The following is a 57,143-nucleotide window of genomic DNA, read 5'->3' on the forward strand; positions in this document are numbered from 1 at the left end:
ACGTCCCGGGTTTTCAGACCGAGGGGTTTGGAAGTCTCGAAGCGGCTCGAGGATGGGTGCATGGTTTTGTTCGCTGGTACAACGAAGAGAACCGGCACAGCCGGATCCAGTATGTCACGCCACAGCAGCGCCACGACGGTGATGATGAGGCCATCCTGGGCGACCGTCAGGCGCGGTATGACGAGGCGAAGGCGGAGAATCCCAGGCGCTGGAGCGGGCCAACCCGGGACTGGCGTCCGGCCGGGCCGGTCTGGCTGAACCCGGAACGGCGAACGGCCTGCGAACCCGATCAAGTCGCAGCATGATGCTCGGGGATACGACAACTAGCTTGACGAACGCCGCGGTCCACGGTGCGCAAGTGGAAGTACCGGGAGACGGCCGCAGATCAGAGCCACCGCCCGCATCGACTGCTCACGGCGCTGCCGCCGGCGCAGGAGGCCATCGTGGTGGAGCTGCGCCGGTCGTTGCTGCTGTCCACCGATTCTGCTGGTAGTGGTCCGAGAGTTCATCCAGCCGGACCTGAATCGCTCCATGCTGCAACGGCTGCTGGTGCGCCACGGTGTCTCGGACCGCCGGGCCCTCATCCCGCAGCCCGACGGCGAGGCCGAAGACCTTCAGGGACTATCAGCCCGGCTACTTCCACCTAGATATCAAGCGCCTGCCGGCCATCGCCGACGAGGACCGCCGGACCTACCTATTCGTCGCCATCGACCGCGCCAGCCGGCAGGTCTACCTGGAACGCCATCGGGAGAAGTCCCGGAAGGTCGCCACGCGCTTTTTGAAAAACCTGCAGGAGAAGTGCCCGTTTCATCTGCGCATCCTGCTTACGGACAACGACCAGGCCTTGACGGACCGGTTTCCCAAGAAGAGCCGGCAGCCCTCGGTCATCTGCCTCCGGTCCGGAAGCTCAAGGACTGGCAGCCTGAGAACCGCGAGTTGTTCCGGAAACAAGTTGACGATCAGTCGGGTCTTTACACTTCAGGATGTCAAGAAAACGGTAGAAGCAATGGAGACTGAGGTAGTGGCATAGGCTATGGGTAAGATATTCTCAGTAATCAGTTGGATAGCGGTTATCATCGTGGTGCTATCCTGGCTCACCGGCGGGATGCTCGAGGCGATGGTGCTGTTCTTTCTGCTTTCCGGCGCCGTATCATTCTTCCTCGCGTAAGCCCGAATAATTCACAGGAAATAGCTCGCTCTGCCTCTTTCATTGGTCTCCGGAGCCGATAGTCGGCAGACTGCGGCGACGTCGCTGCTGATACGCTGCCGCGGCCCGGGTGGCGCAATAGGAGCTGCGGTCGTCTCGGCCTCACGCAGCTCACGACTCACCGTCGAGACATGGCGACCAAGGCTTCGCGCAATGGAGCGTACGCTGTGGCCTTCACTGGCCTGGAGCATGATAGCGGCGCGTTCCTGTTCACTGAGGTGCTGGTAGCTTGGTTCCATCGCAACATCCTACCCGCTACGCGGGGTCGGTGTTGCACTTGAAGATTGAGTCTACAACCCCGTACGAATCAGCCAGACCCATGACCCCCAATGGAGAGGCGTCCGGTCTCCACTCCCCAGCACCCCTCCGTGGTCCAGCGATCGGGGTCCACCCCACACCCCGGAGCGCCGGCACCAGAACTATCCCGGTCTGCCGTTCAACCACCTCGGCTTTCTGTTCCAGTAGGTGGGACGTCGCTGCCATCCCTTGTCATCTATTTGGTGTGTTCATTATTAATGGACACTGCGTATCCATGAACACCAACCATGATCTCCCCCTCAGGAACTCCAACCCGAAGGGTATCCATTGCCGCTCACGCAGCCGCGAGCGTTCCCCGATCAGAGGCATCAACCGATACTCGGAAGACCCGAAACCGAAGGGCAGGACGTAGAGGAGTCAGTAGGGAGTAGTACTCAGATCCGGCGACAAATCACTTGTCACTGAGCAGGAGCGTGTGTGACAAACTGGTGCCCAATAATGGCCGTATCTGGCTCTGACGGGGCCATGAGATCGCGCTATGACGGGGTCTTCAGGGGAGGGGCTTTTAGCGGGACAACAATGTCAAGGTGGTGCTCAACTGAGCTACGCGCCTGTCGTCGAGCTGCGTATTCTACAAGGTTCGCTGACCGTGTCACACGAACACCGTAACCCGTTATTATGAAAGCCTTTTCCCAGGGTTGTCCGAGTGCACTCCGCGGAAGGGAGTACGGCTCCGCCTACTACCGCCCGGCCCCCTCGGTGAGCTTCTGATAGATCCCCAGCCCGAGAACCAGCAGCACGGAGCCGATCAGGAGGAAGGTCGGATACACGAGCAAGGAGATATCCTCCTTCGCCGCCGTGAAGACGAAGACCAGCGCCTCCATGAGCATGGCGATGTTGATAATCACCAGGAACTTGATCAGCGTGTTGCGCTGGCCGCCCTCGGAGACCTGGTTCCCCGAGCTGAAGACCTCCTCCTCTACCAGGAACTTCGATACGTCAAACACGGCCATGCCGATGACCAGCAGGGCCACCGCGTCGAGCAGGGCGGGAACGAGCTCGCTGGTGTCGCCCAGTACCAGCCAGACCTCGTACACCGCGCTCCCCATGAGGGCCATCGCGATAAGGCCGAGAATCAGGCTGACCAGCGTATAGACAACGCGCATGCTCAGCACGGCGATCACCTTTCCCCGGCTCACCATACCCTCCGGTTTCGAAACCTCTTCCTGATCCAAGTCCTTCTCCCTCCCTCCCGCCTGCGAGTCATACGGTGGTGAACAACTCAGAGCATAGTGGATGGTGTCGGCCAAGCTGCCAAGGTGTAGGGCCGTGCGGTTCCCCATCCGGCGACATGATGGGCCAAAAAGACCATTTTCCATCGCTTCCCCGCCCTTTCCGTACAAAGTTTGGGACTCCGGAGCCAGGGAGGGCTGCGTCCCGTAGAGGCAACCCGCAATGCCCCCTACGCTTCGAGATGCCGGGGCCGGGAATGCCGGGATGAATGCCGGGATGGTTGATTCGGGCCCGGATAAAACCCCGGTGGAACGGGGTTCTGCGATCCGGAAACTGTCAGGAGAGACACCATGAAGACGCCCACCCGCCTTGCCGCTGTTACCTTCGCCACTCTGGCCGCACTGGCCCTCGCCGGCCCCGTCATGGCCGCCGATGGGGACAAGCCCCGCATGATGCACGATCGCGCCGGCATGATGGGCGGCGACCCGGCCATGATGGAGATGATGCAACACCGTTACCGGATGGCCGACCCGGACATGGCCCCGATGATGGGCATGGGAACGGGCATGGGCCCCCAGACCATGCACGACCTCGGGCTCAGTCGCGCCCAGGTTCGCAATATCATCCAGATCCGCCAGGAATCGGCGGGCGAGGGGGCGCGCCTCATGGCGGAGATCCAAGAGCGTCACTGGGAGCTGACCCGCGCCATGGCAGCCGATGACCCCGACGCCGAGCGCATTGGCCAGCTCCATCTCCAGATCCGGGAGCGTCAGCAGGAACTCGCCCGCACCCAGCAGCAGACCCACGACCGCGTCATGGAGACCCTCTCCGACGAGCAGCGTGAGCGGCTGCAGGAGCGGGATCGATGGAACCGCTGGGATTGGCCCGTAGAGGACGAATAGGGTCGGGCGGTCTACCCTTCCGGGAGTACCCCAAAGGAGTCAGGCCATGAACCGGATCCTCACCGCCACGCTCGTCCTGCTGCTCACCGCCTGTGGTGGGGGCAGCGGGATCCAGGAGCAGGAGGTCACCTACCGCGACAACGGCACCGAGCTCAACGGCTTCCTCGCCTACGATGCCGGCGCCGAAGGCCCCCGGCCCGGCGTGCTGGTCGTCCACGAGTGGTGGGGCCACAATGAGCACGCCCGCAACCAGGCCCGCAAGCTCGCCGAGCTGGGCTACACCGCCCTGGCGCTGGATATGTACGGCGGTGGCCGGGTAGCCGAGCACCCCGACAAGGCCGCTGAGTTCGCCGGGATGGTCCGGAAGAACCGGGATCTCATGCTCCGCCGCTTCCGCGCCGCGGAGGCCTTCCTCCGCGACCATCCACGAACGGACGGCACGCGCATGGCTGCCATCGGCTACTGTTTCGGTGGCTCCGTGGTCCTGGAGATGGCCCGGGCCGGCGCCGATCTGGAGGCGGTTGCGAGCTTCCACGGGCCCCTGGCCACCGACCACCCCGCCGAGGAGGGCGCAGTCGAGGCCCGGATCCTGGTCCTGCACGGCAACGAGGACCCCATGGTCCCGCCGGAACAGGTCGAGGCCTTCCGCGAGGAGATGGAGGCGGCCGGGGTGGACTACCGCTTCGTCGGCTACGACGGCGCCACCCACAGCTTTACCAATCCAGCCGCCGACCAGGCCGCCGAGCGCTTCGACATGCCGGTGGGCTACAACGCCGAGGCAGCGGAAGCGGCCTGGGAAGAGCTGGAGCGGTTCCTCGCGGAGACCTTCAACGGTTGAGGAGCACGCTCCTCAGATCCGGAACTGGTGCACCAGCCGCTGGAGGTCGCTGGCCAGCCGGGCCAGTTCGTCCCCGGAGGTCGCCATCTGGTCGGCGTTGTTGCTGGCCTGATCGGCGATCTCGCGGATATTGTTGATGTTCCGGCTCAGCTCCTCGGCCACGGAGCTCTGCTCCTCGGCGGCCGTGGCGATCTGGCCGTTCTTGTCCGACAGCGTGCCGATGCGGTCGTCGATGGTGCCCAGCGCCTCCGCGGTGGAGCGGGTGTATTCCAGCGTGGTCTCCGCCTGCTCCCGGCTCTGGTCCATGGCCCGGACCGCGCTGGATGACTGACCCTGGAGCCGCTCGATCATGGTGCGGATCTCGCCGGTGGAGTCCTGGGTCCGGCTGGCCAGGGTCCGCACCTCCTCGGCGACCACGGCAAAGCCACGCCCCTGCTCCCCGGCCCGAGCGGCCTCGATGGCGGCGTTCAGCGCCAGGAGATTGGTCTGGTCGGCGATCTCCGAGATGACGGTGAGCACCTGGCCGATCTGTTCACTCTCGTTGTCCAGGGCACTCACCGCCTGGCCGGTCTCCTGGATCTCCGTGGCCAGCCGCTGCATGGCGCTACTGGCCTGGTCCACCCGCTCCCGGCCACCGGTCGCCTCGCTGGCGGCGTCCCGGGCATGGTCGGCGGCGTCGTTGGTGTTGCGCGCCACCTCCTGGACGGTGGCGGCCATCTCGTCCACCGCGCTGGCGACCTGATCGGTCTCCTGGCGCTGACGATTGACCCCGTCCTGGGACTCGCGGGTAATCACCGACATCTCCTCGGCGGCGGAGGAGAGCTGCTCCGTGGTGGAGACTACCTCTCGCACCAGCCCCTGGATCTTCTCCGCAAAGCGGTTGAAGGCGGCGGAGACATCCGCCAGTTCCGTCCCGCTGGTCTCATCCAGACGGCGGGTGAGATCGCCATCGCCGTCCGCGATGGCCTCCATGGTCTGCGTAACGTCCTTGAGCCCGCGCCGCAGGCTGCGCAGGACCAGGCCGAAGACCACGAACCCCGCAACCAGCGCTCCGATTCCGACCATCACCGCGGTCCACCGGGTGCTCTCCGCCTCGGCATGGACCTGCTTGCTGAGAGCGGCGACGGCCTCTTCCTGGTTGTGGATCAGGGTTCGCAGGTCGCGCCGGATTTGCTGCCAGCGGGGATGCTCCTCTTCGGTCAGGACCTCGATGGCGCGCTCGGAGCGCCCCTCCTCCACCAGTCCCAGCACCTCGACCCGCGCCTGGTAGACGGTGGCCCAGTTCTCCTCGATGGCGTCGAGGAGTTCCCGGGACTTGCTATCCCCCGGAGCGGTCAGCTCACGGATGCGTTCCAGATTGGCCGTGAACTCCTCGCCGACCATCCGGTTGACCTCCCAGGGCTTCTCCAGCTCCGGGCGAAAGACCTTGTTGCGCACGGCGATGCCGGCGAAAAGGCCATCGCTGAACAGGGTGTTGAGGCTGTGCATGCGCGCATTGGCGCGCTCGTCCAGCTCCTCGAAGCCGGCGGTAATGTCATTCATGCCCTGGATGGTGACCCCCAGGGCGGTCACGAGCAGGAGGGCGGCCACGGTGAATGCGGCCAGGATGCGGAAGGTATAGCTTTTGTAGTTCAAAGCAATATCCTTATTTTATTGGAATATTTCTCAAGAAACGAACGAGAGACGACCTCTCTCCCCCTTGGTGACGGATACCGTCAGGGGGAGGACGAGGCGGCTCCGCATTCTATTCCATGTCCGGGCCGGGATGCTGCCTGAACGGAGGGACCGAGAAGATGAGCGGTAGTTCGGGCGGAGGGAGCGGGGAACGGGCCGGCTCAGCGCAGCTGGCTGTCCTTGCTGGCGCGGCGGTTGAAGGGGGCGCTGGCCTGCCCATCGGCGTCGTGGGCTTCCTGGCAGGCGACACAGAGACGCACGCCGGGGATGGCCTGGCGGCGCGCCTCGGGGATGGGGGCACCGCACTCCTCGCAGTGCTCGGCACCCTCGCCCCCCGCCGGGAGGCGGCTGCGCGCCTGGGCCACGGCATCCTCCACCGTGTCGTCGATCTGCTGCTGCACCGCGCCCTCTTTTGCCCAGCCACCGGCCATGGTCACCTCCCGCTACACTGATGGGCCCTGCCTCGAGGATAGCAATTCGTATCGCCTAGCCGGCGACCAGGACGAGCGCCCAGGCCAGCGCCAGCAGCGCCAGTACGGCCCAGGAGAGGTGGCGCCGCAGGCGGCGATAGGCCACCATGGCCGGGTCCGCCGCCAGCAGGTGCCGGTCCACCACGTGGACCAGGGCGACCAGGCCGAGCAGGAGCCCCAGGGCCACCGGCGGCGGGGTCAGGAGGGCCACCCAGGCCAGCAGCGCCGGGATTACGCCCCACTGGAGCAGCTGTGGGGCATCGGCCCGCTCCGGGTGGGCGAGCACGCGCCCCCAGTGGACCGCCCCCAGGAAGGCGAGGATCACCGCCGCATAGCCCACCAGGGCGGTGGTGGCGAAGGCGTTCCCGGGCCAGATGGCCAGGGCGGCGGTGGCGGCGACGAAGGGGACGAGGCCGCCATAGCCCAGGGAGGCCAGCCAGTGGCTCCGCCTCCCCTCCGCTGACGTCAGGACGCGGCGCAGCTCCGGCTCCCCGCCCACGAATTCGCCCTGGTAGAAGGCCATGGGCAGGCCGTGCCAGCCGGTGTGCTGCTGCAGGTGGCGGAAGCGCTCGCGCTGCTCCGCCTCCCCCATGGGCATGTCCACGAAGGTGTGGTCGACACCCAGTCGTTCCAGCCAGGCGGCCAGCTCCCGGGTATCGGTCAGGCCCGAGCGGAAGACCACCACCTGGTGAGCGTTGAAGGTATCGCGAAGGTCGCCGTCCCCATCGGCATTTGTCGATTCCGTCATCTACAGTGCCTCCCGGATGGCATTCAGCAATTCTTCGTCCCTCGGCTCCACCGCGGAGGCGAAGCTCCCGACCAGTTCCCCCCTTCGATTCAGGAGATACTTGTGGAAATTCCACTGCGGGTATTCTCCGGCCTGCGCCGCCAGCCGTTGATAGAGGGGGTGGGCACGCCCTTCAACGACGTGGGTTTTGGCATACATGGGGAAGCGGACCCCGTAGGTCATGCGGCAGAACTCGCGGATCTCCCGCTCGCTACCGGGCTCCTGATTGGCAAAATCATTGGAAGGGAAGCCAAGCACCACCAGGCCCTGCTCGCGATAATCGGCATGGAGTCCCTCCAGCCCCTCGTACTGGGGCGTATAGGCGCACTTGCTGGCGGTATTGACCAGCAGGACCACCTTGCCGGAATACGCCTCGCACAGATGGACCGGCTCCCCGCCACCCAGGGGCTCCAGCCGGAAATCGAGGTTTTCGGGGCAGCCGGCGGTCGCCGCCGGGGTGGCCAGGACCAGCCCGACCAGGGCCAGGATCCGGATCGCGTGGTACATGGTGAGGCTCCTGCGCAGTGCGCCGTATCGTCTCTACCTCCTCAGATTAGTAAGGATGGCTGCCACCCGCCCCTCCTGCCAATGATTCCGGAGGCCCATATCGCGAACGGCCTGAAGACGGCCTATGATGGCCGGATGGTGGGCCCCGTGGGCCCCGTTCAGCGCGAGGAGAGAATGTTGGAACGCGTCAACGAGGACTCCGCCGTGAACAGCGACGAAGAATCCTAGCGCCATGCTGCGTCGGCGGACTCGGGTCTTCCTCGGCGTCTCGGCCTTCCTGGCCGTGGTGGACATCAGCTTCGTGGCCCTCAACCAGCAGGCGAGCCTGCGCGCCCTGGAGGATGCCCTGGAGCGGCGCGGTCAGGCCGCCATGCGTACATTCCGGGTGGGAATGGCGCTCTCCGAGGACAACATGCTCCAGATGGCCACGTTCGTGAGCCATGACCCCCACGTCCGGACCCTGTTCCGCCAGGGTGCCGAGGCCGTTGAGGCGGAAGGGGGTGGCGCCGGTGGCCCGCGCGCGCAGCACTACCGCCGTGCCCTCTACGACCAGGTCTACCGGAGCTGGTCGGAACTCACCGATCTCTTCGGTTTCCGCCAGCTCCACTTCCACCTGCCCCCCGGCTCCACCAGCTTCCTGCGGGTCCATCGCCCGGACAAGTTCGGTGATTCCATGCACGACCTCCGCCATACAGTAGTGACCGTGAATGCGGAGCAGGAGCCGGTTACCGGCTTCGAGACCGGTCGTGTCTACTCCGGACTGCGCGGCGTCACGCCGGTCTACGCCCCCATCGACGACGGCGACCAGACCTTCGTCGGCGCCCTGGAGGCGGGGATCTCCTTCCAGCGACTCCTGGATCGGCTACAGCCCCGGATCAGTGGAGAGGCAGCCGTCCTCCTGGGAGAAGGACATGTCCGGTCGAGCATGTGGCCGGAGGCCATCCGGCGCCATTTCGGTGCCGACCAGCCGCAGCACGGCTACTACCTGGAGGCCGCCACGCGTGACGGATTCCTGGAACTCACGGGTCGACTGCAGCCGGAGCTGGCTGCCGCGGGGAAACGGACCCGCCTCCTCCGAAATACTGCCCAGGGAGCGGTCGCCGTCACCCACGCCCCGTTGTACGACTTCCTGGGCCAACAGGGCGGGGAGCTACCGCCGGTGGGACGCCTGGTCATCGCCCAGGACGCCAGCGAGGCCGTAACCGAATTCAACCTGACCCAGCGGCGCAATATCGCCTTTGCCATCGCCACCTTCATCCTCTTCGAGATCCTGCTCTACATCGGGATCCGACGGCTCTCGAGGCGTCTGGAGGACGAGGTCGATGAACGCACGCGGGAGGTCCACGACCTCAATCAGCGCCTGCGCGACCAGGCCACCCGCGATACCCTCACGGGCCTGGCCAATCGCCGGCACTTCATGGAACGGCTGGCCGAGGAGATTGCCCGGGCCCGCCGGGCCGGCCATGCCCTGTCGCTGGCCATCGCCGACGTCGACCACTTCAAGCAGATCAACGACGAATACGGACATGTCGCGGGTGATGCCGCCCTGCGGACCCTGGCGGCGGTCTTGGAGCGGCATCAACGGGTAAGCGACCTCCCCGCCCGCTACGGCGGCGAGGAATTCACCATCCTCATGCCGGAGACCGACCTCACAGGAGCGGAAACGGCCATGGAGGACCTCCGCCAGCGGGTGGAAGGGACCGCCGTGGACCGGCCGGAGGAGGGCCCGATCCACCAGACCATCAGCGTCGGGGTTGCCGCCCTGCAATCGGGGGATACGGCCGACACCCTGATCCAGCGCGCCGACGCGGCCCTCTACCGGGCCAAGAGAACCGGTCGCAACCGGGTCATCAGCGAGGGCTAGTGGCCCCCGCCCAGCTCCACGTCCTTGTCGTGGAGCGCCAGCCGATCGTGGAGCTCGCCGCTGGAGCCCTCCGGCCGGAGCACCTCCACCTCCATGCCGCGGCGACGGAACTTGCCCACCACCTTGTCGATGGCGTCCACGGCGGAGCTGTCCCAGAGCGCGACGTGGCGCAGGTCCAGCACCACGTTGTGGATGGGCTCGCGATAGTCGAACTGGTCGATGAACTTGTCCACGGCGACGAAGAAGAGCTGGCCCCGGACGGTGTAGGTCCGGGTCCGCTCCGCCGCGTCCAGTTCGCTGCCCACCTCGATGGCCCGGGCCATCTTCCGGGCGAAGAAGACCGCGCTCAGGATCACCCCGGCGATGACCCCCATGGAGAGGTCGTGGGTGTAGACCACGGTGGCGACGGTAACCACCAGCACGGTGGCGTCGGTGCGCGGGAGCCGGTGGAGGGTCTTGAGGGAGGACCAGTCGAAGGTGGCCACGGAGACCATGATCATCACCGCTACCAGCGCCGCCATGGGGATGATGGCCACCAGGTCCCCCAGGACCAGGATGAAGAAGAGCAGGAAGAGCCCCGCCGCCAGGGTGGAGAGGCGCCCCAGGCCGCCGGACTGGATGTTGATCACCGACTGCCCGATCATGGCGCAGCTGGCCATACCGCCGAAGAAGCCCGTGACGATGTTGGCGATACCCTGCCCCTGGGCCTCGGTGTTCTTGCCGCTGGGGGTGTCGGTGAGGTCATCGACGATGGAGGCAGTCAGCAGCGACTCCAGCAGCCCCACCACGGCCAGGGCCAGGGAGTAGGGGAAGATGATCTGCAGCGTCTCCAGGTTCCACGGGATCTCCGGGAAGAGGAAGACCGGCAGGCCCGACGGCATCTCCCCCATGTCCCCCACCTGCAGGGTCTCCAGCCCCTGCCACCAGACCACCGCGGTCAGGGCCACGATGATGACCAGCGGCGCCGGCAGCAACCGCGGGTAGCCCGGGATGTGCGGCAGGGTATAGAGCAGCACCAGCCCCACCGCCACCAGGGCCCACATGGTGGTATTCCCGTCGGTGAGATAGGGGACCTGGGAGAGGAAGATGAGGATGGCCAGGGAGTTGACGAAGCCCACCATCACCGTGCGCGGGATGAACATCATGTACCGCGCCAGCTTGGCCCAGGCGAAGAGGATCTGGATGACCCCGGTGAGCAGCGTCGCCGCCAGCAGATACTGGAGGCCGTGGTCGCCCACCAGGTCCACCACCAGCAGCGCCATGGCGCCGGTGGCGGCCGAGATCATCCCGGGACGGCCGCCGGCGATGGCGATGACCACCGCCATGGTGAAGGAGGCGTAGAGCCCCACGCTGGGGTCCACCCCGGCGATGATGGAGAAGGCGATGGCCTCGGGGATGAGGGCCAGGGCGACCACGGCGCCGGCGATGAGGTCGCCGCGGACATTGAAGAACCATATGCCGCGCTGGCGCTCCCAGGCGGCCTGCAGAGACTGCTTCACGAATACGTATCCCGTTCCGGTGAACTTCCGCACCGGCCCGGAGCGGCGTCCGGGGGCCGTGGCGAGCGAGGGGGAGGCCGGTTGCAACCGGCCGGCTCTCGGTACAGACTGGCTTACCGAGTTAAAGGGAATATTTTAGCAGCTTGCGGCCCCATCCTGAAGGTTGCCGGTGACCCGGCCTTCGGGGCCGCCCGGCCCAAACCGACCACGGGGATCACGCATGCTCCAGCGCGTCATCATCGCCATCGACTTCTCCACCGCCTCGGCCCAGGCCCTGGCGGTGGCCCGGCAGCACTGCACCGGCGCCACCATCCGCCTGCTCCACGTCATGCGCCCCGCCGATGTGGCGGCCAGCAGCGCCGCCGGCGCTGCCCACACCGGCTCCTCGCCGCTCTCCTCCAGGGACATGCGCGACAGCGCCGAGCAGAAGGCGATGGAGCGGCTGGAGTCCTGGGCCCAGGAGGGCGAGGAGTGCGGCCTGGGCGTGGGCAACGCCGCCGAGGAGATCATGCGCCAGGCCGAGGAGTTCGAGGCCGACATGATCGTCATGGGCACCCGCGGCCGGAGTCAGCTCTCCAACATGCTCCACGGCTCGGCTACCGAGTGGCTCATCCGCCACGCCCACCAGCCGGTGCTGGTGGTCCACGAGGTGCCCATGAACGACTCCACCCGGGCCCACCTGCCCCCCACCGAGATCAACGACTAGGGCTCAGCGCCCGAGTTCGTCCAGCGCCGACAGCACGCTCTCGGCGCTGGACTTGTCCACGCCGCCCCCGGCATCCACGCCCAGCCACTGGATCACGCCATCCTCGGCGATGAGGGCGTAGCGCTTGCTGCGCGTGCCCAGCCCCATGCCGCTGGCGTCAAACGTCATGCCCATGGCACCGGCGAAATCGGCGTTGCCGTCGGCCAGCATGGTGAGCACCTGGGCGTTCTGGTCGCGCTGCCAGGCGTCCATGACGAAGGCATCATTCACCGCGGTGCAGGCGATGGTCTCCACCCCCCGGCCGCGCAGGTCGTCCTCCCGGGTGACGAATCCGGGCAGATGGGTATTGGAGCAGCCCGGGGTGAAGGCCCCGGGGACGGCAAAGAGGACCACGCGGCCACTGCCCAGGGCCCGGGTGGACTCCACCGGCTCGGGGCCGCTCTCGCCCATGCGGTAGAGCGTCGCGGAGGGGATGCTGGCACCGGTCTCGATCATGGTCGCGCTCCTGATTGCGGTCGATTTCACCGACTCCCTCAGGATGGGCCAGCCACACCACGATTCAACCCCACCGACTCCATGGCCCGCACCACCGCCTGGGCGTTGCGGCGGCCGCGCCACTCGTTGGCCTCCAGGGCGAAGGCCACCCGCAGGGCGTCCCCCGGCGCCGGGAGCCAGCCCTGGCCGCCGTCGGCCAGGGCACCGAAGAAGATCCCCGGTAGCTCGTCGGCCCCCTCACCGGCCAGCCACAGCCGCAGGTGGCGGCCGTCCCGCGTGGGCTCCGCCCGGGCCACCTCGAACCGACCCTCGAACACCGGGGCGGGAAAGCCGTTGCCGAAGGGGGCCAGGGCCGCCAGCTCCGCCACCGTCTCCAGGCTGCAATCCGCCGCCGGCAGTGCCCCATCGGTGGCCACCACGGGGCCGACCTCCGCCGGCAACTCCGGCCCCGCATGGGCCTCGAAGGCCTCCCGTAGCGGCCCGATCCCCTCCTCGGCCAGGGTAAGACCGGCGGCGGCGGCGTGGCCGCCAAAGGCGTGGAAGAGCCCCGGCTCGGCCTCGGCCACGGCCTGGAGGGCATCCCGCAGGTGCAACCCCGGGACGCTGCGGGCGGAACCGGCCACCATCCCGGCGTCGCGGGCGTGGGGCGAGAGGCAGATGGCTGGGCGACCGGTGGCCTCCACCAGCCGGCTGGCGACGATGCCGTGGACGCCGGCGTGGCCGTCGGGCAGGTGGACCACCAGGGTCCGGCGGCCGGCGGCGTACTGACGCCGCGCCTCGGCCAGGGCGGTGGCCAGCAGCTCCCGCTCGATGCCCTTGCGCGCCTCGTTCTCCGCCTCCACCAGCCCCGCCAGCTCCTCCAGCTCCGCCGCGGCCCGGGCCCGCAGGAGCCGTACCCCCGCCCCGGCGTGGTCCAGGCGGCCGCGGGCATTGAGGCGCGGGCCGAAGAGGAAGGCCAGATCCCCGGCATCCACCGCCCCGTCACGGCCGGCCGCCGCCTGGATGGCGGCCCAGCAGGGCCGATGGTGGCCGTTGATGAGCCGCAGGCCGGCGGTGACCACGGCGCGGTTGTTCAGGGAGCCGCCGAGGTCGACGCAATCGGCCACCGTGCCCAGGGCCACCCAGTCCAAGAGCCCGGCCAGGCGCGCCTGCCCCCCGGGATGGCCACGCTCGGCCAGCCGCGAGCGCACCCGCGCCATGAGCAGCCAGGCGACCATGACCCCGGCGATGGCGGAGTCGGGGTAGGCGCTGTCCACCCGCGCCGGGGAGACGCAGGCCAGGGCACTGGCCGGCGACCCCTCGGCTGGCAGGGCGTGGTGGTCGGTGACGATGGTCTCGATGCCGGCGGCGGCCAGGCGGGCGATCCGCGGCTCGTCCGAGGAGCCGTTGTCGGCGGTGATGATCAGGTCCGGCCGCCGGTCGGCGGCGAGGATCCGGTCGGCCAGGGGGTCGGAGAGGCCGTAGCCCTCCTCCAGGCGATGACCGATCCAGGACTGGACCCGTTCCGCCGGGTGGCCGAAGAGGTCCACCAGCGCCGCCTGCAGGACGGCGTGGGCGGTGACGCCGTCGACGTCGTGGTCGGTCTCCAGGGCGATGGTCTCCCCGGCCTCCAGGGCGGCGATGATCCGGTCGGCGGCCGCGTCGACATCCGGCAGGGTCGCCGGGTCGTCCAGCTGTTCCAGCCCCGGCGCCGACCAGCCCTCGATCCCGCCGGCGGCGGCCACGGTCTCCGGGGCCACCCCGCGTCCGGCCAGGATCCGCGCCTGTAGCGGGGTCGCCCCCACCGCCTCCAGGGCGGCCTGCTGTTCGGGATCGACGGCACGGGACCGGATGGCCGGGGGTGGCAGGGGGGTATCGGGGGCATTCATGCCGAGAAGAGCTCCAGTTGTTCCGCGTCCGGGGCCGGCTCCAGGCCGCTGGCGGTGACGCCGAGCAAGCGGACGCCGCGCGCCTCGGCCTCGGTGCGGGTGCGCAGGATACACGCCCAGTGGCCCAGGGTCGCCGCCTCCGCCGTGGGCCGCTCCAGGGTCTGGCGGCGGGTGACGGTGGTGAAGTCGGGGTAGCGCGCCTTGAGGGTCACCGTCCGCGCCACCAGCCCCCGACGGTCCAGCTGCCCGGCCACGTGGTCGGCCATGCCGGCCAGGATCCGGTCCTGCTCCGCCGGATCGGTAAGATCCCGCGGGAAGGTATCCTCCACGCCCAGGCTCTTGCGCGCCCGCTTCTCCTCCCCCACCGGCCGGTCGTCGTGGCCGTGGGCGAAGGCGTGCAGTGTGGCGCCGAACTGGCCCAGGGCGGCGGCCAGCGCCTCCAGCGGCTGTTCGCGCAGTTCCGCCACCGTCGTGATCCCCAGCTCCGCCAGGGTGCGCTCGGTGGCCGGACCGACGCCGTGGAGCCGGCGCACCGGCAGCGGTGCCAGGAAGTCGAGGACGCGATGGGGCGGCACCACGGTGAGGCCGTCGGGCTTGTCCTGGTCGGAGGCAATCTTGGCCACCAGGGGCGTGGCGGAGACGCCGATGCTCACCGTCAGCCCGGTCTCCACCCGGACCCGCTCGCGGATGGCACGGGCGACGGTGGTGGCGGAGCCGTCCGGCCCCAGGTGGTCGGTGACATCCAGCCACGCCTCGTCCAGGGAGGCGGGCTCCACCCGGTCGGTGAAATCGGCGAAGATCGCCATGATCCGCTCCGACTCCTGCCGGTAGCGCTCGATCTCCGGGCGCAGGAAGACGGCATGGGGGCAGAGCCGGCGCGCCGTGGCCGCCGGCTGGGCCGAGTGGATCCCGTAGGCGCGGGCGGCATAATTGGCGGTGGAGACCACGCCGCGCCCCTCCGGGTCGCCGCCGATGACCAGCGGGACCTCGCGCAGCGCCGGCTCGTCCCGCATGTGCACGGCGGCGAAGAAGCTGTCCATGTCACAATGGAGGATGCGGCGCACGGCGGCCTCAGAAACGGAAGTAGACGAAGAGGCGGCCGTGGTTCTTGGCGTCCTTGTCCACCCGGTGGTAGCGCGCCTTGACCTCCGGGCGGTCCAGGAACTTCAGGACGCGCTTCTTGAGCTGGCCGGAGCCCTTGCCGGGGATGATCTCCACGGTCTTGATACGCTTGGCCTCGGCATCGTCCATGGCCCGCTGGAGGGCGGATTCGATGGCCTCGCCGCGGTTGAAGATGGGGTGCAGATCGACCTTGAGCTTCGCCACGTTCGCCTCCCGTTCGGCCTCGAGTATACCCACCGCCGGGCCCGGGCGACCACCGGTGAACTTTTCCACACATCCTGTGGATAACCCTGTGGAGGTAACGTTGGAACGTGGGCTCAGCCCGCACCAGAGCGGGGCCGACGCCAATCTGGTGGATCCTTGCTCATGAATTGTAAGTTACTGATAAAAATGCAGATTCTATAAGGCACTGATGCTCCGTGGAGAAGAGACACGGCGGATAGTCAAGGCCTTGACGGCGGCCGCGAAGCTGTTGATAAGAAGACCCTGAAACCGATATCGGGAGTAGCCTTGCCCCTGGAAACGAGCCCCTTTCGCCCGGCCTGGTGGCTCCCCGGCCCCCACGCCCAGACCCTGTGGCCCCACCTCTGCCGGCCCCGACCGCGGGTGGCCACCCGCCCCGAGCGGGTGGAGCTGGATGATGGCGACTTCATCGACCTGGCCCACGGGGATGGTCCGGCAGCGGCCCCCCGGGTCCTGCTCCTGCACGGGCTGGAGGGCTCCCTGCGCTCCCAGTACGCCCGCGGCATGATGGCCGCCCTGAGCCGGAGCGGCCTGCGCCCGGTCTTCATGCACTGGCGGGGCTGCAGCGGCGAGCCCAACCGCCTGCCGCGGAGCTACCACTCCGGCGCCACCGACGACATCGCCCGGGTGGTGGCCCACCTGCGCGCCCGGGAGCCCGAGACCCCCCTGGCGGCCATCGGCTGGTCCCTGGGCGGCAATGCCCTGCTCAAGTGGCTGGGGGAAACCGGCTCTGCCAACCCCCTGGCGGCCGCGGCCGCCATCTCCGTGCCCTTCCGCCTGGAGCGGGCGGCCGCCCGCATGGATCGCGGCTTCTCCCGGCTCTACCAGTGGCGCCTGGTGGGGGAGCTGCGGCGCAGCCTGGAGGCCAAGCGCCGGCTCCGGGGGCTCGAGCTCCCGGAGCCGCTCCGGGGCGGCTTCCGCGCCTTCGACGACGCCGTCACGGCCCCCCTGCACGGCTACCGGGATGCCAACGACTACTACGCCCGGGCCAGCAGCCGGCCCTGGCTGGGCCGGATCACCGTCCCGACCCGGATCCTCCACGCCCTGGATGACCCCTTCATGGACCCCGGCGCCATCCCCACGGCCCGGGAGCTACCGCCCGCCGTCACCCTGGAACTCGCCCGCCGCGGCGGCCACGTCGGTTTCGTGGAGGGCGCCCTCCCCGGCCGTCCCCAGTACTATGCCGAGCACCGCATCCCGGCCTGGTTGAAAGGACAGCTTTCGCTACAAGACCCCGACAGCGCGGCGTTGAAAGCGGGCTACCCTTGTAGCAGCATCTAACGGGAACCACCCACGCCCACGGTCCACCCGAACAGCAACGGAACCGCCATGACCGCACAGCCCCAGCCCGTGGAGGTCGCCGGTAGCGACCGCGACACCCTGGCCGAGCGCTATCGCCGGGTTCGCGCCGACTCCGAGGCCATCTGCGCCCCCCTGGAAATCGAGGACCACTGCATCCAGACCATGCCCGACGTGAGCCCGCCCAAGTGGCATCTGGCCCACGTGAGCTGGTTCTTCGAGACCTTCCTCCTGCGGCCCTTTGCCGCGGACTACCGGCTCTTCCATCCGGGGTTCGACCACCTCTTCAACTCCTACTACGAGACGGTGGGAAGCCCCTATCCCCGGCCGGAACGCGGGCTTCTGGCACGGCCCACCGTGGCCGAGGTGATGCGCTACCGGGCCTGGGTGGACGCCGCCATGGAGGGCCTCCTCGCCGAGGCCGACGAGGGGCGGCTGCCCGAGATCGCCCGCCGGGTGGAGCTGGGCCTGCAGCACGAGCAGCAGCACCAGGAGCTGCTCTATACCGACATCAAGCACATCTTCGCCCACAACCCCCTGCGGCCGGCCTACGCCGCCGCGCCAGCGCGACCGGACCGCCCCGCCCCGGCCCTGACGTGGCACGAGGGCGCCGAGGAGATCCACGAGATCGGCCATGGCGGCGACGGCTTCGCCTACGACAACGAGACGCCGCGCCACCGCACCCTCCTTCACGGCCACCGGCTGGCCAGCCGGCCGGTGACCAACGGCGAATTCCTGGCCTTCATCGCCGACGACGGCTACCGCCGACCGGAGCTGTGGCTGGCCGACGGCTGGGCCACCGTGAATCAGCTGGGCTGGGAGGCCCCCCTCTACTGGGAGCGCATCGACGGCCAGTGGCAGACCATGACCCTGGCCGGCCCGGAGCCGGTGGACGAGCACGCCCCGGTGACCCACATCAGCTTCTACGAGGCCGACGCCTACGCCCGCTGGGCCGGCAAGCGGCTCCCCAGCGAGGCGGAGTGGGAGGTGGCGGCCGCGGCGCGGCCGGTGAGCGGCCACTTCCGCGACTCCGGCCAGCTCCAGCCGGTGGCCGCTCCCGCCGGCGAGGGCCTGGTGCAGCTCTACGGCGACGTCTGGGAGTGGACCGCCTCCCCCTACGCCCCCTACCCCGGCTTCCGGCCCCTGGAGGGCTCCATGGGCGAGTACAACGGCAAGTTCATGTGCAACCAGATGGTCCTGCGCGGCGGCTCCTGCGTCTCCCCCGCCGACCATCTGCGTGCCACCTACCGGAACTTCTTCTACCCCCACGAGCGCTGGCAGTTCACCGGCCTGCGCCTGGCGGAGGACCTATGAACGAGACCGCTCACGACCTCGGGCCGGCCGACGATGCCGGCCGCGCCGAACTCCTGGAGGCTGCCCTGGCGGGCCTGCGCGCCCGCCCTCGCGGCCTCTCGCCCAAGTTCTTCTACGACGAGCGCGGCTCGCGGCTGTTCGACGCCATCTGCGAGCAGCCGGAGTACTACCCCACCCGCACCGAGATGGCCATCCTGGAGACCATCCGCGCGGAGGTCGCCGAGCTGGCCGGCCGCGACACCCTGCTGGTGGAGATGGGCGCCGGCGCCGCGCGCAAGGTCCGGCTCCTGCTGGACGCCCTGGAGCCGGCGGGCTACCTGGGCGCCGATATCTCCTGGGACTTCCTGCGCGAGTGCACCGAACGGCTGGCCGCCGACTACCCGTGGCTGGACGTCCGGGCCGCCTGCGTGGACTACTCCCGGGACTTCGACCTGCCCCTGGACCCCGGCGGCCCGAGGCCGCTGGCCTTCTTCCCCGGCTCGAGCATCGGCAACTTCCACCCGGAGGAGGCGCGGGCGGTCCTCGCCCGCCTGGCCGCCGCCCTGGGCACCGGGGCGGGCCTGCTCATCGGCGTCGACCTCAAGAAGGACCCCGCCATCCTGAACGCCGCCTACAACGACGCCGCCGGGGTCACCGCCGCCTTCAACCACAACCTGCTGCTGCGGTTGCGGGAGGAGTTGGGCGCCGAGCTGGACCCCGACGGCTTCGCCCACCGCGCCTTCTACAACCCGGACGCCGGCCGGGTGGAGATGCACCTGGCCAGCCAGGGCCCCCAGCGCATCGAGCTGGGTGGGGAGCTCTTCGAGTTCGAGGACGGCGAGACCATCCACACGGAGTGCTCCTACAAGTACACCGTGGAGGAGTTCCAGGACCTGGGGCGCTCCGCCGGCTTCGCCCCCCGCCGGGTCTGGACCGACCCGGAGGAGCTGTTCAGCGTCCACTATCTCACCACGTAGCGGGGGCCCTGAACGAAACCTGCGGGCGGTGCGTTTCCCTGCTGCCAGGTGGTCGGCAGCAGGGAAACGCACCGCCCGCCCTTGAAAATGCAAGAGGCCCCGCCAGACCAGAGCTGGCGGGGCCTCTTTCGGTGCGATGGTGCCCCTGAAGCCGGTCCAGCGGACCGGCTCCGGACTGCGCGCCTACTTGATCTCGGTCAGCCGCAGATAGGACTTGAGCTCCTCGAAGCCCTGCGGGAACTTCTGCTGGGCCTCCTCGTTACTCAGCGTGGGCGGGATGATGACCTTGTCGCCCTTTTGCCAGTCGGCCCCCGTGACAACGCCGTTGGCGTCGCCCAGCTGCAGGGAGTCGATGACCCGCAGGATCTCGTCGAAGTTGCGGCCCACCTGCATGGGGTAGGTCATCATCAGCCGGATCTTCTTGTTCGGGTCGATGATGTAGACCGAGCGCACCGCCGCCGTGCTGCTCTCGCCGGGGTGAATCATCTCGTAGAGCTCCGAGATCTTCTTGTCGGCGTCGGCAACGATGGGGAACTGCAGGTCGGTGTTCTGGGTCTCGTTGACGTCCGAGATCCACTTATTGTGCTCCTCCACGGTGTCCGTGGAGAGGCCCAGCGGCTTGGTATTGCGCGCCTCGAACTCCTTGGCCAGCTGGGCCGTACGGCCCATCTCGGTGGTGCACACCGGCGTGAAGTCCGCCGGATGGCTGAAGAAGAAGCACCAGGAATCGCCGATCCAGTCGTGGAACTTGATCCTGCCCTGCGTGGAGTCGATCTCGAAGTCCGGTGCGGTGTCACCCAGATGAAGTGCCATTGAATGCTCCCTCTTGCTTGGTCCGTAAGTGTTCAGGTCTGCGGCGGGCGGCCATTCCCCCGCCGTTCCTCAATCAGTTTGGAACGAGTCTAAATTTTTTCAAGGGGGAGCAACGAGACTTTGCCTAGATCAGGAACAACCCGGCCAGACCGGCGATGGCCATGGCCGCGAAAGGCACCGCCACGCGCCGACCCAGCGCCGCGCCGCCCACCGCCGCCGCCATGGCTCCCTTTACCACGGTATTCACCAGGGCCGCCAGGAGCATGGCCCGTACCGCCACCTCGCCGGACAGGTCCTCCCGCGCCATCCCGGCCAGGGAGAGGGTGATGGCATCCACGTCCGCGATGCCGGAGGCGGCCGCCAGGGCGTAGAGCCCGGCGTCCCCCAGCCACCGCCGGGCCGCCTCGGCGAGCAGGGTGACAGCGGCGAGGAGTCCGGCGAACTGCAGGGCCGGGCCGAGTTCCATGGGATTGGTCAGTCGCGGCGCCTCGCCCGGCACACTATCGCCCCGGCGCCGCCACCAGAGCCAGACTGCCCCGGCCACCCCGGCAGCGGTCACCAGCCCCAGGGGCAGCGCCGCCTGCCAGAGCAGGCCGGGATGGACGATCCCGATCTCCACCGCCATCCGGGGGAACATGGTGGTGCAGGCGATGACGATGGCCCCCGCCGCCACCGTGTAGAGCCCTTCGCCACGCGGGGCGATCCGGGAAAGCTGGAGCGTCACCGCCGTCGAGGAGACCACTCCCCCCAGCAGGCCGGTGACCAGGAGTCCCCGTCCCGGCCCCACCACCCGCATGGCGACGTAGCCGGCGAAGCCGAGGCCGGCGATGAGGACCACCAGCCACCAGAGGTTGTAGGGATTGAGGGAACCCCACGGACCGTAGCCCTGATCCGGGAGCAGGGGGAGCAGGACCACGGAGATCACCAGCAGCTTCAGCGCCGCGTGGAGCTCGCGGTCCTCCAGCCGGCGGAGCCAGCCGTGGAGGGTCGGCTTCAGGGAGAGCAGGACCGTGGTGACCACCGCCCCGGCTGCGGCCTCGACAGGCCGCCCCAGGGCCGCCAGCGCCCCCAGGAGGAAGACCACCAGGGCCGCCACCAGGGTGGTGGCGCCGGCGTCGGCATAGCGCTGCCAGCGCTGCTGAAGGGCGAAGCCGAGGAACAGGGCCACGGCCAGGAAGGCGAGGCCAAGGAGGACGGGCGCGTCCAGGGAGTCGACCAGGAGGCCGGTAAGGCCGCCCAGGAGTCCGGTGAGGGCGAAGGTCCGGATCCCGGCGGTCCGGGCCCCCTCCTCCGACTCCCGGGCCTGCCAGCCGCGCTCGATGCCGACCAGCAGCCCGAGGAAGACGGCGAGCCCCAGCCCGGGGAGTGCGCCGAGCCCCTCCGGGCCCACGCCGTTACTCCTTGCCCACCGCCTTCATGGACAGCCGGATGCGGCCCTGGTTGTCCACCTCCAGGACCTTCACCTGGACGTTCTCCCCCTCGCTGAGCTTGTCGTTGACGTCCTGGACGCGCTCATCGGAGATCTGGGAGATGTGGACCAGGCCGTCCCGGCCCGGGAGGATGGTCACGAAGGCGCCGAAGTCCATGATCTTGGCGACCCGGCCCTCGTAGACCTTGCCCACCTCCACCTCGGCGGTGAGCTCCTCGATCCGGCGGCGCGCCTCCTCGGCGGCATCGCGCTCGGTGGAGGCGATCCGGACCGTGCCGTCGTCATCCACCTCCACGTTGGCCCCGGTCTCCTCGGTGATGCCGCGGATGACCGACCCGCCCTTGCCGATGACATCCCGGATCCGGGCCGGATTGATGTGCATGGTGATGTAGCGCGGGGCGTGGGAGGACATGTCCTGGCGCGGGGCCGCGAGGACGGCATTCATCTCGCCGAGGATATGGAGGCGCCCGGAACGGGCCTGCTCCAGGGCCGATTCCATGATGGCCTCGGTGATGCCGTCGATCTTGATGTCCATCTGCAGGGCGGTGACGCCCTCGTTGGTGCCGGCGACCTTGAAGTCCATGTCGCCCAGGTGGTCCTCGTCCCCCAGGATGTCGGAGATGACGGCGTGGTCCTCTCCCTCCTTGATGAGGCCCATGGCGATCCCGGCTACCGGTGCCTTGACCGGGACGCCGGCATCCATGAGCGAAAGCGAGGTGCCGCAGACGCTGGCCATGGAGCTGGAGCCGTTGGACTCGGTGATCTCCGAGACTACCCGGATGGAATAGGGGAAGTCGTCCTGCTTCGGCAGCACAGCGCTCACCCCGCGCCGTGCCAGGCGGCCGTGGCCGATCTCCCGGCGCTTGGGGCTGCCGACGAAGCCGGTCTCCCCGACGCAGTAGGGGGGGAAGTTGTAGTGGAGCATGAAGTTGTCTTCATACTTCCCCTCCAGGGCATCGATGGTCTGCGCATCCCGGCTGGTGCCAAGCGTGGTGACCACCATGGCCTGGGTCTCGCCCCGCGTGAACAGGGCCGAGCCGTGGGTCCGCGGCAGCAGGCCCGTGCGAATGGTGATGGGCCGTACACCGGTGAGGTCGCGCCCGTCGATGCGGGGCTCACCGGCTAGGATCCGGCCCCGGACCAGCCGCTTCTCCAGCGCCCCCAGGGCCTCCTTCACCGCCCCGGCCTCATGGCCCTCGTCGCCGTCGCCGGCGAGTTCGTCCACCACGGCGGCGCGAACCTCGCGCAGCCGGGCCGAGCGCTCCTGCTTGTCCGCCAGGCCGTAGGCCTCGGCAAGCCGCGCTTCGGCGGCGCTGGCCACGGCCCGGTCGAGATCGGTATCCCGTTCCGCCGGCTGCCAGTCCCAGGCCGGGCGCCCCGCCTCGGCGGCCAGTTCGCGGATGGCCTCGATCACCGGCTGCATGGCGCGGTGGCCGAACATCACCGCCCCGAGCATGGTCTCCTCGGAGAGCTCGGAGGCCTCAGATTCCACCATCAGCACGGCGCTGTCCGTCCCCGCCACCACCAGGTCGAGGTCCGACTCCTCCAGGGCGGAGAAGGCCGGATTGAGCTGGTACTCGCCGTTGCTATAGCCCACCCGAGCGGCGCCGATGGGCCCCTGGAAGGGGAGCCCGGAGAGCGCCAGCGCGGCGGAGGCGCCGATGAGCGAGGGGATGTCCGGGTCCACCTCCGGGTCTAGGGAGATCACCGTGGCGATGACCTGGACCTCGTGGGTGAAGCCGTCCGGGAAGAGCGGCCGGATGGGGCGGTCGATGAGCCGGGAGGTCAGCGTCTCCTTCTCGCTGGGCCGGCCCTCTCGACGAAAAAAGCCGCCGGGGATGCGCCCGGCGGCATAGGTCCGCTCCTGGTAATTGACCGTCAGCGGGAAGAAGTCCCGGCCGGGGTCGGCCTCGGGTCGTCCCACCGCGGTGACCAGGACGACGGTGTCTCCCATGGAGACCATGACGGCACCGTCGGCCTGGCGGGCGACCTCGCCGGTCTCGAGGACCAGGTCGTGGTCGCCATAGCGGATCTCCCTGCGCACGGACTGGGGGGCTTCGCTCATGGCGGGCGCTTAGCGGCGCAGGCCCAGGCGCTGAATCAGGTTGCGATAGCGCTCGACGTCCTGCCGACGCAGGTAGTCCAGCAGGCGCCGGCGCTTGCTGACCATCTTGAGCAGACCGCGGCGGGAATGGTGATCCTTGTGATGGGTCTTGAAGTGCGAGGAGAGCTCCTCGATGCGCGAGGTCAGAAGCGCAACCTGGACCTCGGTGGACCCGGTATCCGCTTCGCCCTGTCCGAATTCACGGACGATCTCGCTCTTCTTTTCGGCACTCAGAGACATGATGTGACGCCACTCCCGATGGAATTCGCTGTTCGTAAAGCCTGTGGATCATACCGGGCCCGGCCGGACCCGACAAGGTTCAGGCCGCGTTCAAAAGCCGCTTGGGCGCCACGCGCCCATCGTCGAGGACACAGCCGATGCCCAGGAAGGCCTGTTCCCCCTCGAAGAGGCGGACCCAGCCGTCCACGGGCGCATTGGGGACCATGACCGCCTGGCCCTGCCGGATGTACCGGGCCGAGGTGGCCGACAGGCGCACCTCCGGCCAGTCCTCGAGGCCGGTCTCCGCCGGCAGCAACCGTGCGTCCAGCGCCTCCAGCCCCTGCTCGGCGGTCTCCCGCAGGGACTCCAGGGTCACCGCCTGGTCCAGCCGGAAGGGGCCCGCCCGGGTGCGCTGAAGCGCCTCCAGGTGGCCCACGGTCCCAAGCTCGGCGGCGATCTCCTCGGCCAGGGTCCGCACGTAGGTTCCCTTGCTGCACTGCACATCCAGGACCACGGCCCCCTCCTCCAGCCCCAGGAGGGTCAGGCCGTGGATGGTGATGGAGCGGGGCTTGCGCTCCACCTCCTCCCCCTCGCGGGCGAGCTTGTAGAGCGGCTGTCCGCCCTGCTTGACCGCGGAGTACATGGGCGGGATCTGCTCGATGGTCCCGGTGAATCGCTCCAGCACGGCCTCGACCGTCGCCGTGTCCAGGTTCGGGACCGGCGCGGTCTCCACCACCTGGCCCTCGGCATCCCCGGTGTCGGTCCGGCTCCCGAGCCGGATCGTTCCGCGGTAGCCCTTGTCGGCGTCCAGGAGGAAGGCCGAGACCTTCGTCGCTTCGCCCAGGCAGATGGGCAGGACGCCCGTCGCCATGGGGTCCAGGTTTCCGGTGTGGCCGGCCTTGCGGGCATCAAAGAGCCGCCGGACCTCCTGCAGGGCCTGGTTGGAGCCATACCCCTTCGGCTTGTCCAGGACCACGATGCCGGTGATATCCCGGCCCTTCTTGCGGGAACGCCCCACGTACTACCTCCGGTTCAGGACTGTTCGTCGGGCTCATCGTCATCGCCGCGATCACGGGAGACCGCATCGTCGATGACGCGTGAGAGGTGGGCAGCACGGTCGAAGCTGGTGTCGGCGCGGAAGCGCAGTTCCGGGATGCGGCGGGCATGTAGGCGCCGGCCGAGCTCGCGGCGCAGGAAGCCGGCGGCCCCGGAGAGGGCCTCCACGGCCTCCTCGATGGCCTCGGCCTCACCGCCGAGACGGGCGATGTAGACCCGGGCATTGCGCATGTCCGGGGACACGTCCACCTCGGAGATGGTCACGCCCTCGGCACGGGGATCCTTGACCTGGGTGCGCACGAGATCGGCCAGCTCCCGCTGGAGCTGGTCGCCCATGCGCCGGTTACGACCGTATTCACGCGCCATGGGTCAGAGGCTGCGCTCGACCTCGACGCGGTGGTAGACCTCGATCTGGTCCCCTTCGCGCACGTCGTTGTAGTTCTTGACGCCGATCCCGCACTCCATACCCTGCCGGACCTCGTTGACGTCCTCCTTGTAGCGGCGCAGCGATTCCAGCTGGCCCTCGTAGATGACGACGTTCTCGCGCAGGACGCGGATGGGGTTCTGACGGCGAACCACGCCCTCCGTAACCATGCAGCCGGCGATGGCGCCGAACTTGGGCGACCGGAAGACATCGCGCACCTCGGCGGTGCCGACGATCTCCTCCTTGACCTCGGGGGAGAGCATGCCGGACATGGCCCGCTTGACCTCGTCCACCAGGTCGTAGATGACGCTGTAGTAGTGGAGGTCGACGCCCTCTTCCTGGACCAGCTTCTTGGCCGAGGCATCCGCACGGACATTGAAGCCGATGACGATGGCCTCGGAGGCCAGCGCCAGGTTCACGTCGGATTCGGTCACCGCGCCCACGCCGGAGGAGACGATCTTGGCCTGGGCCTCCTCGCCGGAGAGCTTCTGCACCGCATCGACGATGGCCTCCACCGAGCCCTGGACGTCCGCCTTCACCACCAGGTTGAGGGTCGGGACCTCGCCCTCCTTCATGTTGGTGAAGAGGTTCTCCAGCTTGGCGGCCTGCTGGCGCGCCAGCTTGTGCTCGCGCTCGCGGGCCTGACGGCCCTCGGCCACCTCGCGCGCCTTGCGCTCGTCCTCCACCGCGATGACCTCGTCACCGGAGGTGGGCGTACCGGAGAGGCCCAGGACCTCCACCGGCATGGAGGGACCGGCCTTGTCGATATTCTCGCCGGCCTCGTTGAGCATGGCGCGAACGCGGCCGTACTCATTGCCGGCGAGGATGACGTCGCCCCGGTTCAGCGTCCCGGACTGGACCAGGATGTCGGCCACCGGACCGCGGCCCTTGTCCAGACGGGACTCGATGACGAGCCCGCGGGCCGGGCCATCGGCCACCGCGGAGAGTTCCATGACCTCGGCCTGCAGGAGCAGGGAGTCCAGGAGGTCCTCCACACCCTGACCGTCGAGAGCGGAGACGTGGACGAACATGGTCTCGCCGCCCCAGTCCTCGGGGATGACATCCATCTGGGCCAGGTCGTTCTTCACCCGGTCCGGATCGGCGCCCTCCTTGTCGATCTTGTTGACGGCCACGATGATCGGGACACCGCCGGCCCGGGCGTGCTCGATGGCCTCCTTGGTCTGAGGCATGACGCCGTCGTCCGCGGCAACCACCACGACGACGATATCCGTCGCGTCCGCACCGCGTGCACGCATGGCCGTAAAGGCCTCGTGGCCCGGGGTGTCCAGGAAGGTAACCATGCCGCGATCGGTCTCGACGTGGTAGGCGCCGATGTGCTGGGTAATACCCCCCGCCTCACCGGAGGCCACCTTGGTGCGGCGGATGTAATCGAGCAGCGAGGTCTTGCCGTGGTCGACGTGGCCCATGACGGTGACCACCGGCGCCCGGTGGACCTGCTCGCCCTCGGCCTGGCTGGCCTCCGCGAGCAGGGACTCCTCGAGCTCGTTCTCCTTGACCAGCTTGGGCTTGTGGCCCATCTCCTCGACCACCAGGTAGGCGGTATCCTGGTCCAGAGACTGGTTGATGGTCACCATGTTGCCCATCTTCATCATGAACTTGATGACCTCGGCCGCCTTGACCGACATGCGCTGGGCCAGGTCGCCCACGGTAATGGTCTCGGGGATCTCCACTTCACGGATGACCGGCTTGCTGGGCTTCTCGAAGCCGTGCTCGGTCGACTCCTCGCGGCCACCGCGGCGGCCACCCTTGCGGCGACCACCCTTCTGATTCTGCTGGGTGCGGCCCTTCGCGGCCTTGCCACCCTTGCCGCCCTTTCCGGGCTTGCCACTGCCGGTGTTCTCCAGCGGCTTCTCCTTCTCGGCCTCGCGCCGCTCGCGCTCTTCCTCGGCACGCCGCTCCGCCTCCTTGCGCGCCTCTTCCTCCTTGCGGCGGGCCTCTTCCTCCGCCTGACGCTGGATCTCCTCCGGGGTCAGCTGCGGCTCGGCCGGCTCTTCCGGAGCCTCCTCGGCGGTTTCGGCCGGGGCCTCCTCCGGCTCGGGGGTCTCGGCCGCGGCGCGCTCGGCCTCCTCGGCCTCGCGCCGCTTGCGCTCCTCTTCCTCCGCCTTCGCGCGCTCGGCCTCCTCGGCCTCGCGCTTCTGCTGCTCCTCTTCCTCGATGGCGGAGCGCTTGACGTAGGTGCGCTTCTTGCGGACCTCGACGGTCACGCCCTTGCCGCCACCCTGGCGCAGCTCGCTGGTCTTCTTGCGCTTGAGGGTGACCTTCCGTGGCGTACCGTCGGACTCCTCCCCCTCCCGCTTGGAGCGAAGATGGGTCAGGAGCTTGCCCTTGTCCTCCTCGCTGACCGTGTCTTCCGCGCTACGGGCCTCGATGCCGGCGGCCTCGAACTGCTCCAGGAGCTGGTCCACCGGGACGCCGACCTGCTGGGCGAAATCTTTGACGGTCATTTCCGACATGCACACTCTCCGTTCACGATTCTTGCGGCTGCTCCGCGAACCAGGGCTCGCGGGCGGCGAGGATCAACTGACCCGCGCGCTCTTCATCCAGGCCTTCGACCTCGAGCAGGTCCGGCACGGCCTGGTCCGCCAGATCCTCCATGGTGCAGATGCCCTGAGCCGCCAGCTTCTGCGCCAGCTCCTCATCCATCCCCTCCATGTTCAGGAGCTCCTCGGAGGGCTCCTGGCCACCGGCCGGCTCGTCGCCGGCGATGGCGCGGGTCAGGAGGGCGTCGCGGGCGCGCTCGCGCAGCTCGTTGACGATATCCTCGTCGAACTCCTCGATCTCCACCATCTCCGAGACCGGTACGTAGGCGACCTCCTCCAGACTGGAGAAGCCCTCCCGCACCAGGATCTCGGCAACTTCCTCGTCCACGTCCATGCTGTCGGTGAACAGCGCCAGGAGCTCGGCAGCCTCGCGCTCGCTCTTCTCCTGGGCATCCTCCTCCGACATGACGTTGATCTCCCAGCCGGTGAGCTCGGAGGCGAGCCGGACGTTCTGGCCGCCGCGGCCGATGGCCTGCGAGAGCTGCTCCTCGGCCACGGCGACGTCCATGCTGTGCGCATCCTCGTCCACCACGATGGAGACCACGTCCGCCGGGGACATGGCGTTGATGACGAACTGGGCCGGGTTCTCGTCCCACAGGACGATATCCACCCGCTCGCCGTTGAGTTCATTGGAGACGGCCTGGACCCGGGAGCCGCGCATGCCGACACAGGCACCCACCGGGTCGATGCGCTGGTCCCGGGTATGGACGGCGATCTTGGCGCGGCTGCCCGGATCCCGGGCGGCGCTCAGCAGATCGATGATGCCGTCGCCGATCTCCGGGACCTCCAGACGGAAGAGTTCGATGATGAACTGCGGGTCGGTCCGGCTCACGAAGAGCTGCGGGCCGCGGGGTTCGTGGCGCACATCCTTGAGGTAGCCGCGCAGGCGGTCACCGGTACGGATGGACTCCCGCGGGATGGTCTCCTCACGCGGGACGATGGCCTCCACCGCCCCCTCGATCTCGAGAATGACGTTGCCCCGCTCCACCCGCTTGACCCGGCCGTGGATGAGTTCGCCCTTGCGGTGGGCGTACTCGTCGACGATCTTGGCCCTTTCGGCCTCGCGCACCTTCTGTACGATGACCTGCTTGGCGGTCTGGGCCGCGATGCGCCCGAACTCCTCGGGCTCCACCTCGTCCTCGATAAAGCCGCCGAGTTCGATACCGGGCTCGTATTCCTGGGCGGCGCTGTAGGTGATCTCGCGCTCCGGCGCCTCGACGGCATCGTCCTCGACCACCTGCCAGCGGCGGTAGGCGGCATAGTCCCCGCTGCGGCGGTCCACCGCCACGCGGATATCGACGTCGCCACCGTGGCGTTTCCGGGTCGCGGTCGCCAGGGCCATCTCGATGGCCTCGAAGATGGTTTCCTTGTCGACGCCCTTCTCGTTGGAGACCGCGTCCACCACCAGCAAGATGTCTTTGCTCATACCCTGCCTCTGCTTGACCCCGGATTCCTCCGGGGATGTCCCCGTCTCATTCGGCCGGCACCAGCCGCGCCGTCTCCACCGTATCCAGATCGAAGTGGCGGTTTTCGCCCTCGACCTCCACCTCGATCGTCTCGCCCTCGATCCCGAGGAGGCGGCCGCGGAACTTGCGCCGCCCCTCCTCGTCCGGGACCACCAGCCGGAAGCGGATCTCCTCGCCGACAAAGCGCCGGAACTGGTCGGCCGTAAACAACGGCCGGTCCAGCCCGGGCGAAGAGACCTCCAGATGATACTCGCCGCGGATGGGGTCCTCGACATCGAGGGCGGCGCTGACCTGATGGCTGACCTGCTCACAGTCGTCGATACCGACCCCCTCAGGGGCATCGATATAGATACGAAGAACCCGGCGCTTGGAACCCGTGAACTCCACGCCCACGCACTCATAACCGAGGCCGGCCACGGCCGGCTCCACTACTGCCCGGATTGCTTCCGACGCCTGTCGCACTATTGTCGCCCAAACAAAAATGGGCCCTTTCGGCCCACGTCGAACCGCACCGCCCGTCGGTGGTGCCTACAAAAAAGGCCCCATGCGGGGCCTCGAGTTACGAATATGGTAGCGGGGGTCAGGCTACGCACACAAGTTGCGACCGCCGATCCAGCCCTCGAAATCTGGCTGGATGCCCCTACCATGAACAACCCGTAGTCCAGCGCTGCGAACCCGAGGGAAGCAGGACTGACCCCATCCAGGGGAACCTGTTACCGGCGCGGCGCTGGCCGCCTACGTCATCGGCCCGTTCGCTCGATGTCCGTAGCCCGCTGATCATGCCCGCCAGCGCCCGCTGGGTCAACTCTTTTCAGCCATGAACCACAACGCGAGGGGCTATACGCAGTCCCGCCCGCGCACTTCACGCGTGAGGCACGTCCAGGATACGGACGACGGTCCGCATCTTGGCCCCATCACTTGCGGGCAAGCATTGGCCAAATCTTGCGCACCCTCCCCGCCGTGCCGCCTCGCACCGATACCGTTTCCCTTATTGCGGTTGGTAGATTCCTTCGCGACCCGACAACACCCCGTCATAAGGACGCCCATGCACCGCCCGGACAGCACTCCCCTGAGCCGCACCCTAAGCCACCTCCTCGCCACCGCCGGCCTGCTCGCCGCCCTGGGCGGGCTGACCGGTTGCGACGACGAAAACGCCGGCGACACCACGGCGGCGGAGTCCACGTCCGAGGATTCGGAGAGTTCTGACTCGGAAGAAACCAGAACCCCGACCATCTCCGACATCTCAGCGGAGGACTCCCCCATCCTCCCGGGCGGGCAGGTTACCGTCTCGGTGGAGGCCGAGGGCGACGCCCTCGAACACGACTGGGACCTCCCCGAGGACTGGTCAGACTCCGGCAGCGACAGCGGCACCGAATCGGTCACCCTCACCGCCCCGGTCGACCAGGCCGCCGAGGCGACGATCTCGGTCACGGTGGAAAACAGCGCCGGCAGCACCTCCTCGGAGGTAACCGTAGCCACCCAGGGCCCGGCCATCGAATCCTTCGACGTCGACCCGCTCCCGGGGAAAGAGGGCGATACCGCCACCTTCACCACTGACGCCTACAACCGCGACGGGGCGGAGCTGACCTACGACTACCGGATCGGCGGCACCCTGGGCGCCTCCAAGGAGGGTGCTGAATGGAAATGGACCGCGCCCGAAATGGCCATGGGCGGACGCTATCTCCTGGAGGGCATCGTCACCGACAGCGACGACCTCACCGCCACCGCTGGCGTCGAAACTACCATGAAGGGTGCCTCCGCCTGGCCCGCCTTCGGCGGCGACCGCCAGCGCTCCGGGCGAGGGTGGCCCACTCCGGATGCCGAGGGGGCCAAGGGCAATAAGAATTGGGTCTTCGAGGCCGGCAACTGGGTCGATTCCTCCCCTGCCATCGGCGCCGACGGCACCGTCTACGTAGGCTCAGATGATAGTAAGGTTTACGCCCTCGACCCCGGCGACAGCTCCGAGCAGTGGGCCTACGATACCGGCGACTGGATCAAGTCCTCCCCGATCATCGGCGTCGACGACACCGTCTACGTGGGCTCCAACAACGGCAACGTCTACGCCCTCGACCCCAACACTGGCGACAAAGAGTGGGCCTACAAGACCGGCGACTCAGTCTGGTCCTCCCCGGCCATCGGCGCCGACGGCACCGTTTACGTGGGCTCCTACGACACCAAGGTCTACGCCATCGAATGACGAAGCGGTCCAGGGCGGGCCGAGGGGCCACCTTGCCGGAGTGGGCGGTGGGGCGGGTGCCCTGCAACCCGCCGGACTCGGCGAAAAGCTAGGCGCCCGACCACCAACCACAACCGAGACAGCGGACCGGACGCCATGAACCCGAAGAGCGCATTCCAAGCTATGCCGGCTCCCCTCACTTTTCTTCTTACCACTGCCGGCCTGCTCTCCGCCCTGGGCGGGCTGACCGGCTGCGAGGACTCGGATTCAAGCTCCGAGGGGAACAGTGCCCCGACCATCTCCGACATCTCCGCCGAGGGTGCACCCATTCTCCCGGGCGGCCAGGTAACCGTCTCGGTGGACTCCGAACGTACTGACGGGCAGAGCCTCGACTACGACTGGTTCCCTCCGGCGGGCTGGTCCGGCCCCGACAGCAGCACCAGCTCCATCACCCTCACCGCACCAAAGAAGCAGGCTGCCCAGGGGGAGGTCGTGACGTATGCCTGTGACGAGGATGAACGCTGCGCGAAGGCGGCCATCGAGATCGCGACTCGGGGGCCAGCCATCGAGTCCTTCCAGGTCGACCCGCTGCCGAAGGAGGCTGGCGACACCGCCACATTCACCGTGGACGCCTACAACCGCGACGGCCGGGACCTGACCTACGATTATCGGATCGGGGGCACCCTCGGCGCCTCCAACCAGGGTGAGGAATGGGAATGGACCGCGCCCGAAATGGCCATGGGCGGTCGCTACCTCCTGGAGGGCATCGTTACCGACAGCGACGATCTCACCGCGACGGCGAGCACCGAGACGAAGTTCAAGAGCGCCGCCGTCTGGTCCACCTTTGGCGGCAACCGCCAGCGAACCGGACAGAGCCAGAGTGCGGATGCCGAAGGGGCTCAGGACACCATCAAGTGGGAATACTCCACTGGCGATCTGGTGTGGTCCTCGCCGGCCGTCGGTCCCGATGGAACGGTCTATGTGGGCTCGGACGATGACCACGTCTACGCCCTGAACCCCGACGACGGCTCCGAGAAGTGGTCTTTTGGCACCGGCGGCGCGGTTCGGTCCTCCCCGGCCATCGGCGCCGACGGGACTATCTATATCGGCTCTTATGACAACAAGGTCTATGCCCTAGACCCCGACACTGGCGACAAAGAGTGGTCCTTCGAGACCGATAATTCGGTTCTCGCCTCCCCGGCGGTAAGCGCCGACGGTACGGTCTACATCGGTTCGACCGACCACCACCTCTACGCCCTGGATCCCGAAAGCGGCGACGTGGAGTGGAAGGTCGAGACGGGTGATCCGATCTTCTCCTCACCCACCCAGGGAGCGGACGGCACCATCTATGTCGGCTCCGATGATGGCCACCTCTACGCCCTCGACCCCGAGGACGGGCAGGAGCGGTGGCGGTTCAAGACCGGCGACGATGTCCAGTCCGCACCGGCCATCGGCCCCGATGGCACGGTCTACTTCGGATCCAACGACCACAACCTGTACGCCCTCGATCCCGAGGACGGCACTGAGCAATGGCGCTTTGCCACGGGAGAGGGGATTCTTTCATCCCCGGCTGTCGCAGCCGACGGCACCATCTATGTCGGGTCCAGCGGCGGTAACTTCTACGCCGTCGATCCCGATACCGGCGAGGAAGAGTGGCGCCACACCACGGGGAACACGAACCGCTCTTCGCCGGCCATCGCAGCGGATGGAACTATCTACCTCGGCTCTAATACTTCCGGCCTCTACGCCCTGGATCCCGAAAACCGCGGCGAGAAATGGCGAGTCGACCAGATTGGCGATGTCTCCTTCTCCTCGCCGGCCATTGGGCCCGATGGCACCGTCTACATTGGCTCGTGGGACAAGTCCATCTACGCCATCGAGTGAACGAAGCGCTCGCGCATATGGCTCCCGGCTGCCGGCTCCGACAGCCACCGGGCCCGCCGTGCGCCTACTCTGCTGACCGTGCCCAGGGCGCCGGACCCGCCCGAGGAGTCCTTCGAGAGCAGGCCCGCAAGGGGGCATCCGCAGTCCCGTCTGCACCCGTCACGCCGGGGGCACGCATCAGCTCACCAGGGTCGCGACCCTTGCGAGAGGCGGAGGTCCCCATGACGGGGCGGATAGCGGTTAACCGACTTTACCATGGCCGCCCACCTAAAAGCCCCGCATGGCGGGGGTGGAGCGCGGTTAGCGCTTCCCCCCAACCAGTTAGGATCTGGTGTGCGCGCAGCGACGGCCCCTGGACTCCAGCGGCAGCCCCTTGGCCAGGGCCGTTCCCACTCGCCGCCGGGCCTGGCACCGTTGGCCAGTGCACTGGCAGGGACATGACATCTAGACCCGCGTACCTGATGCCAGCGGGCAAGACGATCTTGGAGGGTGTAACAGAGGGCCTTGGGGTAGAGCCTTCAGCTCTTCCCTGGAAGAAGAGCCACCAGCTCCCGGGCCAAAGCCTGGATCGGTGTGGTGTCGTCGCGCTGATTCTGGTCCTGGGCATTCCGGGCGAACACATACCGGAGAAGGGCCAGGGCGAGCACCGTCGGGATGGCAGCCAGTACCACGACGATGGTGACCCGCTCGCTCGTCGAGGTCGCCGTTCCGAGGAAGATGTAGCACAGCAGCGCCAGGAGCATCACGACGACGATACCACCGATACTTCGGAACAGGATCCGTCGCTGCTCAAGAAGCTCCGTTCGCTCGCTGATCTCGAAATCCCAGAGCCTGACTTCTCCTTCAGGGAGCTGCCCCTCGGAGAGATCATCCGGTTCCGTGGAGTCTACGTCAGCCATCCCAGATTCTTGAGGCGGTATTTCATGGCAACCTGGGAGACCTGCATCTTCCTGGCCAGCTCGGCCAGGTCCGTGATGCCCTTCTCCTGGATGAAGTACCGAATCGCCAGCTCCGGCATCAGCACTTCGGCGGCGAACTGGTTAGCCTCGCGCTCCCGTGGGTCCGTCGCGTGGCTGGAAAAATGGCTGGGGTCGTCCCGGAAGACGGTTTCCTTGCTGCTGGCGTGACCCAGGACGTGATGGCCCAGCTCATGCGCCGTAATGAAGCGTCGGCGGACCAGCGGCTCGCTTAACACATACCGGATGGTGCCCTCCCCGCCCGCATCGACCTCGTAGCAGCCGCTCGCGCTGTCGGCTCCGGGGATGGACTGGACAGGCTTCACGCGCACCCCGGCAGCATGGGCGAGCGCGTCCACATCCACCGGCACCGTGCGGTCCCAGTGGCGCTTCATGAACTCCTTGGCGGTCTTTGCAGGCATGGCGGTTCTTCGGTTCCGGGGGAATCAAGCTCGGCTTGACTCATGAGCCAGCGTAACGACCATGCCTTTAGAGTTCACGGTCTGTCGCAATCTTTCCGGCGCCCGTTACCGCCCTCTCGACCGCCCCGGTTATCATCCCTTGTGAGCAACCGCGAGGCGGCCAGGAATCCGCGCCGCCGGTCGGGCCGACCCCTTGGTCATCCAGTGCCCGGGAAGGAGCACAGCAGCCCACACGGAAGGCACACGCCATGAAGCATACCCTCCGGATCGCGGCCTACTGCCGCTACAGCTCCGAGCAGCAGAACGCCAGCTCCATCCAGGACCAGCTCCGCAACTGCGAGCGCTACGCCCAGCAGCAGGGGTGGCCGGCGCCGACCCCCTACACCGACGAGGCCGTCAGCGGCTCCCTGCGGGACCGGCCCGGCTACCAGAAGATGCTCGCCGACGCCGAGGAGCGCGTCTTCGACATCCTCCTGGTCGACGACCTCTCCCGCCTCTCCCGCGACCAGGTGGAGACGGCCCAGGCCACGCGGATGCTGCGGTACTGGGGTGTGCGCCTCATCGGCGTGTCCGACGGCACCGACACCGACCGCCGGGGCCACAAGATCGAGGTGGGCCTGCGCGGGCTCATGTCGGAGCTGTACCTGGATGACCTGGCCGAGAAGACCCACCGGGGGCTCACCGGCAAGGCGTTGTCCGGCTACAGCGCCGGCGGCCTCCCCTACGGCTATCGCTCCCGGGAGACCGACAAGGGCCATGTGCGGGAGATCGATCCCGACGAGGCCGAGTGGGTGAACTGGATCTTCGAGCGCTACGCCGACGGCTGGAGCCCGCGTCGGATCGCTTCCGAGCTGAACAGCCGGGGTGTCCCCGGCCCTCGCGGCCGCCAGTGGGGCCAGACCGCGATCCGGCCCGACACCAAGCGCGGCGTCGGCCTGCTCATCAACCCGCTCTACAACGGGCAGCAGATATGGAACCGCTCCCAGTGGGTAAAGGATCCGGTCACCGGCCGCCGCCAGCGCCGGGAGCGGCCCATGGACGAGTGGGTGATCACCGAGAACGAGGAGACCCGGATCGTCGCCCCGGAACTCTGGAACCGGGTGCAGGCCCGGATCCGGGCCGTCCAGGAGAAGACCCGGCAGCGGGCTCGCGGCGGCCGCCCGGGTCGCCACGGCCGCGGCTCCCCCTACATCTTCTCCGGCCTGCTCCGCTGCGCCGAGTGCGGGGCCAGCTACGTCATCGTCAGCGCCCGGGACTACGGCTGTGCGACGCACAAGGACCGGGGGCCGGCCGCCTGCTCCAACAACCACCGGGTCCGCCGTGAGCATCTGGAGGAGCGGCTGCTGACCGTGATCCGCGACGATCTGCTCACCGAGGAGTCCTTCGAGACCTTCATGGACATGGCCCGGGAGGCCATGGAGGAGAGTCAGCCGGACCCCTCCGCCATCCGCAAGCGGCTCCAGGAGGCCGAGCGCGAGCGCGACAACCTGGTCCAGGCCATCCGGCAGGGGATCGCCTCACCGGCGGTGAAGGAGGAGCTGGAGCAGGCGGAACGGACGGTGAAGGCCGCCCAGGAGGAGCTGACCGCGGCCGAGAGTCTGGCCGGGGATGGGGTGGCCACCCTGCTCCCCCGGGCTCGCGAGCGCTTCAAGGCGCTTGCCGATAGCCTCCGGGAGTCGGTGGACCCCGACGTGATGCGCCAGACCCTTTCGGAGGTCACCGGCCCCATCGACCTGGAGCCGGACCCGCAAGTTGGTGTCATATGGGCAAAAATAAACGCAGGCTCCATAATGGAAACCTGCGTCAATTATGTTGGTAGCGGGGGCAGGATTTGAACCTGCGACCTTCGGGTTATGAGCCCGACGAGCTACCGGACTGCTCCACCCCGCAATCGAGATTGAGAATACTACCGCTCCAGGGAGCGGAATGCAACCCCTGACGTCATTTCCAGCCCCGGTGGCGCTGCAGCAGCGGGCGGAACTGGTAGCGCCAGACGAACGCCGGTGCCGCGAAGACGGCGAACAGGGAGAGCGTCACGGCGTAGAACTCCCAGTCCTGATCATGGATGTCGCCGATGGCCCGGTTTTCGGCCCCGAGCGCCAGACCACCGACGATCAGGTAATAGACGAACCACTCCGCGAGCCGCAACCACGCGCCCTTTCGCCCGCCCGGCGGCTCGAAGACAAAGAAAAAGAGATCGCTGATCCACGGCAGGTTTGCCAGCACCAGCGCGATTCCTATCAGCGCCCACACGAGGACGGTCTGTTCCATGCTCAGGCTCCCGGGACGCCGAAGGCGGCAATACAGGCGGACATCAGCGCACCGGGGAAGAGTCCCAGACCGAGAATGGCCAGGCCATTGACCGAGAGCACGGCGCGGAGGTCACTGTCAGCAACCAGCGCCCCGGTGTCCTCGGGCTTGTCGAAGTAGAGGAACTTCACCACGCGCAGATAGTAGAACGCCCCGATAATGGAGAAGACCACGGCGGCGATGGCGAGTTCCACCATCCCGGCCGCGACCACCTCCTGGATGACGCTCACCTTGGCCCAGAACCCCAGGAAGGGCGGCACCCCGGCCATGGAGAACATGACGATGAGCATGATCCCGGCGAACCAGGGGCTGCGCTCGTTGAGCCCCTTGAAGTCCTCCAGTCGCTCCGCCTCCAGACCGGCCCGGGAAAGCAGAATGATCATGCCGAAGCCGGCCAGCGTCATCAGTGAGTAGGCGATGGTGTAGAACATCGCCGCGGCGTACCCCGACTCCGTCGCCGTGAGCACGCCCAGGAGGATGAAGCCCACGTGGGCGATGGCCGAGTACGCCAGCATCCGCTTGATGTTGCTCTGCGCAATGGCAAGGAGGTTCCCCACGCCCATGGAGAGCACCGCGAGGATGATGAACATCCCCTGCCACTCGGCATGCAGCGACCCGAGCCCGTCGACCATGAGCCGCATGGCCATGGCAAAGGCGGCCAGCTTCGGTGCGGTGGCGATGAAGACGGTCATCGGGGTCGGGGCGCCGTGATAGACGTCCGGGATCCACATGTGGAACGGAACGGCGCCCAGCTTGAAGGCGACCCCGACCACCAGGAAGACCAGTCCAAAGGTGAGGATGAGGCCCTCGGCCTGGCCGGCGGCGATGACGGCGTTGATGGCCGCCAGCTCCAGCTCGCCGGTGGCCCCGTAGAGCATGGACATGCCGTAAAGGAGCATCCCGGAGGCCATCGCACCCAGGATGAAGTACTTCATGGCCGCCTCCGAGGCCATGGAGGACTCCCGGTTCATGGCGACCATCGCGTAGAGGGAGAGCGACAGCAGCTCCAGGCCGAGATAGACCGTCAGAAGGCTCCCCGCCGAGATGAGGACCATCATGCCCAGGGTCGCGAAGAGGCCCAGCAGGTAGAACTCGCCCTTGAGCATGCCCCGATCCCGCAGATAGGGCCGCGCATAGAGAAAGACGACGAAGACCGCGAGATAGACGAAGGCCTTGAGGAGGTCCGACATGCCGTCACGGATGAACATGTCGTTGAAGGCCATTCCCGCCTGGGTATCCATCATCCCCAGCGTGAGCACGGCGGCACCGACAAGGGCCACCTGAGAAAGGAGGTAGGTCACCGCCCGACTGTGTTCCGTGAGGAAGAGGTCGATAAGCAGGACGAGACACGCCATTCCCAGGAGGAAGAGCTCCGGGAGCGCCGTCAGGAAATCGGAAGCATCGAGTATCATGGTCGTGTTGCTCTCCCGCTTACAGCTTGGACTGGGCCACGTGGTCCAGCAGGTTGTGGACGCTGGCGTGCATCACTTCCAGCAGGGGCGCCGGCCAGACGCCCAGTAGCAGCACGAAGACCGCGAGCATCGCCATGAGCAGGAACTCGCGGGCGTTGATATCCGTGAGTTCGGCCACGCCGTCGTTGGTCACCCGGCCGAAGATCACCCGCTTGATCATCCAGAGCGTGTAGGCGGCGCCCAGGATGAGGGTGGTGGCCGCGGCGAAGGCGTACCAGGGATTGGCCTTGAAGCTCGCCAGGATGACCAGGAACTCGCCCACGAACCCGGAGGTGCCCGGAAGGCCGGCGTTGGCCATGGCGAAGAAGACCGCGAAGGCACCGAAGACCGGCATGGTGTTCACCACGCCGCCGTAATCGGCGATCTCGCGGCTGTGGAGCCGGTCGTACAGGACGCCGATGGCCAGGAACATCGCCGCGGAGACGAAGCCGTGAGAGATCATCTGGACCATGGCCCCCTCGATGGCCATGGCTGCCCCGTTCCAGCTGCCGGTGGTCTCGTGGATCCCGAATATGACAAAGAAGCCCAGGGTGACAAAGCCCATGTGGGAGATGGACGAATAGGCCACCAGCTTCTTCATGTCCCGCTGCACCAGGGCCACGAACCCGATGTAGACGATGGCGATGAGGGACAGGGCGATCATCAGCCCGTCCAGGGCGGCGGCGGCATCCGGCGTAATGGGCAACGAGAAGCGGAGGAACCCGTAGGTCCCCAGCTTGAGCATGATGGCAGCCAGGATCACCGACCCGCCGGTGGGCGCCTCCACGTGGGCATCCGGAAGCCAGGTATGCACCGGCCACATCGGCACCTTCACCGCGAAGGCGATGAGGAAAGCCAGGAAGATCAGGATCTGCTCGGTCAGGGTCAGCGGCAGCGCATGGAACTCCAGGATCCCGAAGGTACCGGACTGGAAGTACATGTAGAGCAGCGCCACCAGCATGAACACCGACCCGAGGAAGGTGTAGAGGAAGAACTTGATGGTGGCGTACACCCGCCGGGGGCCGCCCCAGATCCCGATGACGATGAACATCGGGATGAGCAGCGCCTCCCAGAAGACGTAGAAGAGCATGGCATCCAGGGCCGCGAACACCCCGATCATCAGCCCTTCCATGATGAGGAAGGCGCCCAGGTACTGGGCCGGCTTGTACCGGATCACCTGCCAGCCGGCGATGACCACCAGCAGGGTCGCGAACGCCGTCAGCAGGATGAGCGGCATGGAGATGCCGTCCACGCCCAGGTGGTAATTGATGGACAGCGCCTCGATCCAGGGCGCGAACTCCTGGAACTGCATCTCGGCGGTCCCGGCGTCGAAGCCGAACCACAGCGGCAGCGAGAGGCCCAGCGTCACCAGGGAGACCAGCAGCGCCAGGACCCTCGACTCCAGGGCATTGCGCTCGCCACCGGTGGCCAGCACCAGCAGGCCGCCGATGATGGGCGTCCAGATGACCAGACTCAGCAGGGGAAGATCAGTAAGCATGGGCTATAACCTTATTGCTGGTTCTTCCCGCCTACAGCACGAAGAGGATGAACAGCCCCAGGAGGCCGAGCATCATCGCGAAGGCGTAGTGATAGAGGAATCCCGACTGCACGTGCCGGAAACGGCCGGCCATCCAGCCCACCGAGCGCGCCACACCGTTGACCAGGAGGCCGTCGATGAGGCGGACGTCACCGACCTTCCACAGCAGCCGGCCGAGCCCGCGCGCCCCACCGCCAAAGGCGGCCTGGTTGAACTCGTCGAAGCCGTACTTGTGCTCCAGGACGGCGTGGAGCGGGCGCAGGCGCTCGGCGATGCGCGCCGGCAGATCCGGCCGCTGCATGTAGAGATACCAGGCCGAGGCCACCCCGAGCAGTGCCAGCCAGACCGCCGGCCCCTGAAGGCCGTGGACCACGAAGCTCCAGACCCCGTGGTAGTGGTGGCCCAGCTCGGCCAGGGTGTCGTGGCCCGGCAGGACGTGGATGGCGTCGGCAAAGAAGTCACCGAAGAGCATCGGCCCGACGTAGATCCCGCCGATAACCACAGACGGCACCGCCAGTGCGATGAGCGGCACGGTGACCACCGAGGGGCATTCGTGGAGGTGCTCCCTGGTGTGATGGTCCATGCGCTCCTGGCCATGGAAGACCAGGAAGAACATCCGGAAGGTGTACAGCGCCGTGATGAAGACCCCGGCCAGCAGGGCCCAGTAGGCCAGGCCGGCGCCCGGGATCGACGAGTAGTGCACCGCCTCGATAATCGCATCCTTGGAGAAGAAGCCGGCGAAGCCGGGGAAGCCGATAAGCGCCAGCGAGCCGACGAGCATGGTCGCCCAGGTGATGGGCATGTAGCGTTTGAGCCCACCCATGCGCCGCATGTCCTGCTCGTGGTGCATGGCAATGATCACCGAGCCCGCGGCCAGGAAGAGCAGCGCCTTGAAGAAGGCGTGGGTCATCAGGTGGAAGACGCCGGCGGCGTAGGCGGAGGCCCCCAGGGCCGCCGTCATGTAGCCCAGCTGCGACAGCGTGGAGTAGGCCACCACCCGCTTGATGTCGTGTTGTACGAGGCCCAGCAGCCCCATAAAGAAAGCGGTAATGGCGCCGATGATGAGCACGACCGCGAGCGCCACCTCGGACAGCTCGTAGATGGGCGACATCCGCGCCACCATGAAGATGCCCGCAGTCACCATGGTCGCCGCGTGGATGAGCGCGGAGATGGGGGTCGGGCCCTCCATGGAGTCCGGCAGCCAGACGTGCAGCGGAACCTGGGCCGACTTACCCATCGCCCCGACGAACAGCAGGAGGGCGATGAGCGTCATCACCTGCCATTCCACGCCCGGGATGACCTCGATGGTCAGCCCCGCCATGGAGGGCGCCGCGGCGAAGACATCGGCATAGTCCACGCTATTGAAATACATCAGCACCGCCGCGATCCCCAGCAGGAAGCCGAAGTCGCCCACGCGGTTGACCAGGAAGGCCTTGAGGTTGGCGTGGATGGCGGTGGGCCGGGTGTACCAGAAACCGATGAGGAGGTAGGAGACGAGCCCCACGGCCTCCCAGCCGAAGAAGAGCTGGAAGAAGTTGTTCGCCATCACCAGCATGAGCATGGAGAAGGTGAACAGGGAGATGTAGCTGAAGAAGCGCTTGTAGCCCGGGTCATCGTGCATGTAGCCGATGGTGTACACGTGCACCATCAGCGACACGAAGGTGACCACCGCCATCATCATCGCCGTGAGGTTGTCCACCAGGAAGCCGACCTCGAACCGGACCCCGTCACTCACCAGCCAGGTGTAGACCGCCTCGTTGTAGGCCGGCGCCCCGTCCATTACGTGGTGCTTGAAGACCCAGAACGAGAGCACGGTGGATACCGCCACTCCCAGGATCGTGACCCAGTGGGCCACGGACCGGGTGATGAACCGGCCGAAGAGGCCGGCGATGATGGCACCGACCAGCGGGGCCAGTACGATCGCGAGATAGACGTTCTGCATCGATTCCGCCACGGCGCTATCCCTTCATTGAATCCAGGTCGGCAACGTTGATGGTGTTCCGGTTCCGGAACAGCACCACCAGGATGGCCAGGCCAATGGCCGCCTCCGCCGCCGCCACGGTAAGGATGAAGAAGACGAAGACCTGCCCCGCCAGATCCCCCAGGAAGTGGGAGAAGGCGACGAAGTTCATGTTCACGGCGAGCAGCATGAGTTCGATGGACATGAGCAGGATCAGGACGTTCTTCCGGTTGAGGACGATCCCGGCCATGGAAAGGCCGAAGAGGATCGCCCCCAGGATCAGGTAGTCGGACAGCGCTAACATTTCCCTACCCCGTTTCGGCCGCCCGACTCCGGGCGGCGGTTTCTGGTAATTCCGGGTACGCCGGTCGTGGCGATTCAGTCGGCGGAATGGCCGTTACGATGGATGCGCAGCCGGTCGGCCTTGTGGACCGCGATCTGGGCATCCGGATTCTGGTGCTTGCTCTGCGGCCGGTGCCGCAGCGCCAGGCTGATGGCTGCCACGATGGCCACCAGCAGGATGACCGCCGCGATCTCGAAGGGGTAGACGTAGACCGTGTAGAGGACCCGCCCGAGTTCCGCGGTATTGCTGTAGTCCGCCGGCGCACGCTCGGGGGCGGCGATGCGGTCCAGTCCGAAGGTCTCCGGCCCGACCACCAGCCCCATCATCACCATGACCATGATGGCCACCAGCGCCCCCACCGGGAGGTAGCGGATGAAGCCCTCCCGCAGCGGCGCCAGGTTGATGTCCAGCATCATCACCACGAAGAGGAAGAGGACCATCACCGCGCCGACGTAGACCAGGACCAGGGTGATGGCGAGGAACTCCGCCTCCAGCAGCAGCCAGAGGCCGGCCGCGGCGAAGAAGGTCAGCACCAGGAACAGCGCCGAGTGGACCGGATTGCGCACGGTAATGACGGCCGCTGCCGAGAGCAGCATCACCGCCGCAAAGAAGTAGAAAATCGCCTGTTCGAAGGCCATGGATTCGTCTTCCCGAACTGCGTGAAACGGTTACCGGTAGGGGGCATCCTGCGCCCGGTCGGCGGCGATCTGCTGCTCGTACTTGTCGCCGATGGCGAGCAGCTCCTGCTTGGTCTTCAACAGCTGGTCGCGAGTCTCGGCATGGTACTCGAAAATCCGGGTCTCGACGATGGAATCCACCGGGCACGACTCCTCGCAGAAACCGCAGAAGATGCACTTCGACAGATCGATGTCGTAACGGGTCGTACGGCGAGTACCGTCATCCCGCTCCTCGGAATCGATGGTGATGGCCAGCGCCGGGCAGACCGCCTCGCACAGCTTGCAGGCGATGCAGCGCTCCTCGCCGTTGGGATAGCGGCGCAGGGCGTGCAATCCCCGGAAGCGGTTGGACTGCGGCGTCTTCTCCTCGGGGTAGATGACGGTGACCTTCTTCTGCCGGAACATGTGCCGACTGGTCATCCGCATCCCCTGGAGGAGTTCCACGAGGAAGAGGCTCTTGAAGAAACGGTTCAGCGCATTCATGGGTCGCCTCCGAGGCTAGACGCCGTCGAACCAGGGCCCGAGCCCGGCCATGATGAACAGGCCGAGGACCACCAGCCAGACGATGGTCACGGGGATGAGGACCTTCCAGCCCAGCCGCATGAGCTGGTCGTAGCGATACCGCGGGAAGGTCGCCCGTGCCCAGAGGAAGATGAAGAGGAAAAGCGCGGTCTTGAGGACCATCCAGACGATCCCCGGCACCCACTCGGTAGCGCCTTCCAGGACCGGGACCCCCTGGAACGGGGAGAGCCAGCCGCCCAGGAAGAAGAGAGCGGTCAGCGCCGAGACGAGGATCATGTTCGCATACTCGGCGAGGAAGAAGACCCCGAAGCTCATCCCGGAGTATTCGACGTGGAAACCGGCGACGATCTCCGACTCGCCCTCGGCCAGGTCGAAGGGGGCGCGATTGGTCTCGGCCAGACCGGCAATGAAATAGACCACGAACAGAGGCAGCAGCGGCAGCCAGAACCAGTGCAGCAGGCTCCCCTCCTGGGCCCGGACCATGTCCGGGATGTTCAGGGTGCCTCCGGCCATGATCACGCCCACCAGGGCGAAGCCCATGGCGATCTCGTAGGAGACCACCTGCGCGGCCGACCGCATGGAGCCCAGGAAGGCGTACTTCGAGTTCGAGGCCCAGCCGGCGATGATGATGCCGTACACACCCATGGAGGTGATCGCCAGGACATAGAGGATCCCGGCGTTGATATCCGTGACCATGAGCCCCGGGCCGAAGGGGACCACCGCCCAGGCGGCGAGGGCAGGCGCCATGGCGAGGATCGGGCTCAGGATGAACAGGAACCGATTGGCCCCGGCCGGGAGCACGATCTCCTTGAAGATGAGCTTCAGCGCATCGGCGATGGGCTGCAGGAGGCCGTGATAACCCACATGGAGCGGGCCGGTGCGTACCTGCATGGCACCGATGACCTTGCGCTCGGCGAAGGTCAGGTAGGCAACGGCCACCATCAGCGGGACCAGGAGCACCGTGATCTTGATCACGGTCCACAGTACCGTCTGTACGGCAGGACTAAGCCCGAGGGCGTCGAAGAGCTCTAGCATCCGGTTCCCACTCCTGCGTTCTAGTTCTTCGCCAGGTCCGCCGGCCCGAAGGCGGCGCCGAGGCCCTCGGTCCCGCGGATACCGGAGGGCAGCCACAGGCAGCCCTCCGGCACCGCCGAGTCCACGACCACTTCCACGGTTACCGCACCGGTGCCCTGAGTCACACGCACCTTCTCCCCTTCGGCCACGCCGTGGCGCTGGGCCTCGGCGGGATGGAGAACGACCCCGTCGAAGCGGGCATCAGCCGTGTGCTGCAGCGGCTCGGCCCGGCGCACGAGGGAGTCCACCGCGTAGAGCGGGACGGTCCCCAGGCGCCAGAGACCATCCCCGGCCGGTGACAAGTTCATTGGCGCCTGCCAGCTCGGCAGCGGCTCGGGGGTGCGGTCGCCAACCAGGCCCGCGACCTCGTCACGGATGGACTGCGCGGTGGTGTAGTCGAAGCCGGACACGTTGAGGATGTTCCCCAGGACCCGGAGGATCTTCCAGGTCGGCCGCGCCTCGCCCGGCCCGCTCACCGCCGCGGTGAAGTCCTGCCAGCGGCCCTCGACATTGACGAGGGTACCGTCGGTCTCCGGATAGGCGGAGCCGGGGAGCAGGATGTCCGCCCGCGCGCGGAGCAGTTCGTCGGCGAAGGGCCCGACGGCCACCACCGCATCGGCGCCCTCCAGGGCGGTCCGGGCGGCAGCCGGGTCGGCCAGGTCCCGCGCCGGCTCCACGTCCACCAGCAGCCAGGCCTTGCCCGGCTCGGCGGTGGCCTCGGCGACGTTCCGCCCCTTGCGACCACTCGCCCCGGCCGGGCCCCGATGGGGCACGGCACCGGCCAGCCAGGCACCGGCGTTATTCCCGCCGGTGGGCAGATAGCCCAGGCGGGCATCGGCCAGACGGGCCACCAGGCCGGCCAGCGCCCGGATGCGACCGCCATCCGGTGCATTCAGGGCGGTGGGACCGAGCAGGACCTGCCGCCGCTCGCCGGTAGCCAGGGCCTCGGCGATGGCCTTCTCCTCCGGACTGGTCGTACGGCCCGCAACGAGCTCCGCGAAGCCCTCGGGGGCACCGGCGCCGGTCTGTTCCATGAGCGCGGCGGCGACGCCGGCGAGGTGCGCTGCCATCTGGCGCGCGTCGTCGACCAGTTCCGCCATCAGGGCGAAGTTGTGGTCACGAACCAGGGTATCCACGCTCGCGATGCGGGCGCCCTCCAGGGCCGCCTTGCGCAGGCGGTGGCCCAGCAGTGGCTGCTCCTTGCGCGGGTGGGCACCGACCAGCAGCGCGGAATCCAGCCGTTCCATCTCGGCAATGGGCCGACCCAGGCCGGGATAGAGCGGTGCCCCCGCATCATCCGAGAAGTCCTGCTGCCGCAGGCGATGGTCGACGCTGCCGCTGCCCAGGCCCCGGGTGAGCTTCTGGGCGAGGAAGGCCTCTTCCAGGGTCGCCGAGGGCGAAACCAGCGTGGTAAGGGCCTCGCCCCCGTGTTCCTTGAGGGTGCCGCCGAGCTTGCTGGCCACCGCCTCGAGGGCGGTATTCCAGTCCACCGGCTCCAGCTCGCCCTCCGCGTTGCGGACCAGCGGCTGCGTGATGCGGTCCTCGTGCTGGAGCCCCGCGTAGCTGAACCGTTCGCGGTCGGCGATCCAGGTCTCGTTCACCGCCTCGTTCTCCCGCGGCAGGACGCGCATCACCTCGTGACGCAGCGTCTCCACGATGATATTGGCGCCCACGCCGTCATGCGGCGCGATGGTCGGGTGATCCGCCAGCTCCCACGGCCGCGCATTGAAGCGGAAGGGCTTGGAGGTGAGCGCCCCCACCGGGCAGAGGTCGATGACGTTGCCGGAGAGTTCGGAATCGACGCTCTTTTCGATGTAGGTGCCGATCTCCATGTGCTCGCCGCGGCCGGTGGCGCCGAGCTCGCGGATACCGGCGATCTCCTGGCCGAAGCGGACACAGCGGGTGCAGTGGATGCACCGGGTCATGTCGGTGGCGATGAGGGGACCGATGTCCTGGTCCTCGACCACGCGCTTGCCCTCGGTGAAGCGCGAGACCCCCTTGCCGTAGCCCATGGCCATTTCCTGGAGGTCGCACTCGCCGCCCTGGTCGCAGATCGGGCAATCCAGGGGGTGATTGATGAGCAGGAACTCCATCACCCCCTTCTGCGCCGACAGCGCCTTGGTGGACTGCGTGTGGACCTTCATGCCGTCCGTGACCGGCGTGGCGCAGGCCGGCAGCGGCTTCGCCGCCTTCTCGACCTCCACCAGGCACATCCGGCAGTTGGCCGCCACGGAGAGCTTCTTGTGGTAGCAGAAGCGCGGGATGTTGATCCCCGCCTCGTCGGCCGCCTCGATGAGCATCTGGCCGTCGCGGGCCTCGATGGGCGTACCGTTGATCTCGATGTTCACCATGGTCTCGTCCCGTTGGCTGGCCGTCAGGAGGCGGCCACCATGCACTGTTTGTGGTCCACGTGGTACTGGAACTCGTCCCGGAAGTGGTCGACGAAGCTCATTACCGGCATGGCGGCTGCGTCACCCAGACCGCAGATGGTGTGGCCGGCGATGCGGCCGGAGACGTCGGAGAGCAGGTCCAGGTCCTCCTGCTTCCCCTTCCCGTTCTCGATCCGGCTGACCACGCGATAGAGCCAGCCGGTGCCCTCGCGGCAGGGCGTGCACTGACCGCAGGACTCCTCGTAATAGAAGTAGGAGATCCGCTCCAGCGCCCGCACCATGCAGGTGGAGTCGTCCATGACGATAACCGAGCCGGCCCCGAGCATGGTCCCCGCCTTGCCCAGCGAGTCGTAGTCCATGTCGCAGTCCATGATAACGTCGGCGGGGACCACCGGTGTCGAGGTCCCGCCGGGGATCACGGCCTTGAGCTGGTGGCCGTCCCGGATGCCCCCGGCCATCTCCAGCAGCTCGGCGAAGGGGGTCCCCATGGGGACCTCGTAGTTCCCGGGCCGCTTCACGTGGCCGGAGACCGAGAAGATCTTGGTCCCGCCGTTGTTGGGCTTCCCCAGATTGTGGAACCACTCCCCGCCGTTCTTCAGGATCATGGGGATGGAGGCCAGCGACTCGGTATTGTTGATGGTCGTTGGCCGGCCGAAGACACCGTAGCTCGCCGGGAACGGCGGCTTGAAGCGCGGCTGCCCCTTCTTGCCCTCGATGGACTCCAGCAGCGCCGTCTCCTCGCCGCAGATATAGGCGCCGTACCCGCGATGGTTGTGAACCATGAAGTCGAAGCCGCTACCGAAGAGGTTCTCTCCCAGGAAACCGGCCTCCACGGCCTCGGCGATGGCGCGCTCCATGCACTCGTAGGGCTCGTAGAACTCCCCGCGCATGTAGTTCCAGCCCGTATTCGCCCCGAGGGTGTAGCCGGCGATGGCCATCCCCTCCAGGAGCTGATGCGGGTTGTAGCGCATGATGTCCCGGTCCTTGAAGGTCCCGGGTTCGCCCTCGTCGGAGTTGCAGACGATGTACTTCTGGCCCGGGGCATTACGGGGCATGAAGCTCCACTTCAGGCCCGTGGGGAACCCGGCGCCACCCCGCCCACGCAGGGCGGAGGCCTTGAGCTCGGCGATGATGTCGTCGGGCGACATCTTCTCGGTGAGGACCTTCTTGAGGACCTCGTAACCACCGAGCTTGCGGTAGGTCTCCAGGCTCCCGGGATTCTCCTCGCCCAGGGTCCGGTAACAGACTTCGTTGGCCATCTCTCACTCCACTCGCCGGGCCGGCGCCGCCGGCGCGCCCTCAGTCGAGGCTGTCGAGGATCGAATCCACCCTGTCGGGGGTGAGGTTCTCGTAGTAGTCATGGTCGATGAGGCACATGGGCGCCCCGCTGCACGCGCCCAGGCACTCCACCTCCTTGAGGGTGAAACGGCCATCGGCGGTGGTCTCGCCGAAGTCGATCCCCAGGCGGCTCTTGAAGTGCTCGGCGATCCCGCCGGAGCCACAGAGCATGCAGGAGATGTTGGTGCACAGGCTGATCTTGTGCCGCCCGACCGGCTGCAGGTCGTACATGGTATAGAAGGTGGCGACCTCGAAGGCCTTGATGGGCTCCAGGCCGAGGTACTCGGCCACGGCCTCCACCAGCTCCTCGCTCAACCAGCCGCCGTTCTGCTCCTGGGCGATCTCCAGGCACGCCATGAGGGCGCCCTGCTTCCAGTCCGCCGGATACTTGGCGATCCAGTGGTCCATGGCCTCCCGCGAGGCCTGCGTGATGAGGTCCAGCTTGCTCTCGGCGCTCACCGGTCCACCTCCCCGAAGACGATGTCCTGGGTCCCGATGAGCGTCACCACGTCCGCCAGCATGTGACCGCGCGCCATCTCGTCCAGGGCGGAGAGGTGGACAAAGCCGGGAGCACGGATCTTTAGCCGGTAGGGCTTGTTGGCGCCATCCGAGACCAGATAGATCCCGAATTCCCCCTTGGGGTGTTCCACCGCGGCATAGGCCTCCCCCTCGGGAACGGCGTAGCCCTCGGTGAAGAGCTTGAAGTGGTGGATGAGGGCCTCCATGTCGCCCTTCATCTCCTCCCGGCGCGGCGGCGTGACCTTGTGGTCATCCAGCATCACCGGGCCGGGGTTGTTCCGGAGCCACTCCACGCACTGCTTGATGATGCGGTTGGACTGGCGCATCTCCTCCACGCGGACCAGGTAGCGATCGTAGCTGTCGCCGTTGGTGCCCACGGGGATGTCGAAATCGAGCTGGTCGTAGACCTCGTAGGGCTGCTGCTTGCGCAGGTCCCAGTTGATCCCGGAGCCGCGCAGCATCGGGCCGGTGAAGCCGAGCTGCTTGGCGCGCTCCGGCGAGACGATACCGATGTCGACGGTCCGCTGCTTCCAGATCCGGTTCTCGGTTAGCAGGGTCTCGTAGTCGTCCACGCGCCCGTCGAAGCGCTCGGTGAAGGCCTCGATGAAGTCCAGAAGCGAGCCCTCACGGGTCTCGTTGAGGGCCGCGACCTCGGCATCGTTGTGCCACTTGGAGGCCTCGTACTTGGGCATCCGGTCGGGCAGGTCCCGATAGACGCCGCCGGGCCGGTAGTAGGCGGCGTGCATCCGGGCACCGGAGACCGCCTCGTAGGTGTCCATGAGGTCCTCGCGCTCGCGGAAGCAGTAGAGGAAGACACTCATGGCGCCGATGTCCAGGCCGTGGGCGCCGAGCCACATGAGGTGGTTCAGGATCCGGGTGATCTCGTCGAACATCACCCGGATGTACTGCGCGCGCAGGGGCGGCGTGATCCCGGTGAGCTTCTCGATGGCCATGACGTAGGCGTGCTCGTTGGCCATCATCGAGACGTAGTCCAGCCGGTCCATGTAGGGGACCGAGTGGTTGAAGGGCTTGGACTCGGCGAGCTTCTCGGTGGCGCGATGGAGCAGCCCGATATGCGGATCCGCCCGGTCCACGGTCTCGCCGTCCATCTCCAGCACCAGCCGCAGCACCCCGTGCGCAGCCGGATGCTGGGGACCGAAATTGAGGGTGTAATTGCGGATTTCGGGCATCAGCTGGCCCCCTCCTCGTCGGTACGGCCGGCGTAGCGGTGGTCGTCGCGGATGGTACGCGGCACCGTCACCCGCGGCTCGATGGAGACCGGCTCGTAGACCACGCGACCGAGGTCCTCGTCGTAGCGCATCTCGACAGTGCCGATAAGCGGGAAGTCCTTGCGGAAGGGATGGCCCACGAAGCCGTAATCGGTGAGGATCCGGCGCAGGTCGGGGTGACCGTCGAAGATGATCCCGTAGAGGTCGAAGGCCTCGCGCTCGAACCAGTTGGCCGCCGACCAGATGGAGACTACCGAATCCACCAGCGGCATCTCGTCGTCCAGGAAGGTCCGGACGCGCAGTCGCCGATTGTGGGAGAGCGAGAGCAGGTGGTAGACGACCGCAAAACGGGGGCCCTGCCAGCGGCCCTCCTGCTCGTCGGCGCTATCGCCGGTGCCGTAGGTGGAATAGTCCACGCCGCAGAGGTCGATGAGCTGTTCGAAGGCGAAGACGCCCTCGTCCCGGAGTCGGCGCAGCCCCTCGAAGAGCTCGGTGCGCGGCAGGGTCAGCGTAACCTCATCCCGCTCCAGCGCCACCTCGACCCCGTCGCCGGGGAAGTGGTGCCGCAGCTGGCCCTCCAGTCGCTGAATCTCGCTGTTCATGGTCGCCCCCGCCCTAGCGCGCGATGGTATTGGTGCGCTTGATCTTGTTGCGCAGCTGCATGACGCCGTAGAGCAGCGCCTCCGCCGTCGGCGGGCAGCCGGGCACGTAGATATCCACCGGCACGATGCGGTCGCAGCCGCGGGTCACCGAGTAGGAGTAGTGGTAGTAACCGCCCCCGTTGGCGCAGGACCCCATGGAGATGACCCAGCGCGGCTCCGGCATCTGGTCGTAGACCTTGCGCAGCGCCGGGGCCATCTTGTTCACCAGGGTCCCGGCCACGATCATCACGTCCGACTGGCGCGGACTGGGGCGGAAGAGCATGCCGAAGCGGTCCATGTCGTAGCGCGCCGCGCCGGCATGCATCATCTCCACCGCGCAGCAGGCCAGCCCAAAGGTCATGGGCCAAAGGGAACCGGTCCGGGCCCAGTTGACGAGCTTGTCCACCGAGGTGGTGACAACCCCCTTCTCAAGAACGCCTTCTATTCCCATTCCAGGGCCCCCTTCTTCCACTCGTAGGCGAAGCCGACCACCAGGATCCCCAGGAAGACCATCATCGCCGTGAAGCCGAACCAGCCGATCTCCTCAAGGACCACGGCCCAGGGGAAGAGGAAGGCGATCTCCAGGTCGAAGATGATAAAGAGGATGGCGACGAGGTAGTAGCGCACGTCGAACTTCATGCGCGAGTCTTCGAAGGCCTCGAAGCCGCACTCGTAGGGAGAGAGCTTCTCGCTGTCCGGCCGGCGCGGCGCAAGCACCATGCCGAGGCCGATCATGATCCCCGCCATCACCACGCCGATGGCGAGGAAGATGAGGATGGGCAGGTAATTCTCCAGCATGGCTGCGCCCTCGTGGTCTGCCGGACAGTCGGGGTGGTCGCCCCGGCGCGTTTCACGAAACCGTCAAGATGGCGATGCAGTCTAGTGGCGGCGCGCACAAACTGTCAACCCTGACGGAATCGAATTTTTTCTTATAAAACAGACTTTTACACGAACCGGAAGGGGAATCTCCCCCACCGGTGTGCGCCCGCGCTACTCCGTGGGCGTGGGGACGTCGGAGGCGCCTTCGTCCGGGCGTGGACGTTCCTGCTCGCCGGCCGGTACCTGCTGTACCGGATCCACCTCGTCGGTGACGCTCTTGCGCGACACCTCCTGGGTGGAGAGATAGGCGAGACTCAGGCTGGTAATGAAGAAGATCGTGGCCAGGGCCGCCGTCCCGCGGGTGAGGAAGGAGGCGGAACCCTGGGCCCCGAAGACCGTCGCCGAGGCCCCGCTGCCGAAGGCAGCTCCCGCCTCCGCGCCCTTGCCGGTCTGCATCAGGACCAGGGCGATGAGCCCGCCGGTGGCAAGGACGTGGACGGTAATGAGGATGGTATAGAGCATGCTCGCTCCGGTTAGCCCGCCGCGCGGCAGATGGTAAGGAACTCGTCGGCATCCAGGGAGGCGCCGCCGATGAGGCCGCCGTCGATATCGGACTGGGCCATGAGTTCGGCCGCATTCGCGCCCTTCATGGAGCCGCCGTAGAGGATCCGCAGGGCGTCGGCCGTGGCCGCATCCCGGTCGGCCACCCGCTGACGGATGAAGGCGTGCATGGCCTGGGCCTGCTCGGGAGTGGCGGTATGGCCGGTGCCGATGGCCCAGACCGGCTCGTAGGCGATGACGCCGTCGGCCAGCGCGGCGGGGCCCACCGCGTCCATGACGGCGTCGAGCTGGGCACCCACCACCTGCTCGGTGGTGTCCGCCTCGCGCTCGGCCAGGGTCTCGCCCACGCAGAGGATGGGGCGGATGCCGCCCTCGCGCGCCGCGGCGAACTTGCGCGCCACGGTGTCATTGTCCTCGCCGTGGAGAGAGCGGCGCTCGGAGTGGCCCACGATGGCGTAGTGGCAGCCGAAGTCCTTCAGCATGGTCACGGAGACCTCGCCGGTGAAGGCGCCCTTGGGCTCGGCGCTGACATCCTGGGAGCCCCAGCGGATGGGCGAAGCCTCCAGCTGACGCTGGACATCGGCGAGGTAGACGAAGGGGGCGCAAACAGCCACCTCGGACTGCTCCACATCCCCGATACCGGCCTTGATGCCGTTGAGAAGCGCCTCGTTAGTGGCGCGGTCCCCATTCATCTTCCAGTTGCCGGCAACCAGCGGCTGTCGCATCGAGACCTCCTCGCCATCTGCAAAAACGGCGCAAGCTTACCGCCGCACGGTTCGAAGATCAATTTTCGACCCCGCCGGCGGCCTCCTCCCGGACGACGTGGGCCAGACGCTCCGCCAGCTCGCGCACCTGCTGCTCGTCCTCGCCCTCGACCATGACCCGGACCACCGGCTCGGTACCGGAAGGCCGCAGGAGGACGCGACCACAGTCGGCGAGGTCGGCCTCCGCGGACTCCACCGCCTCGGTGATGGCGGGGGAGGCGTGCACATCGATCATTCGTTCCACACGGACGTTGACCAGGGTCTGGGGGAGCTTGGTCATGCCCTGGCGGAACGACTCCAGCGTCTCACCCCGCTCAACCAGGGCGGTGAGGACCTGGAGTGCGGCGATGATGCCGTCACCGCTGGTGTTCCGGTCTCGGCAGATGATGTGGCCGGAGGTCTCGCCCCCCAGCAGCCAGTCCTCGGCGGCCAGCAGCTCGCTGACATAGCGATCGCCGACCTTGGCCCGGCGGAAGGGGATGCCCAGGCCCTGCAGGGCCAGCTCCAGGCCGAGGTTGGACATGAGGGTTCCGGCCACCCCGCCGGGAAAGCCACCGTTACCGTGGCGATGGGCGGCGATGATGTAGAGGAGTTCGTCGCCGTCCACGACCTCGCCGCCGGCATCCACCATGATCACGCGGTCACCATCGCCATCGAAGGCAACACCGAGGTCGGCCCGTTCGCGCCGCACGGCATCCTGAAGGGCCTCCGGCCGCGTGGAGCCGACCCCCTCGTTGATGTTCAGGCCGTCCGGGTCCACCCCGATGGCGGTGACGCGGGCGCCCAGCTCGGAGAAGACCGCCGGGGCCACCTGGTAGGTCGCGCCGTGGGCACAATCCACGACGATGTGCAGCCCTTCCAGGGTGAGGCCGTTGGGCACCGTCCCCTTGCAGAACTCGATATAGCGGCCGGCGGCATCGGGCACGCGGTAGGCCTTGCCCAGGCTGGCGGAGTTCCGGGTGGTCAGGGGCTCCTCCAGGAGCTCCTCGATGGCCTCCTCGGTGGCGTCGGGCAGCTTCACCCCCTCGGCGGAGAAGAACTTGATGCCGTTGTCATCGAAGGGATTGTGGGAGGCGCTGATGACGATCCCGGCACGGGCGCGCAGGGTCCGCGTGAGGTAGGCGATGGCCGGGGTCGGGATGGGTCCGAGCAGGTGGGTATCCAGCCCGGCGGCGGACAGGCCGGCCTCCAGGGCCGACTCGAACATGTAGCCCGAGATTCGCGTGTCCTTGCCGATGACCACCCGGCCGCCGTGTTCGCCCCCCAGCACACGACCCGCCGCCCAGCCCAGGCGGAGCACGAAGTCGGGGGTGATGGGGGGATGGCCCACGCGGCCGCGGATCCCGTCGGTGCCGAAATACTTCCTGTCGCCCAAGGCGAACTCCTCCCGTCCGGGTCAGGCGCCTCAGGCGTTGCGGACCGCCTCGATCATCCGCACGGCATCCACCGTGGCCGCGACATCGTGGGCCCGGATGAGGGTGGCGTTCTGCCAGACCGCCAGCGCCGCCAGGGCAAGGCTGCCCGGCAGACGCTCCTCCACCTTGCGCCCGAGGATCTGACCGATCATCGATTTCCTGGAAACCCCCACCAGCATGGGCAGCCCCAGCGACTGGAAGCGGTCCAGGTGTTTGAGCAGGGTAAGATTGTGCCCGAGATCCTTGGCAAAGCCGAAGCCCGGATCGATCAGGATTCGCTCACGTGGGATGCCGGCGCGTTCGCAGGCATAGACCCGCTCCTCCAGGAATTCCATGACGTCCGTAACCACGTCCTGGTAAAAGGGCTCGTCCTGCATGTTGGTGGGCTCGCCCTGCATGTGCATCACGCAGACCGCCACCTCCAGTTCGGCGGCGGTGGCCAGGGCATCCTCCTGACGCAGAGAGCGGACATCGTTGATCAGGGCGGCGCCGGCGCGGACGACCTCGCGCATCACCGCCGGCTTGCTGGTGTCCACCGAGACGGGGCACCCGAGGCGCTGGACCAGCGCCTCCACGACGGGTACGACACGCTGCAGCTCCTCCTCCTCGGCCACCGGGTCGGCGCCGGGGCGGGTGGATTCGCCGCCGACGTCGATAATGGTGGCCCCGGCCTCGAGCATGGTCTCGGCGCTCGCCAGCGCCGCTTCCACGTCGGTGTGGCGACCACCGTCGGAGAAGGAGTCCGGGGTAACGTTGAGGATCCCCATGACTCCCGGGCGATCCAGGGGGACGCCCGGCACGGGGGATTCGTGCTCACTCATGGGGTCGCGCCGCCCTCAGTGCTGGCCCGCGGGCCCGCCCAGGGGCGGATTGTCCGGACGGTCCTCGCCGGAGGACTCACCCTCTTCGTCGGCGGACGACTCGCCGGCACCGGAGGCCGGCGGCTCGTTGTCGCGCCAGTCGGCCGGCGGCCGGGGCGGATTGCCGTTCATGATGTCGTCGATCTGCCCGGAGTCGATGGTCTCGTACTTCATCAGGGCGTCGGCCATCGTGTGGAGCTTGTCCTCGTTGTCCCGGAGGATCTGCGTGGCCCGCTCGTAGTTCTCCTCGACGATCCGGCGCACCTCCTCGTCGATGGCCTGGGCGGTATCGTCGGAGAAGCCCTTGGACTGGGACATGGGCTGTCCCATGAAGACCTCGCCCTCCTCCTCGCCGTAGCTCAGCGGCCCCAGCCGCTCGGACAGACCCCACTTGGTGACCATGTTCCGGGCGATCTCGGTGACCTTCTGGATATCGTTGGAGGCGCCGGTGGTGACCTTCTCGGCCCCGAAGATGACCTCCTCCGCGATCCGGCCGCCAAAGAGCGAGCAGATCTGGCTCTCCAGCCGCTGCTTGGTATGGCTGTAGCGATCCTCCTCCGGCAGGAAGAGGGTCACGCCCAGCGCCCGGCCGCGCGGTATGATGCTCACCTTGTGGATCGGATCGTGATCCGGCACCAGCCGGCCCACGATGGCGTGGCCGGACTCGTGATAGGCGGTGAGCCGCTTCTCGTCCTCGGACATGACCATGGAACGGCGCTCCGCCCCCATCATGATCTTGTCCTTGGCCCGCTCGAAGTCCTCCATGTGGACCAGCCGCTTGTTGGCCCGAGCGGCGAAGAGCGCCGCCTCGTTCACCAGGTTGGCCAGGTCGGCACCGGAGAAGCCGGGACAGCCGCGGGCAACGATGGCCGGATCCACGTCATCGGCCAGCGGAGTATGGCGCATGTGGACCCGCAGGATCTGTTCGCGGCCCCGCACATCGGGAAGCGGCACCACCACCTGGCGGTCGAAGCGGCCCGGGCGCAGCAGCGCCGGGTCGAGGACGTCCGGCCGGTTGGTAGCGGCCATGACGATGATGCCCTCGTTGCCCTCGAAGCCGTCCATCTCCACCAGGAGCTGGTTCAGGGTCTGCTCGCGCTCGTCGTGACCACCACCCATGCCGGCGCCGCGCTGGCGGCCCACGGCGTCGATCTCGTCGATGAAGATGATGCAGGGGGCGTGCTTCTTGGCCTGCTCGAACATGTCCCGCACCCGGGAGGCGCCCACGCCCACGAACATCTCCACGAAGTCGGAGCCGGAGATCGAGAAGAAGGGCACCTTGGCCTCACCGGCGATGGCCCGGGCCAGCAGGGTCTTGCCGGTCCCCGGCGAGCCGACCATGAGCACGCCCTTGGGGATCTTGCCGCCGAGCTTCTGGAACTTGGCGGGATCCTTGAGGAAGTCCACCAGCTCCACGACCTCCTCCTTGGCCTCGTCGCAGCCGGCGACGTCGCCGAAGGTGACGTTGACCTGGTCCTCGCCGAGCATCCGCGCCTTGGACTTGCCGAAGGACATGGCGCCCTTGCCGCCGGCACCGCCGCCGCCCTGCATCTGGCGCATGAAGTAGAGCCAGACACCGATGAGCAGCAGCATGGGGAACCAGCTGATGAAGATCTGCATCAGCAGGGACTGCTGCTCCGGCGGCTTGGATTCGATGGCCACGTCGTTCTGGAGCAGATCCCCGATAAGGCCGGGGTCACCGGGGTTGTAGGTGACGAACTCCGAACCGTTACCGAGCTGCCCGCGGATGGTATCCCCATCAATGGTGACCTGGTCCACCTGGCCCGTATTCACCTGGTCCAGGAACCGGGAATACTCGATCTGCTGGGTAGGCGCCTGCTGGGGACCGAAGTTATTGAACACCGACATCAGAATGACGGCGATAACCACCCAGAGGATCACGTTCTTGACGATGTCGTTCAATGGACTGCCTCTTGACTCTCGTGCCCGGCGGCCCGCGCCGAGCACCGTTGTTCCAACT

52 protein-coding genes, 1 tRNA gene and 2 pseudogenes are annotated in these 57,143 nt (G+C 67.4%); 12 read left to right on the forward strand and 43 right to left on the reverse strand.

Annotated elements, in window-relative coordinates; genetic code table 11:
- Together BM272_RS13625 and BM272_RS14110 are read left to right on the forward strand one after the other, a co-directional pair.
- A pseudogene (locus tag BM272_RS13625) lies at positions 1-305 on the forward strand (integrase core domain-containing protein); the annotation flags it as partial.
- Between the two features lie 42 nt (positions 306-347).
- Positions 348-859: pseudogene (locus BM272_RS14110) on the forward strand (IS481 family transposase); the annotation flags it as partial.
- A gap of 320 nt (positions 860-1,179) precedes the next feature.
- Here BM272_RS14110 and BM272_RS14245 read toward each other — a convergent pair.
- Positions 1,180-1,446 (reverse strand): helix-turn-helix domain-containing protein, encoded by a 267-nt coding sequence (locus BM272_RS14245; RefSeq protein ID WP_093429026.1) that lies wholly within the window; start codon positions 1,444-1,446, stop codon positions 1,180-1,182.
- A 759-nt stretch (positions 1,447-2,205) separates the two neighbouring features.
- Positions 2,206-2,700: a hypothetical protein gene (locus BM272_RS13910; RefSeq protein WP_205407809.1), complete on the reverse strand. Its 495-nt coding sequence runs from the start codon at positions 2,698-2,700 to the stop codon at positions 2,206-2,208.
- 348 nt (positions 2,701-3,048) lie between these two features.
- Here BM272_RS13910 and BM272_RS11940 point away from each other — a divergent pair, with 348 nt between their 5' ends.
- Both BM272_RS11940 and BM272_RS11945 read left to right on the forward strand, forming a co-directional pair.
- Positions 3,049-3,600 (forward strand): Spy/CpxP family protein refolding chaperone, encoded by a 552-nt coding sequence (locus tag BM272_RS11940; RefSeq protein ID WP_093429027.1) that lies wholly within the window; start codon positions 3,049-3,051, stop codon positions 3,598-3,600.
- 46 nt (positions 3,601-3,646) lie between these two features.
- Entirely contained in the window at positions 3,647-4,438 is a 792-nt protein-coding gene (locus BM272_RS11945; RefSeq protein ID WP_093429028.1) for a dienelactone hydrolase family protein, read from the forward strand.
- A gap of 12 nt (positions 4,439-4,450) precedes the next feature.
- Here BM272_RS11945 and BM272_RS11950 read toward each other — a convergent pair whose 3' ends face one another.
- The 4 genes from BM272_RS11950 to BM272_RS11965 all read right to left on the reverse strand — a co-directional run bounded on the left by BM272_RS11950 (position 4,451) and on the right by BM272_RS11965 (position 7,876).
- The gene (locus BM272_RS11950; protein WP_093429029.1) at positions 4,451-6,073 is read right to left on the reverse strand and encodes a methyl-accepting chemotaxis protein; all 1,623 of its coding nucleotides are present in this window, start codon (positions 6,071-6,073) and stop codon (positions 4,451-4,453) included.
- A gap of 200 nt (positions 6,074-6,273) precedes the next feature.
- The gene (locus tag BM272_RS11955; protein ID WP_093429030.1) at positions 6,274-6,543 is read right to left on the reverse strand and encodes a DksA/TraR family C4-type zinc finger protein; all 270 of its coding nucleotides are present in this window, start codon (positions 6,541-6,543) and stop codon (positions 6,274-6,276) included.
- A 55-nt stretch (positions 6,544-6,598) separates the two neighbouring features.
- Positions 6,599-7,330: a DUF3429 family protein gene (locus tag BM272_RS11960; protein WP_093429031.1), complete on the reverse strand. Its 732-nt coding sequence runs from the start codon at positions 7,328-7,330 to the stop codon at positions 6,599-6,601.
- On the reverse strand, positions 7,331-7,876 hold the full coding sequence (locus tag BM272_RS11965; protein ID WP_093429032.1) for a glutathione peroxidase: 546 nt from the start codon (positions 7,874-7,876) through the stop codon (positions 7,331-7,333). It abuts the gene before it with no gap.
- Positions 7,877-8,108: 232 nt separating this feature from the next.
- On the opposite strand from BM272_RS11965, the gene BM272_RS11970 reads away from it, so the two are divergent.
- A complete protein-coding gene (locus BM272_RS11970; protein ID WP_093429033.1) occupies positions 8,109-9,740 on the forward strand; it encodes a sensor domain-containing diguanylate cyclase in 1,632 nt (543 codons plus the stop codon).
- Here the strand turns inward: BM272_RS11970 and BM272_RS11975 are convergent.
- Entirely contained in the window at positions 9,737-11,239 is a 1,503-nt protein-coding gene (locus tag BM272_RS11975) for a SulP family inorganic anion transporter (RefSeq protein ID WP_093429034.1), read from the reverse strand. The two genes, BM272_RS11970 and BM272_RS11975, sit on opposite strands and share 4 nt — an antisense overlap.
- Positions 11,240-11,459: 220 nt before the next feature.
- Between BM272_RS11975 and BM272_RS11980 the strand changes: the two genes are divergently transcribed.
- On the forward strand, positions 11,460-11,945 hold the full coding sequence (locus BM272_RS11980) for a universal stress protein (RefSeq protein ID WP_093429035.1): 486 nt from the start codon (positions 11,460-11,462) through the stop codon (positions 11,943-11,945).
- A gap of 3 nt (positions 11,946-11,948) precedes the next feature.
- On the opposite strand, the gene BM272_RS11985 is transcribed toward BM272_RS11980, so the two are convergent.
- From BM272_RS11985 to BM272_RS12000, 4 genes are read right to left on the reverse strand one after another with little or no spacing between them, the layout of a single operon-like run.
- A complete protein-coding gene (locus tag BM272_RS11985) occupies positions 11,949-12,440 on the reverse strand; it encodes a peroxiredoxin (RefSeq protein ID WP_093429036.1) in 492 nt (163 codons plus the stop codon).
- A 38-nt stretch (positions 12,441-12,478) separates the two neighbouring features.
- Complete coding sequence (locus tag BM272_RS11990; protein ID WP_093429037.1) at positions 12,479-14,308, reverse strand: single-stranded-DNA-specific exonuclease RecJ; 1,830 nt, start codon at positions 14,306-14,308, stop codon at positions 12,479-12,481.
- Positions 14,305-15,372 (reverse strand): DNA polymerase IV, encoded by a 1,068-nt coding sequence (gene dinB, locus BM272_RS11995; RefSeq protein WP_093429038.1) that lies wholly within the window; start codon positions 15,370-15,372, stop codon positions 14,305-14,307. The genes BM272_RS11990 and dinB overlap by 4 nt, the downstream gene beginning before the upstream one ends.
- 7 nt (positions 15,373-15,379) lie before the next feature.
- Positions 15,380-15,634 (reverse strand): Smr/MutS family protein, encoded by a 255-nt coding sequence (locus BM272_RS12000; RefSeq protein ID WP_093429115.1) that lies wholly within the window; start codon positions 15,632-15,634, stop codon positions 15,380-15,382.
- 312 nt (positions 15,635-15,946) lie between these two features.
- Between BM272_RS12000 and BM272_RS12005 the strand changes: the two genes are divergently transcribed.
- The 3 genes from BM272_RS12005 to egtD are packed head-to-tail and all read left to right on the forward strand — an operon-like array spanning position 15,947 to position 19,242.
- Positions 15,947-16,954 (forward strand): hydrolase, encoded by a 1,008-nt coding sequence (locus BM272_RS12005; RefSeq protein ID WP_093429116.1) that lies wholly within the window; start codon positions 15,947-15,949, stop codon positions 16,952-16,954.
- A 48-nt stretch (positions 16,955-17,002) separates the two neighbouring features.
- Complete coding sequence (gene egtB, locus BM272_RS12010; protein ID WP_093429039.1) at positions 17,003-18,286, forward strand: ergothioneine biosynthesis protein EgtB; 1,284 nt, start codon at positions 17,003-17,005, stop codon at positions 18,284-18,286.
- Positions 18,283-19,242, forward strand: coding sequence for an L-histidine N(alpha)-methyltransferase (gene egtD, locus BM272_RS12015; RefSeq protein ID WP_093429040.1), 960 nt, complete (start codon positions 18,283-18,285; stop codon positions 19,240-19,242). The genes egtB and egtD overlap by 4 nt, the downstream gene beginning before the upstream one ends.
- Before the next feature lie 183 nt (positions 19,243-19,425).
- On the opposite strand, the gene BM272_RS12020 is transcribed toward egtD, so the two are convergent.
- From BM272_RS12020 to rimP, 9 genes are all read right to left on the reverse strand, one after another.
- Positions 19,426-20,055 (reverse strand): peroxiredoxin, encoded by a 630-nt coding sequence (locus tag BM272_RS12020; protein ID WP_093429041.1) that lies wholly within the window; start codon positions 20,053-20,055, stop codon positions 19,426-19,428.
- A gap of 124 nt (positions 20,056-20,179) precedes the next feature.
- Positions 20,180-21,445, reverse strand: a complete 1,266-nt coding sequence (locus BM272_RS12025) for an MgtC/SapB family protein (RefSeq protein WP_093429042.1) — start codon at positions 21,443-21,445, stop codon at positions 20,180-20,182.
- A gap of 4 nt (positions 21,446-21,449) precedes the next feature.
- Positions 21,450-23,549, reverse strand: a complete 2,100-nt coding sequence (gene pnp, locus BM272_RS12030) for a polyribonucleotide nucleotidyltransferase (protein ID WP_093429043.1) — start codon at positions 23,547-23,549, stop codon at positions 21,450-21,452.
- A 9-nt stretch (positions 23,550-23,558) separates the two neighbouring features.
- Entirely contained in the window at positions 23,559-23,828 is a 270-nt protein-coding gene (gene rpsO / locus BM272_RS12035) for a 30S ribosomal protein S15 (RefSeq protein ID WP_093429044.1), read from the reverse strand.
- A 79-nt stretch (positions 23,829-23,907) separates the two neighbouring features.
- The gene (gene truB / locus BM272_RS12040) at positions 23,908-24,825 is read right to left on the reverse strand and encodes a tRNA pseudouridine(55) synthase TruB (RefSeq protein ID WP_093429045.1); all 918 of its coding nucleotides are present in this window, start codon (positions 24,823-24,825) and stop codon (positions 23,908-23,910) included.
- A gap of 14 nt (positions 24,826-24,839) precedes the next feature.
- The gene (gene rbfA, locus BM272_RS12045) at positions 24,840-25,229 is read right to left on the reverse strand and encodes a 30S ribosome-binding factor RbfA (RefSeq protein WP_093429046.1); all 390 of its coding nucleotides are present in this window, start codon (positions 25,227-25,229) and stop codon (positions 24,840-24,842) included.
- Positions 25,230-25,232: 3 nt separating this feature from the next.
- Complete coding sequence (gene infB / locus BM272_RS12050) at positions 25,233-27,761, reverse strand: translation initiation factor IF-2 (protein WP_093429047.1); 2,529 nt, start codon at positions 27,759-27,761, stop codon at positions 25,233-25,235.
- 13 nt (positions 27,762-27,774) lie between these two features.
- Positions 27,775-29,274, reverse strand: coding sequence for a transcription termination factor NusA (nusA, locus tag BM272_RS12055; RefSeq protein ID WP_093429048.1), 1,500 nt, complete (start codon positions 29,272-29,274; stop codon positions 27,775-27,777).
- 46 nt (positions 29,275-29,320) lie between these two features.
- On the reverse strand, positions 29,321-29,776 hold the full coding sequence (gene rimP, locus BM272_RS12060) for a ribosome maturation factor RimP (protein WP_205407810.1): 456 nt from the start codon (positions 29,774-29,776) through the stop codon (positions 29,321-29,323).
- A 583-nt stretch (positions 29,777-30,359) separates the two neighbouring features.
- On the opposite strand from rimP, the gene BM272_RS12065 reads away from it, so the two are divergent.
- On the forward strand, positions 30,360-31,511 hold the full coding sequence (locus BM272_RS12065; RefSeq protein ID WP_159433090.1) for an outer membrane protein assembly factor BamB family protein: 1,152 nt from the start codon (positions 30,360-30,362) through the stop codon (positions 31,509-31,511).
- A gap of 162 nt (positions 31,512-31,673) precedes the next feature.
- A complete protein-coding gene (locus BM272_RS12070) occupies positions 31,674-33,374 on the forward strand; it encodes an outer membrane protein assembly factor BamB family protein (protein WP_159433091.1) in 1,701 nt (566 codons plus the stop codon).
- A 518-nt stretch (positions 33,375-33,892) separates the two neighbouring features.
- Here BM272_RS12070 and BM272_RS12075 read toward each other — a convergent pair.
- Together BM272_RS12075 and BM272_RS12080 are read right to left on the reverse strand one after the other, a co-directional pair.
- The gene (locus BM272_RS12075; RefSeq protein WP_093429052.1) at positions 33,893-34,273 is read right to left on the reverse strand and encodes a hypothetical protein; all 381 of its coding nucleotides are present in this window, start codon (positions 34,271-34,273) and stop codon (positions 33,893-33,895) included.
- Entirely contained in the window at positions 34,261-34,752 is a 492-nt protein-coding gene (locus BM272_RS12080) for an ImmA/IrrE family metallo-endopeptidase (RefSeq protein WP_093429053.1), read from the reverse strand. The genes BM272_RS12075 and BM272_RS12080 overlap by 13 nt, the downstream gene beginning before the upstream one ends.
- A gap of 248 nt (positions 34,753-35,000) precedes the next feature.
- Between BM272_RS12080 and BM272_RS12085 the strand changes: the two genes are divergently transcribed.
- Positions 35,001-36,587 (forward strand): recombinase family protein, encoded by a 1,587-nt coding sequence (locus BM272_RS12085; protein ID WP_093429054.1) that lies wholly within the window; start codon positions 35,001-35,003, stop codon positions 36,585-36,587.
- On the opposite strand, the gene BM272_RS12090 is transcribed toward BM272_RS12085, so the two are convergent.
- The 21 genes from BM272_RS12090 to ftsH form a co-directional block, all read right to left on the reverse strand.
- Positions 36,566-36,642, reverse strand: a tRNA-Met gene (locus BM272_RS12090). The two genes, BM272_RS12085 and BM272_RS12090, sit on opposite strands and share 22 nt — an antisense overlap.
- A gap of 51 nt (positions 36,643-36,693) precedes the next feature.
- The gene (locus tag BM272_RS12095; RefSeq protein ID WP_205407811.1) at positions 36,694-37,023 is read right to left on the reverse strand and encodes a DUF2818 family protein; all 330 of its coding nucleotides are present in this window, start codon (positions 37,021-37,023) and stop codon (positions 36,694-36,696) included.
- Between the two features lie 2 nt (positions 37,024-37,025).
- Positions 37,026-38,474, reverse strand: coding sequence for an NADH-quinone oxidoreductase subunit NuoN (gene nuoN, locus BM272_RS12100; protein ID WP_093429055.1), 1,449 nt, complete (start codon positions 38,472-38,474; stop codon positions 37,026-37,028).
- A 19-nt stretch (positions 38,475-38,493) separates the two neighbouring features.
- Positions 38,494-40,011 (reverse strand): NADH-quinone oxidoreductase subunit M, encoded by a 1,518-nt coding sequence (locus tag BM272_RS12105; protein WP_093429056.1) that lies wholly within the window; start codon positions 40,009-40,011, stop codon positions 38,494-38,496.
- Positions 40,012-40,042: 31 nt separating this feature from the next.
- The gene (nuoL, locus tag BM272_RS12110; protein ID WP_093429057.1) at positions 40,043-41,992 is read right to left on the reverse strand and encodes an NADH-quinone oxidoreductase subunit L; all 1,950 of its coding nucleotides are present in this window, start codon (positions 41,990-41,992) and stop codon (positions 40,043-40,045) included.
- A 16-nt stretch (positions 41,993-42,008) separates the two neighbouring features.
- Positions 42,009-42,314, reverse strand: coding sequence for an NADH-quinone oxidoreductase subunit NuoK (gene nuoK, locus BM272_RS12115; protein WP_093429058.1), 306 nt, complete (start codon positions 42,312-42,314; stop codon positions 42,009-42,011).
- Positions 42,315-42,388: 74 nt separating this feature from the next.
- Positions 42,389-42,991 (reverse strand): NADH-quinone oxidoreductase subunit J, encoded by a 603-nt coding sequence (locus BM272_RS12120; RefSeq protein WP_093429059.1) that lies wholly within the window; start codon positions 42,989-42,991, stop codon positions 42,389-42,391.
- A gap of 30 nt (positions 42,992-43,021) precedes the next feature.
- Entirely contained in the window at positions 43,022-43,513 is a 492-nt protein-coding gene (gene nuoI / locus BM272_RS12125; protein WP_093429060.1) for an NADH-quinone oxidoreductase subunit NuoI, read from the reverse strand.
- 15 nt (positions 43,514-43,528) lie between these two features.
- Positions 43,529-44,587, reverse strand: coding sequence for an NADH-quinone oxidoreductase subunit NuoH (gene nuoH / locus BM272_RS12130; protein WP_093429061.1), 1,059 nt, complete (start codon positions 44,585-44,587; stop codon positions 43,529-43,531).
- A gap of 20 nt (positions 44,588-44,607) precedes the next feature.
- Positions 44,608-46,977 (reverse strand): NADH-quinone oxidoreductase subunit NuoG, encoded by a 2,370-nt coding sequence (nuoG, locus tag BM272_RS12135; protein WP_093429118.1) that lies wholly within the window; start codon positions 46,975-46,977, stop codon positions 44,608-44,610.
- 23 nt (positions 46,978-47,000) lie between these two features.
- Entirely contained in the window at positions 47,001-48,275 is a 1,275-nt protein-coding gene (nuoF, locus tag BM272_RS12140; protein WP_093429062.1) for an NADH-quinone oxidoreductase subunit NuoF, read from the reverse strand.
- Positions 48,276-48,315: 40 nt separating this feature from the next.
- Positions 48,316-48,813 carry an NADH-quinone oxidoreductase subunit NuoE gene (gene nuoE / locus BM272_RS12145; RefSeq protein ID WP_240308130.1) on the reverse strand — a complete coding sequence of 166 codons (498 nt, stop codon included), beginning with the start codon at positions 48,811-48,813 and terminating at the stop codon, positions 48,316-48,318.
- Positions 48,810-50,063: an NADH-quinone oxidoreductase subunit D gene (locus BM272_RS12150; RefSeq protein ID WP_093429063.1), complete on the reverse strand. Its 1,254-nt coding sequence runs from the start codon at positions 50,061-50,063 to the stop codon at positions 48,810-48,812. Before BM272_RS12150 ends, nuoE begins: the two co-directional genes overlap by 4 nt.
- Positions 50,063-50,704 carry an NADH-quinone oxidoreductase subunit C gene (locus BM272_RS12155; RefSeq protein ID WP_093429064.1) on the reverse strand — a complete coding sequence of 214 codons (642 nt, stop codon included), beginning with the start codon at positions 50,702-50,704 and terminating at the stop codon, positions 50,063-50,065. The genes BM272_RS12150 and BM272_RS12155 overlap by 1 nt, the downstream gene beginning before the upstream one ends.
- A gap of 13 nt (positions 50,705-50,717) precedes the next feature.
- A complete protein-coding gene (locus BM272_RS12160) occupies positions 50,718-51,194 on the reverse strand; it encodes a NuoB/complex I 20 kDa subunit family protein (protein WP_093429065.1) in 477 nt (158 codons plus the stop codon).
- Positions 51,185-51,541: an NADH-quinone oxidoreductase subunit A gene (locus tag BM272_RS12165; RefSeq protein ID WP_093429066.1), complete on the reverse strand. Its 357-nt coding sequence runs from the start codon at positions 51,539-51,541 to the stop codon at positions 51,185-51,187. Before BM272_RS12165 ends, BM272_RS12160 begins: the two co-directional genes overlap by 10 nt.
- A gap of 192 nt (positions 51,542-51,733) precedes the next feature.
- Positions 51,734-52,084: a preprotein translocase subunit SecG gene (secG, locus tag BM272_RS12170; protein ID WP_093429067.1), complete on the reverse strand. Its 351-nt coding sequence runs from the start codon at positions 52,082-52,084 to the stop codon at positions 51,734-51,736.
- An 11-nt stretch (positions 52,085-52,095) separates the two neighbouring features.
- The gene (gene tpiA / locus BM272_RS12175) at positions 52,096-52,848 is read right to left on the reverse strand and encodes a triose-phosphate isomerase (RefSeq protein ID WP_093429068.1); all 753 of its coding nucleotides are present in this window, start codon (positions 52,846-52,848) and stop codon (positions 52,096-52,098) included.
- A 58-nt stretch (positions 52,849-52,906) separates the two neighbouring features.
- Positions 52,907-54,262, reverse strand: coding sequence for a phosphoglucosamine mutase (gene glmM / locus BM272_RS12180; RefSeq protein ID WP_093429069.1), 1,356 nt, complete (start codon positions 54,260-54,262; stop codon positions 52,907-52,909).
- Between the two features lie 30 nt (positions 54,263-54,292).
- A complete protein-coding gene (gene folP / locus BM272_RS12185) occupies positions 54,293-55,123 on the reverse strand; it encodes a dihydropteroate synthase (RefSeq protein ID WP_162493635.1) in 831 nt (276 codons plus the stop codon).
- Positions 55,124-55,138: 15 nt separating this feature from the next.
- On the reverse strand, positions 55,139-57,085 hold the full coding sequence (ftsH, locus tag BM272_RS12190) for an ATP-dependent zinc metalloprotease FtsH (RefSeq protein ID WP_093429071.1): 1,947 nt from the start codon (positions 57,083-57,085) through the stop codon (positions 55,139-55,141).
- Between the last annotated feature and the right edge of the window lie 58 nt (positions 57,086-57,143).

The sequence above is a fragment of the Thiohalospira halophila DSM 15071 genome, from assembly GCF_900112605.1.
Taxonomy (GTDB): domain Bacteria; phylum Pseudomonadota; class Gammaproteobacteria; order Thiohalospirales; family Thiohalospiraceae; genus Thiohalospira; species Thiohalospira halophila.

Coding starts and splice junctions, on each gene's coding strand:
- BM272_RS14245 (WP_093429026.1), bottom strand. CDS start 1,446: ATGGAACCAAGCTACCAGCACCTCAGTGAACAGGAACGCGCCGCTATC.
- BM272_RS11940 (WP_093429027.1), top strand. CDS start 3,049: ATGAAGACGCCCACCCGCCTTGCCGCTGTTACCTTCGCCACTCTGGCC.
- BM272_RS11945 (WP_093429028.1), top strand. CDS start 3,647: ATGAACCGGATCCTCACCGCCACGCTCGTCCTGCTGCTCACCGCCTGT.
- BM272_RS11955 (WP_093429030.1), bottom strand. CDS start 6,543: ATGGCCGGTGGCTGGGCAAAAGAGGGCGCGGTGCAGCAGCAGATCGAC.
- BM272_RS11960 (WP_093429031.1), bottom strand. CDS start 7,330: ATGACGGAATCGACAAATGCCGATGGGGACGGCGACCTTCGCGATACC.
- BM272_RS11965 (WP_093429032.1), bottom strand. CDS start 7,876: ATGTACCACGCGATCCGGATCCTGGCCCTGGTCGGGCTGGTCCTGGCC.
- BM272_RS11970 (WP_093429033.1), top strand. CDS start 8,109: ATGCTGCGTCGGCGGACTCGGGTCTTCCTCGGCGTCTCGGCCTTCCTG.
- BM272_RS11980 (WP_093429035.1), top strand. CDS start 11,460: ATGCTCCAGCGCGTCATCATCGCCATCGACTTCTCCACCGCCTCGGCC.
- BM272_RS11985 (WP_093429036.1), bottom strand. CDS start 12,440: ATGATCGAGACCGGTGCCAGCATCCCCTCCGCGACGCTCTACCGCATG.
- BM272_RS11990 (WP_093429037.1), bottom strand. CDS start 14,308: ATGAATGCCCCCGATACCCCCCTGCCACCCCCGGCCATCCGGTCCCGT.
- egtB (WP_093429039.1), top strand. CDS start 17,003: ATGACCGCACAGCCCCAGCCCGTGGAGGTCGCCGGTAGCGACCGCGAC.
- egtD (WP_093429040.1), top strand. CDS start 18,283: ATGAACGAGACCGCTCACGACCTCGGGCCGGCCGACGATGCCGGCCGC.
- BM272_RS12020 (WP_093429041.1), bottom strand. CDS start 20,055: ATGGCACTTCATCTGGGTGACACCGCACCGGACTTCGAGATCGACTCC.
- pnp (WP_093429043.1), bottom strand. CDS start 23,549: ATGAGCGAAGCCCCCCAGTCCGTGCGCAGGGAGATCCGCTATGGCGAC.
- rpsO (WP_093429044.1), bottom strand. CDS start 23,828: ATGTCTCTGAGTGCCGAAAAGAAGAGCGAGATCGTCCGTGAATTCGGA.
- rbfA (WP_093429046.1), bottom strand. CDS start 25,229: ATGGCGCGTGAATACGGTCGTAACCGGCGCATGGGCGACCAGCTCCAG.
- infB (WP_093429047.1), bottom strand. CDS start 27,761: ATGTCGGAAATGACCGTCAAAGATTTCGCCCAGCAGGTCGGCGTCCCG.
- nusA (WP_093429048.1), bottom strand. CDS start 29,274: ATGAGCAAAGACATCTTGCTGGTGGTGGACGCGGTCTCCAACGAGAAG.
- BM272_RS12065 (WP_159433090.1), top strand. CDS start 30,360: ATGCACCGCCCGGACAGCACTCCCCTGAGCCGCACCCTAAGCCACCTC.
- BM272_RS12070 (WP_159433091.1), top strand. CDS start 31,674: ATGCCGGCTCCCCTCACTTTTCTTCTTACCACTGCCGGCCTGCTCTCC.
- BM272_RS12075 (WP_093429052.1), bottom strand. CDS start 34,273: ATGGCTGACGTAGACTCCACGGAACCGGATGATCTCTCCGAGGGGCAG.
- BM272_RS12080 (WP_093429053.1), bottom strand. CDS start 34,752: ATGCCTGCAAAGACCGCCAAGGAGTTCATGAAGCGCCACTGGGACCGC.
- BM272_RS12085 (WP_093429054.1), top strand. CDS start 35,001: ATGAAGCATACCCTCCGGATCGCGGCCTACTGCCGCTACAGCTCCGAG.
- BM272_RS12095 (WP_205407811.1), bottom strand. CDS start 37,023: ATGGAACAGACCGTCCTCGTGTGGGCGCTGATAGGAATCGCGCTGGTG.
- nuoN (WP_093429055.1), bottom strand. CDS start 38,474: ATGATACTCGATGCTTCCGATTTCCTGACGGCGCTCCCGGAGCTCTTC.
- BM272_RS12105 (WP_093429056.1), bottom strand. CDS start 40,011: ATGCTTACTGATCTTCCCCTGCTGAGTCTGGTCATCTGGACGCCCATC.
- nuoL (WP_093429057.1), bottom strand. CDS start 41,992: ATGCAGAACGTCTATCTCGCGATCGTACTGGCCCCGCTGGTCGGTGCC.
- nuoK (WP_093429058.1), bottom strand. CDS start 42,314: ATGTTAGCGCTGTCCGACTACCTGATCCTGGGGGCGATCCTCTTCGGC.
- BM272_RS12120 (WP_093429059.1), bottom strand. CDS start 42,991: ATGGCCTTCGAACAGGCGATTTTCTACTTCTTTGCGGCGGTGATGCTG.
- nuoI (WP_093429060.1), bottom strand. CDS start 43,513: ATGAATGCGCTGAACCGTTTCTTCAAGAGCCTCTTCCTCGTGGAACTC.
- nuoH (WP_093429061.1), bottom strand. CDS start 44,587: ATGCTAGAGCTCTTCGACGCCCTCGGGCTTAGTCCTGCCGTACAGACG.
- nuoG (WP_093429118.1), bottom strand. CDS start 46,977: ATGGTGAACATCGAGATCAACGGTACGCCCATCGAGGCCCGCGACGGC.
- nuoF (WP_093429062.1), bottom strand. CDS start 48,275: ATGGCCAACGAAGTCTGTTACCGGACCCTGGGCGAGGAGAATCCCGGG.
- BM272_RS12150 (WP_093429063.1), bottom strand. CDS start 50,063: ATGCCCGAAATCCGCAATTACACCCTCAATTTCGGTCCCCAGCATCCG.
- BM272_RS12155 (WP_093429064.1), bottom strand. CDS start 50,704: ATGAACAGCGAGATTCAGCGACTGGAGGGCCAGCTGCGGCACCACTTC.
- BM272_RS12160 (WP_093429065.1), bottom strand. CDS start 51,194: ATGGGAATAGAAGGCGTTCTTGAGAAGGGGGTTGTCACCACCTCGGTG.
- BM272_RS12165 (WP_093429066.1), bottom strand. CDS start 51,541: ATGCTGGAGAATTACCTGCCCATCCTCATCTTCCTCGCCATCGGCGTG.
- secG (WP_093429067.1), bottom strand. CDS start 52,084: ATGCTCTATACCATCCTCATTACCGTCCACGTCCTTGCCACCGGCGGG.
- tpiA (WP_093429068.1), bottom strand. CDS start 52,848: ATGCGACAGCCGCTGGTTGCCGGCAACTGGAAGATGAATGGGGACCGC.
- folP (WP_162493635.1), bottom strand. CDS start 55,123: ATGAGTGAGCACGAATCCCCCGTGCCGGGCGTCCCCCTGGATCGCCCG.